At 72.3% G+C, this 46,597-nt stretch carries 47 protein-coding genes, 1 tRNA gene, 1 pseudogene and 1 riboswitch (1 of these 50 only partly in view); of the genes and pseudogenes, 34 read left to right on the plus strand and 15 right to left on the minus strand.

The window, feature by feature from the left end; translation table 11 throughout:
• Positions 1-2,665: the 3' portion of an ATP-binding protein gene (locus tag AC3X7Z_RS18460; protein ID WP_489976838.1), read on the plus strand. 788 nt of this gene lie to the left of the window's left edge; only the last 2,665 of its 3,453 coding nucleotides appear in the window; the start codon falls outside the window, past its left edge; it ends in the stop codon at positions 2,663-2,665.
• A gap of 381 nt (positions 2,666-3,046) precedes the next feature.
• Here AC3X7Z_RS18460 and AC3X7Z_RS18465 read toward each other — a convergent pair.
• From AC3X7Z_RS18465 to AC3X7Z_RS18475, 3 genes and pseudogenes are all read right to left on the minus strand, one after another.
• A pseudogene (locus AC3X7Z_RS18465) lies at positions 3,047-3,844 on the minus strand (transposase); the annotation flags it as partial.
• Positions 3,845-4,231: 387 nt separating this feature from the next.
• Complete coding sequence (locus AC3X7Z_RS18470) at positions 4,232-4,786, minus strand: hypothetical protein (RefSeq protein ID WP_489976839.1); 555 nt, start codon at positions 4,784-4,786, stop codon at positions 4,232-4,234.
• A gap of 72 nt (positions 4,787-4,858) precedes the next feature.
• Positions 4,859-5,263 (minus strand): GNAT family N-acetyltransferase, encoded by a 405-nt coding sequence (locus AC3X7Z_RS18475; protein ID WP_206054362.1) that lies wholly within the window; start codon positions 5,261-5,263, stop codon positions 4,859-4,861.
• Between the two features lie 176 nt (positions 5,264-5,439).
• On the opposite strand from AC3X7Z_RS18475, the gene AC3X7Z_RS18480 reads away from it, so the two are divergent.
• A complete protein-coding gene (locus AC3X7Z_RS18480) occupies positions 5,440-5,610 on the plus strand; it encodes a hypothetical protein (RefSeq protein WP_186342759.1) in 171 nt (56 codons plus the stop codon).
• Positions 5,611-5,673: 63 nt separating this feature from the next.
• Here the strand turns inward: AC3X7Z_RS18480 and AC3X7Z_RS18485 are convergent, their stop codons facing one another.
• Positions 5,674-6,087, minus strand: a complete 414-nt coding sequence (locus AC3X7Z_RS18485; protein ID WP_186342666.1) for an HIT family protein — start codon at positions 6,085-6,087, stop codon at positions 5,674-5,676.
• 92 nt (positions 6,088-6,179) lie between these two features.
• Between AC3X7Z_RS18485 and AC3X7Z_RS18490 the strand changes: the two genes are divergently transcribed.
• Positions 6,180-6,539 (plus strand): hypothetical protein, encoded by a 360-nt coding sequence (locus AC3X7Z_RS18490; RefSeq protein WP_186342667.1) that lies wholly within the window; start codon positions 6,180-6,182, stop codon positions 6,537-6,539.
• A 72-nt stretch (positions 6,540-6,611) separates the two neighbouring features.
• Here the strand turns inward: AC3X7Z_RS18490 and AC3X7Z_RS18495 are convergent, their stop codons facing one another.
• A complete protein-coding gene (locus AC3X7Z_RS18495) occupies positions 6,612-7,082 on the minus strand; it encodes a GNAT family N-acetyltransferase (RefSeq protein ID WP_186342668.1) in 471 nt (156 codons plus the stop codon).
• 172 nt (positions 7,083-7,254) lie between these two features.
• Between AC3X7Z_RS18495 and AC3X7Z_RS18500 the strand changes: the two genes are divergently transcribed.
• Entirely contained in the window at positions 7,255-7,620 is a 366-nt protein-coding gene (locus AC3X7Z_RS18500; RefSeq protein ID WP_186342669.1) for a VOC family protein, read from the plus strand.
• A 261-nt stretch (positions 7,621-7,881) separates the two neighbouring features.
• On the opposite strand, the gene AC3X7Z_RS18505 is transcribed toward AC3X7Z_RS18500, so the two are convergent.
• On the minus strand, positions 7,882-8,046 hold the full coding sequence (locus tag AC3X7Z_RS18505) for a hypothetical protein (RefSeq protein ID WP_489976840.1): 165 nt from the start codon (positions 8,044-8,046) through the stop codon (positions 7,882-7,884).
• 417 nt (positions 8,047-8,463) lie between these two features.
• Positions 8,464-8,552, minus strand: a tRNA-Leu gene (locus tag AC3X7Z_RS18510).
• A gap of 80 nt (positions 8,553-8,632) precedes the next feature.
• Between AC3X7Z_RS18510 and AC3X7Z_RS18515 the strand changes: the two genes are divergently transcribed.
• From AC3X7Z_RS18515 to ribH, 6 genes are all read left to right on the plus strand, one after another.
• On the plus strand, positions 8,633-9,976 hold the full coding sequence (locus tag AC3X7Z_RS18515; RefSeq protein ID WP_186342671.1) for a M20/M25/M40 family metallo-hydrolase: 1,344 nt from the start codon (positions 8,633-8,635) through the stop codon (positions 9,974-9,976).
• A gap of 93 nt (positions 9,977-10,069) precedes the next feature.
• Positions 10,070-10,199: riboswitch (FMN riboswitch) on the plus strand.
• Between the two features lie 81 nt (positions 10,200-10,280).
• Positions 10,281-11,324: a bifunctional diaminohydroxyphosphoribosylaminopyrimidine deaminase/5-amino-6-(5-phosphoribosylamino)uracil reductase RibD gene (ribD, locus tag AC3X7Z_RS18520; protein WP_489976841.1), complete on the plus strand. Its 1,044-nt coding sequence runs from the start codon at positions 10,281-10,283 to the stop codon at positions 11,322-11,324.
• Positions 11,325-11,945 (plus strand): riboflavin synthase, encoded by a 621-nt coding sequence (locus AC3X7Z_RS18525; RefSeq protein ID WP_186342672.1) that lies wholly within the window; start codon positions 11,325-11,327, stop codon positions 11,943-11,945. It abuts the gene before it with no gap.
• Positions 11,942-12,643, plus strand: coding sequence for a nicotinamide riboside transporter PnuC (gene pnuC, locus AC3X7Z_RS18530; RefSeq protein ID WP_206054360.1), 702 nt, complete (start codon positions 11,942-11,944; stop codon positions 12,641-12,643). The genes AC3X7Z_RS18525 and pnuC overlap by 4 nt, the downstream gene beginning before the upstream one ends.
• Positions 12,640-13,986, plus strand: a complete 1,347-nt coding sequence (locus AC3X7Z_RS18535; RefSeq protein ID WP_489976842.1) for a bifunctional 3,4-dihydroxy-2-butanone-4-phosphate synthase/GTP cyclohydrolase II — start codon at positions 12,640-12,642, stop codon at positions 13,984-13,986. Before pnuC ends, AC3X7Z_RS18535 begins: the two co-directional genes overlap by 4 nt.
• Complete coding sequence (gene ribH / locus AC3X7Z_RS18540; RefSeq protein WP_489976843.1) at positions 13,983-14,471, plus strand: 6,7-dimethyl-8-ribityllumazine synthase; 489 nt, start codon at positions 13,983-13,985, stop codon at positions 14,469-14,471. The genes AC3X7Z_RS18535 and ribH overlap by 4 nt, the downstream gene beginning before the upstream one ends.
• Before the next feature lie 18 nt (positions 14,472-14,489).
• Here ribH and AC3X7Z_RS18545 read toward each other — a convergent pair whose 3' ends face one another.
• Positions 14,490-15,509, minus strand: coding sequence for a zinc-dependent alcohol dehydrogenase family protein (locus AC3X7Z_RS18545; RefSeq protein WP_186342676.1), 1,020 nt, complete (start codon positions 15,507-15,509; stop codon positions 14,490-14,492).
• Positions 15,510-15,707: 198 nt separating this feature from the next.
• On the opposite strand from AC3X7Z_RS18545, the gene AC3X7Z_RS18550 reads away from it, so the two are divergent.
• From AC3X7Z_RS18550 to AC3X7Z_RS18560, 3 genes are read left to right on the plus strand one after another with little or no spacing between them, the layout of a single operon-like run.
• Positions 15,708-15,971 (plus strand): phosphoribosyl-ATP diphosphatase, encoded by a 264-nt coding sequence (locus AC3X7Z_RS18550; protein ID WP_489976844.1) that lies wholly within the window; start codon positions 15,708-15,710, stop codon positions 15,969-15,971.
• A gap of 19 nt (positions 15,972-15,990) precedes the next feature.
• Positions 15,991-16,836 (plus strand): ATP phosphoribosyltransferase, encoded by an 846-nt coding sequence (hisG, locus tag AC3X7Z_RS18555; protein WP_186342678.1) that lies wholly within the window; start codon positions 15,991-15,993, stop codon positions 16,834-16,836.
• Positions 16,820-17,308, plus strand: coding sequence for a PH domain-containing protein (locus AC3X7Z_RS18560; RefSeq protein ID WP_186342679.1), 489 nt, complete (start codon positions 16,820-16,822; stop codon positions 17,306-17,308). Before hisG ends, AC3X7Z_RS18560 begins: the two co-directional genes overlap by 17 nt.
• Here the strand turns inward: AC3X7Z_RS18560 and AC3X7Z_RS18565 are convergent.
• The 4 genes from AC3X7Z_RS18565 to AC3X7Z_RS18580 form a co-directional block, all read right to left on the minus strand.
• Positions 17,305-18,222, minus strand: a complete 918-nt coding sequence (locus AC3X7Z_RS18565) for an aldose 1-epimerase family protein (RefSeq protein WP_489976845.1) — start codon at positions 18,220-18,222, stop codon at positions 17,305-17,307. The two genes, AC3X7Z_RS18560 and AC3X7Z_RS18565, sit on opposite strands and share 4 nt — an antisense overlap.
• Before the next feature lie 82 nt (positions 18,223-18,304).
• On the minus strand, positions 18,305-18,859 hold the full coding sequence (locus AC3X7Z_RS18570; RefSeq protein ID WP_489976846.1) for a uridine kinase family protein: 555 nt from the start codon (positions 18,857-18,859) through the stop codon (positions 18,305-18,307).
• Complete coding sequence (locus tag AC3X7Z_RS18575) at positions 18,859-20,076, minus strand: amino acid deaminase/aldolase (protein ID WP_489976847.1); 1,218 nt, start codon at positions 20,074-20,076, stop codon at positions 18,859-18,861. Before AC3X7Z_RS18575 ends, AC3X7Z_RS18570 begins: the two co-directional genes overlap by 1 nt.
• Positions 20,073-20,531 (minus strand): cellulose synthase, encoded by a 459-nt coding sequence (locus AC3X7Z_RS18580; RefSeq protein WP_186342707.1) that lies wholly within the window; start codon positions 20,529-20,531, stop codon positions 20,073-20,075. The genes AC3X7Z_RS18575 and AC3X7Z_RS18580 overlap by 4 nt, the downstream gene beginning before the upstream one ends.
• Positions 20,532-20,628: 97 nt before the next feature.
• Between AC3X7Z_RS18580 and AC3X7Z_RS18585 the strand changes: the two genes are divergently transcribed.
• The 5 genes from AC3X7Z_RS18585 to AC3X7Z_RS18605 all read left to right on the plus strand — a co-directional run bounded on the left by AC3X7Z_RS18585 (position 20,629) and on the right by AC3X7Z_RS18605 (position 23,695).
• Positions 20,629-21,144 (plus strand): SseB family protein, encoded by a 516-nt coding sequence (locus AC3X7Z_RS18585; RefSeq protein ID WP_241005101.1) that lies wholly within the window; start codon positions 20,629-20,631, stop codon positions 21,142-21,144.
• A 266-nt stretch (positions 21,145-21,410) separates the two neighbouring features.
• On the plus strand, positions 21,411-22,136 hold the full coding sequence (gene infC, locus AC3X7Z_RS18590; RefSeq protein WP_313960531.1) for a translation initiation factor IF-3: 726 nt from the start codon (positions 21,411-21,413) through the stop codon (positions 22,134-22,136).
• Between the two features lie 113 nt (positions 22,137-22,249).
• On the plus strand, positions 22,250-22,462 hold the full coding sequence (locus AC3X7Z_RS18595; protein ID WP_056909573.1) for a large ribosomal subunit protein bL35: 213 nt from the start codon (positions 22,250-22,252) through the stop codon (positions 22,460-22,462).
• A 64-nt stretch (positions 22,463-22,526) separates the two neighbouring features.
• Positions 22,527-22,913, plus strand: a complete 387-nt coding sequence (gene rplT, locus AC3X7Z_RS18600; RefSeq protein WP_186342683.1) for a 50S ribosomal protein L20 — start codon at positions 22,527-22,529, stop codon at positions 22,911-22,913.
• Between the two features lie 5 nt (positions 22,914-22,918).
• A complete protein-coding gene (locus AC3X7Z_RS18605; RefSeq protein WP_489976848.1) occupies positions 22,919-23,695 on the plus strand; it encodes a TrmH family RNA methyltransferase in 777 nt (258 codons plus the stop codon).
• A gap of 15 nt (positions 23,696-23,710) precedes the next feature.
• On the opposite strand, the gene AC3X7Z_RS18610 is transcribed toward AC3X7Z_RS18605, so the two are convergent.
• Complete coding sequence (locus tag AC3X7Z_RS18610; RefSeq protein WP_186342684.1) at positions 23,711-24,688, minus strand: helix-turn-helix transcriptional regulator; 978 nt, start codon at positions 24,686-24,688, stop codon at positions 23,711-23,713.
• Positions 24,689-24,766: 78 nt separating this feature from the next.
• On the opposite strand from AC3X7Z_RS18610, the gene AC3X7Z_RS18615 reads away from it, so the two are divergent.
• The 7 genes from AC3X7Z_RS18615 to pheT all read left to right on the plus strand — a co-directional run bounded on the left by AC3X7Z_RS18615 (position 24,767) and on the right by pheT (position 34,587).
• A complete protein-coding gene (locus AC3X7Z_RS18615; protein ID WP_489976849.1) occupies positions 24,767-25,912 on the plus strand; it encodes an epoxide hydrolase family protein in 1,146 nt (381 codons plus the stop codon).
• A gap of 102 nt (positions 25,913-26,014) precedes the next feature.
• Positions 26,015-26,293 carry a DUF4031 domain-containing protein gene (locus AC3X7Z_RS18620; RefSeq protein WP_186342686.1) on the plus strand — a complete coding sequence of 93 codons (279 nt, stop codon included), beginning with the start codon at positions 26,015-26,017 and terminating at the stop codon, positions 26,291-26,293.
• A 20-nt stretch (positions 26,294-26,313) separates the two neighbouring features.
• The gene (locus tag AC3X7Z_RS18625) at positions 26,314-27,402 is read left to right on the plus strand and encodes a sensor histidine kinase (RefSeq protein WP_241005100.1); all 1,089 of its coding nucleotides are present in this window, start codon (positions 26,314-26,316) and stop codon (positions 27,400-27,402) included.
• A gap of 69 nt (positions 27,403-27,471) precedes the next feature.
• Positions 27,472-28,182: a response regulator transcription factor gene (locus AC3X7Z_RS18630; RefSeq protein ID WP_186342687.1), complete on the plus strand. Its 711-nt coding sequence runs from the start codon at positions 27,472-27,474 to the stop codon at positions 28,180-28,182.
• A complete protein-coding gene (locus AC3X7Z_RS18635; RefSeq protein WP_489976850.1) occupies positions 28,179-30,797 on the plus strand; it encodes a DUF4153 domain-containing protein in 2,619 nt (872 codons plus the stop codon). The genes AC3X7Z_RS18630 and AC3X7Z_RS18635 overlap by 4 nt, the downstream gene beginning before the upstream one ends.
• Positions 30,798-30,952: 155 nt before the next feature.
• Positions 30,953-32,065, plus strand: a complete 1,113-nt coding sequence (pheS, locus tag AC3X7Z_RS18640; RefSeq protein WP_489976851.1) for a phenylalanine--tRNA ligase subunit alpha — start codon at positions 30,953-30,955, stop codon at positions 32,063-32,065.
• Between the two features lie 14 nt (positions 32,066-32,079).
• Positions 32,080-34,587 carry a phenylalanine--tRNA ligase subunit beta gene (gene pheT / locus AC3X7Z_RS18645; protein ID WP_489976852.1) on the plus strand — a complete coding sequence of 836 codons (2,508 nt, stop codon included), beginning with the start codon at positions 32,080-32,082 and terminating at the stop codon, positions 34,585-34,587.
• 66 nt (positions 34,588-34,653) lie between these two features.
• Here the strand turns inward: pheT and AC3X7Z_RS18650 are convergent, their stop codons facing one another.
• Both AC3X7Z_RS18650 and AC3X7Z_RS18655 read right to left on the minus strand, forming a co-directional pair.
• Positions 34,654-36,066, minus strand: coding sequence for a hypothetical protein (locus AC3X7Z_RS18650; RefSeq protein ID WP_489976853.1), 1,413 nt, complete (start codon positions 36,064-36,066; stop codon positions 34,654-34,656).
• A gap of 79 nt (positions 36,067-36,145) precedes the next feature.
• On the minus strand, positions 36,146-36,949 hold the full coding sequence (locus tag AC3X7Z_RS18655) for a maleylpyruvate isomerase family mycothiol-dependent enzyme (RefSeq protein ID WP_489976854.1): 804 nt from the start codon (positions 36,947-36,949) through the stop codon (positions 36,146-36,148).
• A gap of 97 nt (positions 36,950-37,046) precedes the next feature.
• Between AC3X7Z_RS18655 and argC the strand changes: the two genes are divergently transcribed.
• From argC to AC3X7Z_RS18700, 9 genes are read left to right on the plus strand one after another with little or no spacing between them, the layout of a single operon-like run.
• The gene (argC, locus tag AC3X7Z_RS18660) at positions 37,047-38,075 is read left to right on the plus strand and encodes an N-acetyl-gamma-glutamyl-phosphate reductase (protein ID WP_489976855.1); all 1,029 of its coding nucleotides are present in this window, start codon (positions 37,047-37,049) and stop codon (positions 38,073-38,075) included.
• Positions 38,072-39,223 carry a bifunctional glutamate N-acetyltransferase/amino-acid acetyltransferase ArgJ gene (gene argJ / locus AC3X7Z_RS18665; RefSeq protein ID WP_489976856.1) on the plus strand — a complete coding sequence of 384 codons (1,152 nt, stop codon included), beginning with the start codon at positions 38,072-38,074 and terminating at the stop codon, positions 39,221-39,223. The genes argC and argJ overlap by 4 nt, the downstream gene beginning before the upstream one ends.
• Positions 39,220-40,173 (plus strand): acetylglutamate kinase, encoded by a 954-nt coding sequence (gene argB / locus AC3X7Z_RS18670; RefSeq protein ID WP_186342695.1) that lies wholly within the window; start codon positions 39,220-39,222, stop codon positions 40,171-40,173. The genes argJ and argB overlap by 4 nt, the downstream gene beginning before the upstream one ends.
• The gene (locus tag AC3X7Z_RS18675) at positions 40,170-41,363 is read left to right on the plus strand and encodes an acetylornithine transaminase (protein WP_489976857.1); all 1,194 of its coding nucleotides are present in this window, start codon (positions 40,170-40,172) and stop codon (positions 41,361-41,363) included. The genes argB and AC3X7Z_RS18675 overlap by 4 nt, the downstream gene beginning before the upstream one ends.
• Positions 41,360-42,286 carry an ornithine carbamoyltransferase gene (gene argF / locus AC3X7Z_RS18680; protein WP_186342697.1) on the plus strand — a complete coding sequence of 309 codons (927 nt, stop codon included), beginning with the start codon at positions 41,360-41,362 and terminating at the stop codon, positions 42,284-42,286. The genes AC3X7Z_RS18675 and argF overlap by 4 nt, the downstream gene beginning before the upstream one ends.
• Complete coding sequence (locus AC3X7Z_RS18685; RefSeq protein WP_186342698.1) at positions 42,283-42,864, plus strand: arginine repressor; 582 nt, start codon at positions 42,283-42,285, stop codon at positions 42,862-42,864. Before argF ends, AC3X7Z_RS18685 begins: the two co-directional genes overlap by 4 nt.
• Positions 42,861-44,291, plus strand: coding sequence for an argininosuccinate synthase (argG, locus tag AC3X7Z_RS18690; RefSeq protein ID WP_489976858.1), 1,431 nt, complete (start codon positions 42,861-42,863; stop codon positions 44,289-44,291). The genes AC3X7Z_RS18685 and argG overlap by 4 nt, the downstream gene beginning before the upstream one ends.
• Entirely contained in the window at positions 44,291-45,742 is a 1,452-nt protein-coding gene (gene argH / locus AC3X7Z_RS18695; RefSeq protein WP_489976859.1) for an argininosuccinate lyase, read from the plus strand. Before argG ends, argH begins: the two co-directional genes overlap by 1 nt.
• The gene (locus tag AC3X7Z_RS18700; protein ID WP_489976860.1) at positions 45,726-46,292 is read left to right on the plus strand and encodes a DNA-3-methyladenine glycosylase; all 567 of its coding nucleotides are present in this window, start codon (positions 45,726-45,728) and stop codon (positions 46,290-46,292) included. Before argH ends, AC3X7Z_RS18700 begins: the two co-directional genes overlap by 17 nt.
• Positions 46,293-46,597: the final 305 nt, after the last annotated feature.

The raw sequence follows: 46,597 nt of genomic DNA on the forward strand, positions 1-46,597 counted from the left end.
CTTCGACGACCTCGACACCGCCCACTCAGCGATGCGCACCGAGGAGCAGAAGCTCGAGCTGCTCGGGCCGATCACCGAGCTGCACGACCGCAAGGTGGCCGCGACCCGACGACTGGACGAGCTCGATGCCTACGGGGTGACGAAGGGCGGTGACACACCACTGCGGATGTGGCTGCTCCGGGCCCACCTGCGACTGATCGAGGCCGCCGTCGCCGACAACCGGGCCGAGCGGGCGGCGGCCGCCGACGAGCTGAGCGCGACCACGTCCGTCGAGCGGACCCACCTCGCAGACCTCGAGGCCGCACAGGAAGCACACCGGGCTGCCGGGGGAGCGACCCTCCAGTCACTCGCCCTGTCCCTGGAGCAGGAGCAGGTCGTCCGGGAGGACCGGCTGACCCGCCGCACCATCCTCCAGGAGCGGATGCTCCCACTCATCGACGCCACAGACGCCCACGCGCCCGACGTCGACGGCGCCCTGCTGTCCAGCGAGGCATTCGCCGTGCTCCAGCTGCACGCCCGACAGTGGCTCGCCGGCTACCAGCGGGAACAGGAGCGGCTGCGGCGCGAGCGTGACGCCGTGCTGCGCAGCCAGTTCCCCCTCAGCCAGCGACAGGCTGAGCTGCGTCGCGAGCGGGCGTCGATGGAGGGCCGCGCGGGCCGGATGCCGGCCCGCATGCACGAGCTGCGCGCGGAGGTGGCGCGAGCAAGCGGGCTCGGCCTTGACGACCTGCCGTTCGTTGCCGAGCTGGTCGACGTCGCTGCCGAGGAGGCGAGGTGGCGCACCGCCATCGAGACGGTGCTCGGCGCCAGCGCCCGGATGATGCTGGTCCCGCTGCAGCACCTGGAGCGGTTCTCCTCCGCCATCGACGGACTGCACCTGCGCGGGCGCCTCGTCTTCGAGGGGGTGGAGCTCGACCTGCCCGACCCCGGACCGGCTGATCCCGAACGGGTCGGTGGCAAGCTCGCGTTCAAGGACACGCCCTTCACCGGGTGGGTCCGGGCGCACGTCGAGGAGCCGTCCCGCAACGCTCTGTGCGTCGAGTCCGCCGAGGACCTCGCTGGCCCTGGCTTCCGCGTCACCCTCGCCGGCCAGACCCGCAACGGCCGACGAGGCGCCCACGGGCGCAACGACGCGCGCAGCATCATCGGGTTCTCCAACGAGGACGCGATCGCCGACATCGACGCCGAGCTTGCCGACCTCGAGGAGCAGCTCGACGCCGTCTCCGCGGAGCTCGGCCAGCTGGACCTGCAGGCGCGCGTGCTCGAGCGGCAGCGCACCTCCTACGACGCCGTCGCGACCGCGCGGTTCGACGACTTCGACGTCGACGGCAGCGACCGCCGCATCGCGCACCTGGAGCAGCGCCGCTCGGTGATCCTGGAGTCCGACGACCGCCTGCAGGCGCTCGACACCCAGATCGACGACCTCACCGCCCGACTCGAGGAGGCGCGCCGGGCCCGCTACGGCCTCGAACAGCGCCAGCGGGAGCTCAACGCGTCGCACGCCGAGCTCGTCGACGCCGAGGACAGCGTCAAGGACCGGATCCACGCCATCGAGGAGGACGGCACCGTCGTCATCGGCCCGGGGCAGGAGGAGGCGCTGGCCGCGGAGTTCGCCGCGGCCGCGGAGCCGGCCGACCCCCACGACCTGGCGCGGTTCGCCGAGACCTCCCAGCGGCTCGTCCAGCGACTGCGTGAGGCGGTCACCGACGCCGAGGCCGCGGTCAGGCGCGTCGACGAGGACCTCGTGCAGATCTTCCGGGTCTACAAGTTCCAGTGGGACTCACCCAACCTCGGCTCGACCGCGGACTCCTACCCCGACTACGCCCGCATCCTCGAGGACATCCAGGGTGAGGGCCTGGCCGCACGCCGCGCCGAGTGGAGGCGGCGCCTCACCGAGTGGAGCGGTCAGGACCTCGTGCCCCTCGTCGGGGCCATGGCGGCGTGCGTGGAGGAGATCGAGGACCGTCTCGAGCCGATCAACGCGATCCTGCGGCGCCTCGAGTTCGGCGCATCGGGCGACCGTCTCAGGATCCGTCTCCGACGCCTGGCACCGGCCCACGTGCAGACGTTCATGCGGGATCTGCGGACCCTCTCCTCGGGCTCCACCACCGCTCTCACGGAGGAGGCGCTGGAGAAGCGGTTCGCCGAGCTCAGCAGCTTCATGCAGCAGCTTCGCAAGCCCAGCCAGGTCGGCGACGCCGCGACGACGCTGACCAACCGCGAGCGTCTCCTCGATGTACGCCGCCACGTGGAGATCAGCGCTGAGCGCTACGACCACGCGACCGGCGAGCTGCGTGCCACCTACCGCACGCTGGGGGAGAAGAGCGGCGGCGAGAGCCAGGAGCTGGTCGCCTTCATCGTCGGCTCCGCGCTCCGCTTCCGGCTGGGAGACGAGATGCGTTCCCGCCCGCGGTTCGCGCCGGTGTTCCTCGACGAGGGGTTCGTCAAGGCCGACTCCGAGTTCGCGGGCCGTGCCGTCCAGGCGTGGCGAGGTCTCGGCTTCCAGCTGATCGTCGGCGTTCCCCTCGACAAGGTCACCGGGCTCGAGCCCCACATGGACGCCCTGCTCGCCATCACCAAGAACAGCGCCACCCACCAGTCGTGGATCACCCCCATCTCCGCCGTGGACCCACGGCCTGAGGCCAAAGAAATTAACACCGGGTGAAGGCTCGCGAGGGCGTGCTGCACGAGGTCGTGACGGCTGGAGCAGACGTGGGCGGCGTCGTCCCCGGAGCACCATGGATCTCACTCGGTGTCCCTTTTGGCGACGCCGGTTGCCGGATCTGGCACCCCTCTGTGTCGAGGAGTGCTCGTTGTGAGGGTCTTCCGACGGGGAGATGGTCGGCGTAGCGTCGGCTGCGCGGGTCCGGGAAGTGGCTGATCCGAAGTGTCGATGAGCGGGTGCGAGTCCGACCGCGCTGGATTGAAGTGTCGCCCCGCAGTGCCCTCCCGGGCCCGCTCCATCGTGTTTCTGGGCGTCGGCGACGAGCTGTCGGTAGACGACGTCGGACAGACGCCGTTTGAGGCAGCGCAGTGCTTCCATGGGGGTCTTGCCGGCGGCGAGCTTGCGTCGGTAGTAGGCGCGGCCTTCGGTGTCGTGGCGGATCTGCACGATCGCGGCGACGTGCAGGACGTGGTTCATCCGCCGGTTCCCGGCCCGCGACGAACGGTGGTGGGTTTGCTCGCCGGACGAGGCGTCCAGCGGCGCGGTGCCGGTCCAGGACGCGAACCGGTTGCGGTCGGCGAACCGTGCCACGTCACCGACCTCGGCCAGCACCCGTGCCGCGCCTGCCGGTCCGATGCCGTAGATGTCCATCAGGTGCGAGCCACGCTCGAGCACCGCGGCCTTCAGCTCGGCCTTGATCCGCTTGAGCGTGGCGTCGACCGCGACCAGGTCGGCGATCTCTTCAGCGGCCATCCGACGGCGGGTCTTGCCGGCGATGTCACGGGGTCGCACGGTCGCCAGCACCGTCTTGGCCTGGGCAGCGGACAGGTCGCGTTTGCGCTGGCCGGGCAGCAGTTCGCTGAGCAGTCGCTGCAGCCGGTTGAGGGTCTGGACGCGTTGGTGGGCGAGTTCGTCGCGGCGGTCGGTGAGCATCCGCAGGGCTTCGGGCTCACCGTCCTCGACCAGCACCCGCAGGTCCGCCGTGCGGACCGCGACGACAGCGATGGAGTGGGCGTCCAGGGCGTCGGTCTTGCGGTTGTGCCGGTGTCGAAGAGCCGCACCCGGGCCGCGAGCTTGGCCGGAACGTCGACGACCTGCTCGCCGGCGGCGACGAGTCGTTGGGCCAGCGGACGACCGGCGCCGTTGGCTCCCTCGACGGCCCAGACGCGGTCGGGCCACTGCTTCACGTAACGCTGGAGTGCTGCGTGACCGGCTCTGTCTGTAGCGAACCGCCCCGTGCCGAGCAGCTGCTGGTGGGTGTCGACGACCTCGATCGTCACCGACATCTTGTGGGGATCGACCCCGATGATCACTGCCTGCGTCTTGCTCATCCGCACCTCGCAACTGGGAACCAGCAGGACGACGAGGTGGGCATTGCTACTACGAGCCGGGCAGACCCCTCTGGAGCCACTCCTCGTCACGGTGACCGACGAGGCGCAGTCCAGATGAGGGCCACACCATCGGTGGGCAGCCGATAAGAGAGCGTCGCGCCGATCACCTGGATCGAAGTCTGGCCGGACACCGATCCTGCGGGAAGTTTCCTAGTAGCCGATGAGCGGGCGCAGCTCAACGATAGAAGCGCGTCGAGAACGTCGTCGGTCGCGGCACATCACCAGTAGTGAAGTGCTTGTGCAGCCGTCTGTGTCGATGCCGGAAGAAGGCGCCGACTATGCGCGCCAGCAGCATGGAGAGTCCAGGAACGGGCAGGCGGGGCTGCAGGGTGACGCGGTCATGAACTCGGGTGCCCTCCGGGACCGGTGTCAACGTCCGCTCATGCTCCCAGTGCCGCATGCTCAACATGGTGGAGCGCTCCAGAAACCGGACGCCCGGCTCAAGTTCATCGATCATCAGGTGGTCGAAGTCGAACGGGACGAGGCCGAACAGTCGGAGCCAAGCGCGACCGATGGGCTGGCCCAGCGGGAGAGTCTCTACCGTCAGTCCCGCCGCTCGGCGCGGCATGGTCATTGTCATCCAGGGCCACATCTCGTGATTTATGCCTTCGGCACTAACGACCCGCTGCCAAACCGCTGCCGGAGGCTCCGGAAGGTCAACGTGATTCTCCACGGTCCTCGTCGCCACGCCGCTCCCTATGCCGAATGTCCTCGCTGCACGATTGCACACCGTTCCTATGGCCGTGCTACGGACTTCCGCTCATGCCGATGACAGGGCGTTTGTTTGGCTTGGTCGCGCCCGTCAGAGAACGAGTTTCATGCGCGGAGCAGACGTCAAGACGAAACCCGCCTTGCCGTAGAGGCCCTGTCCTTCCTCCGTAGAACTGAGGTCCACCCGATCTGCATCGATCGACCTAGCCCACTCGACTACGTCGCGGACTAGCAAGGTTCCGTACCCGCAGCCGCGGTGCTCGGGAAGAGTGATGACATTCGCGAGCCGAACGGTTCGCCCATGGGGACACATGGGATTGGGGACGCCCAGTTCGAGGGTGCCGATTGCGGTTGCGACGATTTCGCCACCGATGTCGACGACTGGGAAACGAGCGGTGCTGGAGTCGCCGACGTACTGGGCGAACCACTCTTGAGCGTGGCTCCTCCACGGCTCGTCTTCAGCAGCCTCGTCCTTCTCAAAGAGCAGGCCCCACAACCGTAGAAGTTGTGGGACGTCAGGGGTGGTTGCGATCCTGAGCGAACTACGCGAACTGTTCATTGGAGACAACTCTAAGTGCCCTGACCGACAGGTTGACGGTATCCGGATCTGCCGCGACCCGTGTGTCCGGTCATGCCAAGGTGAGTGCGACGACTGGTGAGATGCTCAGTCCTATGAGCACGGACCGCGCTGAGGTAATTGAGCAACTCCGTCGCGTCATCGCTTGGGAAATCGAAGCCCAGGTTGGTGTCCAGCGTGCCGCCGAGGAGATGCCCCCACTCATCGCCGACACCCTGCTCGACTACTTCGACGTCGCCATCAGGCCTGGGGTCGACTTGCCGTAGAACGTCCGGATCTGCCGCTGATGGTGCGCGGATCTGCCGAGATCCGGTCGCTGCTCAACGGCACTAGATGAGTAGGGCGTGGGTGCGGTCGAGCGCGTCCATCGCATCGTGGGCAGGCGCCCAGTTGCTCGTCAGTCTGCCGTCGCCCGAGAACCGAGGCACGAGGTGAAAGTGCAGGTGGTCCACCGTCTGTCCCGATGCCGCGCCGTTGGACTGGAACACACTGACGCCATCGGCGGCCAGGCGATCCCTGAGCAGAGCGGCGGTCGTGTGCAGTGCTTGGGCCATTCCCGCGATGCCTTCTGTGGCGAGTCCCGACATCAGATCGGTGATGTGCGCTGTCGGTATGACCAGGATGTGACCTGCCCTCACTGGTTCAGTGTCGAGGAAAGCGCACGCCGACTCGTCCCGATAGACGAACCGGGCGGGCGATCGGTCGGCAGCGATGTCGCAGAAGATGCATCCGCCAACGGCCATCGGGTCATTGTGCGCGCGTTGTGGAGGGGAACGCACTCATCTGCCGCTGATAGTGCGCGGATCTGCCGAGATGCGCTCACTAGACTTCCCGTGTGACATCACTACAGGTTGCGGATGACGAGGCGTGGTGGACGGCCCTGGGTGTCACACCAACCGCCGAGGCAGTCTCCGGCGACGAGTTCGTGCGTGAGGTGGTCTACCCCGTCACGGGCAGCCGCGAAACCGTCCACGTGACATGGGATGTGACCGACAGCAGCGTGCGGGTACGACACCGAAGAGGTGACGTCGTCGTAACGGACGTCCATCGCGAGATGGCGACTCTGCTAACCGTCGCCGGCGTCGGAGAGACGGCAGAGATCTTGTTGGAGTACGGATCTGCAGGGCACTCGGGTCGAACGCGGGTACGCGTGACTCCCGAGGTGCTCATCGAGGACACGTTCCTGCGGTCCTAGCGAACATCCGGATCTGCCGCTGACAGTGCGCGGATCTGCCGATGAGCCGGGCGAGCGACCGCTGCCCCGTGGTCAGTCGACTCGCGGATCCATGTCGAAGGTGATGACGGGGTTGCGCGCGGCGACAGAGTCGTAGAGAGACTGGGCAGGGTTGCTTGGTTTCGTGGTCCATCGAACGGTTGTCCATCCGGATGCCCCTGCCAACCCGGCGAGGTGTTCGAGCAGGGCGCGGGCTCCGCCATGCCCTCGCTGCACGGTGTCGACGAACAGATCGTCCAGATAACACCCGATGGAGCCCGTGATGGGCCTCTCGAACGGTCGGTAGTGAGCGAGCCCCACAGCGTCCGGGACCGTGCTGTCATGCAGTAGTAGACAGTTGGTCTGCCCGTCACTGCGCATGATCCAGGACCAGACACGCGAAAGATGCTCGTCGCTGACCACGTAGCCCGCTTCCTCGCCGTAGGCGCGGTAGAGCCTCCTCCACGTCATCTGCTCAGAAGTCGTCGCCGTTGAGACCTTCCACCTGCCGTGCCGAGTCACCACGAGCGCAGCGTTTCACAGGACCGATGTCGCGTCCGGATCTGCCGCGTTGAGGACGGCTACGCTCGCCCGGATCTGGCCGCTGATGGTGCGCGTAGCCGCTCTTCTGGGGCGAGCGCCCGCCACCCGGACGAGGCGCCGAAGGCGCCGACTCCCCTTGTGCCACGATGAACGGGTGCCGGCACGTTTCAAAGACATCGCGCTCGACGCGGTCGACCACCAGGCGCTCGCAGACTGGTGGTGCGCCGCCCTTGGCTACCGGCGATCGGATGAGCTGTATCCGCGCGACGATGGCTGGACTCGGCCGGCGGCGTGGCCGACGCCGATCGTCGACCCGGCTGGGAGCGGACCCCTGATCTGGATCAATCCGGTCGCCGAGCAGAAGTCGGTCAAGAACCGGATGCACTTGGACGTGTACGGAGACTGCGAGGAACTCGTCGAGCTTGGTGCGATCGTCATGCGCCGTCGCGGCGCGGAGATCGATTGGGATGTCCTCGCAGACCCGGAGGGCAACGAGTTCTGCGTATTCCAGCCGGAGTGAGTCAGGGGTCGGGCGTCGCGGGGACGGAACCGTACCTGCGGTGGGTAACGATGCGGCGTGCGAGTGCCGCGTCGGGTCGGCAGTCCCAGTTTGTCGTCAGGTGGTCTGACCTCGAGGGCTGGTTCGGCCGTGACGGCACGCCGCAGTGGCCGTGATTTGCACGCTCGTACCGCCGAGAGCGTGCGCTGCGGTTCAACCGGATCTGCCGCGATCAGCTGGACCGGATCTGCCGAGATTCGGTCGCGCTGGAGCGGCGTGCCGCTAGGACCGCTTGGCGACGAACTCCGCCAGGGTGCCCTCGGGGTCGCGGACGACTGCGTTGCGGTTGTTGTTGCCCGCATCATGCGGTGGCGTGACGACTGGCGCACCAGCATCGGCGGGCACCACCAGCGCGGCCACCGGTAGGCCGGTGACGTCGACGGCCACGACTCGATTCGCGCCCTAGGCGCGGCGGTAGGGGCCGCCTCGGTCGTGGACGTGAACCCGCCGTTCGAGGCGCCGCGGGTCCGGTCAGGCGTCGATGACGACCACGCGAGGGCGTCTTCTCCGTTCTCGCGTCCTGCCTGCGCGCGGATGTGTCCAGGGTGCGGCATGCGCCGCACGGTCCCTGTACAACTCGCCCAGCCAATGGGGACACACCCAGTCAGACCTCCCCCGGAGGACCTCCGGGCCCAGTGGTTGCCGTCTCGCCGACAGCTGGCACACCGCCGAGGGGACTGTCCGCCAAGGGGACTTTCTGCAGGGATCGGTGACGCCCGGACCCGCGTCGAGAAGCAGGTCGGACAACCAGGTCGCGGGAAGCAGTCAGGGCCCCGCTCTCGCGAGGCCCTGACTGTCCAACCGTGGTGTCCGAGGGGGGACTTGAACCCCCACGCCCTAATACGGGCACTAGCACCTCAAGCTAGCGCGTCTGCCAATTCCGCCACCCGGACGAGTGCTGGGAAACAGTAGCAAAGCCGCTTCCCACCAACGAATCGGGGCTGGTGCTCGCTCGTGGGGCAGGATGGGCGGCATGGAACAGGCGCCCCGGGACCTCTCGCAGGACCGCTCGCAGGACCGCTCCTACGACCCTGCGGCGGAGGTGGTGCGGCTGTGCCAGGAGCTCATCCGCATCGACACCTCCAACTACGGCACCGACGAGGGGCCGGGGGAGCGGAAGGCGGCCGAGCACGTCGCGGGCCTGCTCGACGAGGTCGGCATCGACGCCGAGGTCATCGAGGGCCTGCCGGGTCGGGCCAACGTCGTGGCGCGCTGGGGCGGCGGCGACGGCCGTGCCCCGCTGCTGCTCCACGGCCACCTCGACGTCGTGCCCGCGGAGGCCTCCGACTGGCAGGTCGACCCGTTCGCCGGCGAGATCCGCGACGGGCACGTGTGGGGCCGGGGTGCGGTCGACATGAAGGACTTCGACGCCATGCTGCTCAGCGTCGTACGGGCGCGGGCGGCGGCCGGCGCGGTGCCCGACCGCGAGCTGGTGCTGTGCTTCACCGCCGACGAGGAGGCGGGTGGCCACCACGGCGCCGGGGTCCTCGTCGACCAGCACGCCGACTGGTTCGCCGACTGCTCGGAGGCCGTCGGCGAGGTGGGCGGCTTCTCGGCCACCGTGCGCGGACGCCGGGTCTACCTCATCGAGGCGGCCGAGAAGGGCATGGCGTGGATGCGGCTGACGGCCCGCGGCCGGGCCGGCCATGGCTCGATGATCAACGACGACAACGCCGTCACCCGGCTCGCCGGCGCGGTCGCCCGCATCGGCGCGCACCAGTGGCCCGTGCGGCTGACCCCGACCATGGAGGTGCTGCTCGCGAGCGTCGCCGAGCTCGCCGGCACGGAGGCGACGCCCGACAACGCCGAGGCGCTGGTGGAGGAGTTCGGCGACGCCGCCCGGATGCTCGGCGCGGTCATCCGCAACACCGCCAACCCGACGATGCTGCGCGCCGGCTACAAGACCAACGTCATCCCCACCGACGCGCAGGCCACGGTCGATGGGCGCTTCCTGCCCGGCTACGAGGACGAGTTCTTCGCGACGCTGCGCGAGCTCGCCGGCGACGGCATCGAGTTCGACTTCGAGTCCAAGCAAGACCCGTGGGAGACGCCGTACGACGGCGACCTGGTGGCGGCGATGACCCGCAGCCTGCTCGCCGAGGACCCCGAGGCGATCGTCGCGCCCTACCTGATGTCGGGCGGCACCGACGCCAAGCACTTCCGCACGCTCGACATGCGCTCCTACGGCTTCGCGCCGCTGCGGCTGCCGGCCGACCTCGACTTCACCGCCCTCTTCCACGGCGTGGACGAGCGGGTGCCGGTCGACGCCCTCGAGTTCGGCGCGCGGGTCTTCGACCGCTTCCTCGACCAGGTCTGACGGCGCTCGGCCGCGACACGGTGTCGCCCATCTCACCGGTGGAGCCGGGTGAGGGAATGGCTCGCGCTGTGGCAGAGTTGCGCCCACAAGAGCTTGCGTGCTCTGGGGGCGGTGGAACTCCGCACCGGCGGTCACAGTCCGCGACCCGACCACCGCCAGTGGCCGGTTGACCAGGTGGAACTCCTGGACCGACGGTCATAGTCCGGATGAGAAGTGCACGCTGACGGCTCGTGCGTCGTCCCCGACCGGGGACCGCGTGCCCCGTCGCCCGCCCCCCGGAGTCCCACACGGACCGGAGGCGGAGATGACGAGCAGCGAGGCGGAGCGGCGCGCGATGCGCCGCGCGCTGGCGATCGCCGTCGCCCCCGGGGTGCCGCTCGGCCCCAACCCGCGCGTCGGCTGCGTGCTGCTCGCGGCGGACGGCTCCACGATCGCCGAGGGCTTCCACCGCGGCGCCGGTACGCCGCACGCCGAGGCCGCCGCGCTGGCCGAGGCCGGGGAGGCGGCACGCGGGGCCACTGCCGTGGTCACGCTCGAGCCGTGCGACCACACCGGCCGCACCGGACCGTGCAGCGAGGCCCTGGTCGCGGCGGGCGTACGCCGCGTCGTCTACGCACAGGCCGACCCCAACCCGGCGGCCAGCGGCGGTGACCGCCGACTGCGCGACGCCGGCGTCGACGTCGAGTCGGGGCTGCTGGCCGCGGAGGCGGAGGCGGTCAACCGCGTGTGGACGTTCGCCGTCATCCACGCCCGCCCCTTCGTCACCTGGAAGTTCGCCACCTCCCTCGACGGTCGCAGCGCGGCGGCCGACGGCACCAGCCGCTGGGTGTCGAGCCGCGCGGCCCGCCTCGACACGCACCGCCTGCGCGCGCAGTGCGACACGATGCTCGTCGGCACCCACACCGTCGAGGTCGACGACCCCCAGCTCACCGTGCGCGACGAGCTCGACCGGCCGGTGGCGATCCAGCCGCTACGTGCGGTGATGGGGCTGCGCGACCTGGCGCCCGACCGACGGGTCCTCGACGACCGCGCCGAGACGGTGCACCTCCGCACCCGCGACCCCCACGAGGCGCTCGCCCGGCTCCGCGCGCTCGACCGCCAGCACGTGTTCCTCGAGGGGGGACCGTCGCTGGCCCGCGCGTTCCTGCAGGCGGACCTCGTCGACGAGGTGGTCGCCTACGTCGCGCCGATGCTGCTCGGCGCCGGCACCAGCGCCGTCGCGGACCTCGGCATCGAGACGATCGCGGACGCCCGGCACCTGCGCGTCGACGACGTGCACGTGCTGCCCGGCGGCGACGGCGAGGACACCAACATCCGGCTCACCATGACGCCCCTGAGGAGGCACTGAATGTTCACCGGGATCGTGGAGGAGCTCGGCACCGTCGCCGAGGTCACCGACCAGGGCGACGCCATCCGGCTCACCGTCGAGGCCGACACCGTGCTCGAGGGCACCGCGCCGGGCGACTCCATCGCCGTCAACGGCTGCTGCCTCACCGTCTCGGAGATCGGGGACGGGCGGTGGACCGCCGACCTCATGCAGGAGACGCTCGACAAGACCTCCCTGCGCGGCGTCGCGCCCGGCGACCGGGTCAACCTCGAGCGCGCCGTGACCCTCGGCACCCGTCTCGGCGGCCACATCGTCCAGGGCCACGTCGACGGTGTCGGCGAGATCCTCTCGCGCACGCCCAGCGAGCACTGGGACGTCGTGGAGGTCTCGCTGCCCGCCCACCTCGCCCGCTACCTCGTCGACAAGGGCTCGATCACCGTCGACGGCGTGAGCCTCACCGTGGTCGAGGCCTACGACTCCAGCTTCACCGTCAGCCTGATCCCCGAGACCCTCGCCCGCACGACGCTCGGGTCCCGCCGCGTCGGCGACCTGGTCAACCTCGAGGCCGACGTCATCGCCAAGCACGTCGAGAAGCTGCTCGGCGTCCACGCCCCCGCCCGTACGAACGACGAGGAAGAATGATGTCCCTTCTCGAATGGCTCATCCACGGCACCATCCCGGTGGGCGGCGGGGAGCTCGGTGTCCGCGAGGTCGTCGGCAACGTCTTCGGCCTGGCCAGCGCGATCCTCGGCATGAAGCGCCTGGTGTGGGCCTGGCCGATCGGCCTGGTCGGCAACGTCCTGCTCTTCACCGTCTTCGCCACCGGCGAGCTCTCCGGCCAGATCGACGAGCCGCTGTGGGGCCAGGCCGGGCGACAGGTCTTCTTCGCCGCGGTCTCCCTCTACGGCTGGTGGCGCTGGACGCGGGTACGCCGCGCCGGGGGCGCGTCCGACGGCGGAGCCATCGCGCCCCGCTGGGCGACCGGTGCCGAGCGGATCCAGCTGCTCGTGGTCGGCGTCGTCGGCTACGCGGCGGCCTACGTGCTCCTCACCCAGGTCCTGGGCTCCTGGGGCCCGACCACCGAGGCGTGGATCCTCGCCGGCTCGATGCTCGCGACCTACGGCATGGCCCGCGGCTGGGTCGAGTTCTGGTTGATCTGGATCCTCGTCGACATCGTCGGGGTGACCACCCTCGTCCAGGCCGGCTACTACCCCACGGCCGGCATGTACCTCTTCTACGCCGTCTTCGTCGTGATGGGCTTCGTGGTGTGGATGCGGGCCAGCCGCACGGTCGTCGACACGACCGACACCGACCGCAGCAGCGAGGCGGTGTCGGCATGAGCGAGACCCACGAGCCCGCCCCCGACCCCGGACCCGACCCCGTCCGCCTCGACCCGGTCGAGCGCGCCGTCGCCGACATCGCCGCAGGACGTGCGGTCATCGTCGTCGACGACGAGGACCGCGAGAACGAGGGCGACATCATCTTCGCCGCCGCGAAGGCGACCCCGGAGCTGATGGCCTTCACGATCCGTCACTCCAGCGGCGTGATCTGCGTGCCGATGCCGGGCGACATGCTCGAGCGGCTCGAGATCCCGCTGATGACCCCGCACAACAAGGACAAGCTGCGCACGGCCTACACGATCTCGGTCGACGCCCGCGACGGCGTCTCCACCGGCATCAGCGCCGCCGACCGGGCCCACACCGCGCGGACCCTCGCGGACTCCGCCACCGAGCCGTGGGAGCTCACCCGCCCCGGGCACGTCTTCCCGCTGCGCTACCGCGAGGGCGGCGTGCTGGTGCGCCGCGGACACACGGAGGCGGCCGTCGACCTGGCCCGGCTCGCCGGGCTGACGCCGGCCGGCGTGCTGGTCGAGGTCGTCAACGACGACGGCACCATGAAGCGGGGTCCCGAGCTGCGGGAGTTCGCCGACGAGCACGGCCTGGCGATGATCTCGATCGACGACCTGGTCCGCTACCGCCGCCGCCACGAGCGCCACGTCGAGCGGGTCGCCGAGACGCGGCTGCCCACTCGGCACGGCGACTTCACCGCCTACGGCTACCGCATCACCATCGACGACAGCGAGCACGTCGCCCTCGTGCACGGCGACCTGTCCGGCGACGAGCCGGTGCTGACCCGGGTGCACAGCGAGTGCCTGACCGGCGACGTGTTCGGCAGCGAGCGCTGCGACTGCGGCCCCCAGCTCGACGAGGCGCTGCGCGCGATCGTCGCCGAGGGCAGGGGAGTGGTGGTCTACCTGCGCGGCCACGAGGGTCGCGGCATCGGGCTGGTCGCCAAGCTGCAGGCCTACCAGCTCCAGGACGGCGGCCGCGACACCGTCGACGCCAACCTCGACCTCGGCCTGCCCGCCGACGCCCGCCACTACGGCACCGCGACGCAGGTGCTGCGCGACCTCGGCATCGCGTCGGTGCGGCTGATGACCAACAACCCCGACAAGACCGCCAGCCTGGAGGACTTCGGCATCCGCGTGGCCGAGCGGGTCCCGCTGGCGATCAGCCCGACGGTGCACAACGAGGCCTACCTGCGCACCAAGGCCGAGCGGATGGGTCACCACCTGCCCGGGACGAGCGCCCCGGCGCTCGACCTCCCCGCGGAGGCCATCGACCACCAGGCCGAGCACCTCGAGCCGTCCGAGCAGGTCGCAAGAGAAGGAGAGCACGCATGAGCGGAGCCGGAGCACCCACGTCCCAGCCCTACGACGCCAGCGGCCTGCGGGTCGCGGTCGTCGCGGCGAGCTGGCACACCCAGGTGATGGACGGACTGGTCGGCGGCGCCGAGCGCGCGTTGGCGGCGTACGGGATCGCCGATCCGGAGATGGTCCGGGTGCCGGGCACCTTCGAGCTGCCGGTGGTCGCGGCCGCGCTGGCGCGGGCCGGCTACGACGCGGTGGTGGCCCTCGGGGTCGTGATCCGCGGCGGGACGCCGCACTTCGAGTACGTCTGCTCGGCGGCCACCGACGGCCTGACCCGGGTCAGCGTCGAGCACGCGGTGCCGGTGGGCTTCGGCGTGCTGACCTGTGACACCGAGGAGCAGGCACTGGACCGTGCCGGCCTCCCGGGCTCGGCCGAGGACAAGGGATGGGAGGCCGCCTCCGCCGCGCTCGACACCGCCCGCGTGGTGCGGGCGGTGTGGGCCGACCAGCCTCGGTAGTCCCCCCGGGACGGGTGCTCACACCGTGAGCAGCACCTTGATGGCGGTGCGCTGGTCCATCGCGGCGTAGCCTTGGGCGGCCTCGTCGAGCGGCAGGGCGAGGTCGAAGACCTTGCCGGGGTCGATCCGTCGGTCCCAGATGAGCTGGACGAGCTCCGGGAGGAACCGGCGCACGGGGGCGGGGCCGCCGTGGAGGTGGACGCCGGCCATGAACAGCTCGTCGCCGGGGATGGCGACGTCGTGGGAGACGCCGACGAACCCGACGTGCCCTCCGGGGCGGGTCGCGTGGATGGCCTGCATCATCGACTCCTGTGTCCCGACTGCCTCGACGACCGAGTGCGCGCCGAGCCCATGGGTGAGCTCCTTGACCCTGGCGACGCCCTCCGCGCCGCGCTCCTCGACGATCTCGGTGGCCCCGAACTCGCGCGCCAGGGCCTGGCGGTCGGCGTGGCGGCTGAACGCGATGATGCGCTCCGCGCCGAGCTGCTTGGCGGCGAGGACGCCGAGCAGGCCGACGGCGCCGTCGCCCACGACTGCGACGGTCCTCCCCGGCCCTGCCTCGGCGGCGACGGCGGCGAACCAGCCCGTGCCGAGCACGTCGGAGGCGGCCATGAGGGACGGGATGAGGTCGGGCTCCGGCACGCCGGGCGTCTTGACCAGCGTGCCGTCGGCGAGCGGGATCCGGGCGAGCTCGGACTGGGTGCCGATGGTGCCCATCAGGACGCGGTGGATGCAGTAGGCCTGGTAGCCGGACCGGCAGATCTCGCACGTGTTGTCGGATGCCCAGAACGAGCCCACGACGAAGTCGCCGACCTCGACGGTGCGCACGTCCTCACCGACCTGCTCGACCACCCCGACGTACTCGTGGCCCATCACCTGGTCCGCGATCGGCTCCGCGCCGCGATAGGGCCACAGGTCGCTGCCGCAGATGCAGCTCGCGCTCAACCGGATGATGGCATCCGTCGGCTCGACGATGGTGGGGTCGGGGCGCTCCTCGACCCGTACGTCCCCGGGGGCGTGCATGACTACCTGGCGCATGGCGGGTGGCTCCTCTTCGTCCGTGGTCCGTCGTCCTCGGGCAGCTCGTGCCGCCTCGACTTCGAGTCAACCCGCTACGCCCCGCCTGCGGGAGCCCTTGAGGGGAGGTCGTCGTCGGGAGGACCCTCCGCGCGCACTGACGCCGGGGACCGGACCGGTGGCCCGGGACGCACCCGGCAGCACCTAGGCTAGGGCCTCGTGAAGACGTTCGAGGAGCTGTGGTCGGAGCTGTCCGCCAAGGCCGAGGAGCGCCCCGAGGGGTCCGGCACGGTCCGCCAGCTCGACGCCGGGGTCCATGCGATCGGCAAGAAGCTCCTGGAGGAGGCCGCCGAGTCCTGGATGGCCGCCGAGCACGAGGGCAAGGACGCCACCGCCCTCGAGATCAGCCAGCTGCTCTACCACGCGCAGGTGCTGATGCTCGCCTCCGGCCTGACCCTCGACGACGTCTACGCCCACCTGTGAGAGCCCCGGTGACCTTCGCATGACCCTCCGCATCGCCATCCCCAACAAGGGATCGCTGTCCCAGGCAGCCACCGACATCCTCCGCGAGTCCGGCTACCGCCAGCGCAGCGACTCCAAGGAGCTCGCGCTCGTCGACACCGAGAACGACGTCGAGTTCTTCTACCTCCGGCCGCGCGACATCGCCCTCTACGTCGGCGAGGGCACCCTCGACGTCGGCATCACCGGGCGCGACCTGCTGCTCGACTCGGGCGCCAAGGCGGAGGAGGTCATGACGCTCGGCTTCGGCCGCTCCCGCTTCCACTTCGCCGGCCCCGTGGGCCGCTACACCTCGCTGGCCGACCTCGAGGGGCTGCGGATCGCGACGTCGTACGTCGGCGTGGTCGAGGACTACCTGTTCCGCCACGGCATCACCGCCACGGTCACCCGCCTCGACGGGGCGGTCGAGACCAGCATCCAGCTCGGGGTCGCGGACGTGATCGCCGACGTCGTGGAGACCGGCTCGACGCTGCGCGCCGCGGGCCTGGAGACCTTCGGCGAGGTCATCCTCGACTCGCAGGCGGTGCTGATCACCCGCGGCGGCGAGGTGCCCGACGACTTCGAGATCTTCCGCCGCCGGATCGAGGGCGTGCTCGTGGCGCGCAGCTTCGTGATGATGGACTACGACATCGAGGAGGAGCACCTCGACCGGGCCACCGAGCTGGCGCCGGGTCGCGAGGGTCCCACGATCTCCCCGCTCGGCAAGCCGGGCTGGGTCGCCGTGCGCGTGATGGTGCCGCGGGCCGGGTCGCAGCGCCTGATGGACGAGCTCTGGTCGATCGGCGCCCGCGCGATCCTGCTGACGGACATCCATGCCTGCCGCCTCTGAGGGCCCGGAGGGCCGCCCGCCGGTCCCCGACGCCGACCTGCCCCGCACGTGGCGCCCCATGGGCGTGCGCCTCGCCGTCGTCGGGTTCGGCCTGGTGCTGCTCGTGGTCTGCGCCGCCGCCTGGATCGGCTTCGGCGACGAGACCCGCGCGAAGTTCAACATCCTCCAGCGACTCACCCTCCTCGCCATGGGGGCGGGGTTCGGGGTGATCGGCTGGGCTCTGGGCCGCGCGCGGGTGACCGCCGAGCGCGCCGGTCTGGTCGTGGTCAACGGCTTCCGCACCCGGCGGCTGGCCTGGGAGCAGGTGGTCGCCGTGCACCTGCGGTCCGGGGCTCCCTGGGCGACGCTCGACCTCGCCGACGGCACCTCCGTCTCGGCGATGGCGTTCCAGGGCTCCGACGGCAAGGCGGCTCGGGACGGCGTGCGCGAGCTGCGCGCCCTGATCGACCGCGCTGGCTCCGAGGGGAGCTAGTCGGCGGGCAGCACGACCTGGATGCCCCACGACACCGACAGCTCGTCGCCCGGCGTGCCCGCCGGGGCGAGGGTGGCCACGTCGGTGCCGGAGTTGAACGCGTCGGCCGGGGCGGTCATCGGCTCGACCGCCAGCGCCGGACGCGTCCCCTCGGCGGGCGGGGTGAAGACCTGCAGCCAGCGGTGGTGCTCGTCGGCCCACAGCGCCACGCCACGGCCCTCGGTCGGCTCCACCAGGGTCACCCGGACCCGTCCGTCGACGTGCTCGAGCCCGCCGAGGCCGTCGTCCAGCATGGCGTCGCCGACCCGGCGCCCCGAGCGGAAGTCGTACGCCCCGCTCACGGGCTCGGTGCCGGTCGGGATCCTGCTCTCGTCGAGCACCACCCGGGTCCGGGCCGGGATCGTCAGCTCGAGGTCCTCGACGGCATCGCCGGCGCAGAGGTAGGGGTGCGCCCCACTGGCGTAGGGGGCGGGCTCGGGGGACAGGTTGGTGGCGGTCTGGGTGACCACGAGGCCGTCGGCCGACAGGTCGTAGAGGACGTGCAGGTCGAGCGCCCAGGGATAGCCGGTCTGTGCCATCAGGCGGTGCACCAGGGACACCGAGGTGCTGGTGTGCTCCTCCACCGTCCAGGGCGCCCAGCGCACCAGCCCGTGCGACGCGTTGCCGGTGGCGGGGTCGGTCAGGCCGAGCTGCAGCTCGCGGCCGCCGAACGAGTAGCGTCCCCGGCGGATGCGGTTGGGCCAGGGCATGAGCAGCTGGCCGCGTCCGCCGCTCGACATCGCGGTGCGGTCGAAGCCGTGCACCAGGTCGCGGCCGTGGTGCCGCAGGACCCGCAGCGCCGCGCCGCCCTCGGTGACCACCGCGGTGTAGCCGGCCGCCGAGATCTCGTACTGCTCACCGCTGGGGAAGACCATGGCGGCCACCCTAGGCAGCACGATCCCCCGCGACGGGCACCGCCACGCGCGACGACCGGGCGGGACGTCGTACGCCCTCGCGTCAGCCGGTGACGACCACGAGGTCCGCGTGGGCGCGGGTCTCCAGGCGGTCGTGCAGCGCCTGCTCGTCGAGGCGCCACTGCTCCCAGTGCGCGAGCATCGCCTCGCCGTCTCGGGCGGTCCAGCGAGCCAGGCGCACGTCGGCGGCGGCCTCGACCCACACCAGCAGGCCGGCCAGGTCGGCGATCGCGGGCGACCACGACCCGACGCCCTCGAGCACCAGCAGGCCGCCCGGCTCGACGACGCGCTCCTCGGCCCAGGCGTCGGCGTGCCAGTCCCACCGCCGCCAGCGCCCGTCCCGGCCCGCGGCCAGCGGGCGCAGCAGGCCCTCGACGGTCGCGGGCAGGCCGGGCAGGCCGGACCAGCCCTCGAGCAGCTCGTCGCAGTGCACGACGGTGGCCCCGGGGGCGACGCCGGCCAGCGCCTCGGCCAGCGTGGTCTTGCCCGACCCCGCGGGACCGTCGACGCACACCAGCCGGCCCGGCCCGAGTGTCGGCGGTGCCGCCTGCACCCGCTCGACGACCTCCCGGGCGACCTCGCGGGGGTCGACCCCCATCAGAACGCCTGGTCGCAGCCGCGGTAGGACGGCACGACGTCGGTGACCACGTCACCGCGCACCAGGTGCACGTCGCGGACGTGCTCGAACAGCTCGCCGGACTTGGCGTGGCGGAACCAGACCAGGTCGCCGATCGCGAGGGTGGCCGCCGCGTGCCCGACCAGGGGCGTCTGCACCTCGCCGGCCCCCTCCAGCGAGGTCAGCCGGAGCCCGGTCGGCGCCCACGGCACGGGGGAGCGGTCGGCACCGGTCGCGCCGCTCGCGACGAGGCCGCCGCCGTGCACGGTGGCCGTCGTCGGGTCGGGCCGGCGGGTGACGGGGAGGCCGAAGAACGCGGCCGGGCGCGGCTCGAACGACGCGTAGTGGTCGAAGATCCGCGGCACCAGCAGGCCGGAGCCGGCTGCGATCTCGGTGACGGCGCCGTCGGCGGCCGTGGCCTCCACGGAGCCGGTGCCACCCCCGTTCCAGAACTCCAGCTCAACCAGTGGGGCCAGGGCCTCGGCGATCTCCCGGCGGCGCCCCTCGAGCTGGGACATCGACGCCCGCTTGAGCCTGCGGACCACCATCGACCGGGCCCGCTGCTCCGGCACGGTGTCCTGCACCCCGGCCACCTGGCCCTCGTAGGTCATCACGCCGACCAGCCGGAAGCCGTCGCGCTCGACGACGGTGCGGGCCAGGGCGACCACGTCGGCCGTGTCGAACAGCGGCGACCGCTTCGGCCCGATGTGGCGCCCGCCGAGCCGCAGGCCGGCGTCGACGTCGAGCGCGACGCGCACCGGCACCGCGCGCGAGGCGCGGGTGGCGTCGACGGCGTCGAGGTGGGCCGGGTCGTCGACCATGAGGGTGATGGCGGCGGCCGCGGACGGCGAGGACGCCAGGCGGGACAGCGCACCGGCATCCACCGACGGATAGGCGACCACGATGTCGTCGCTGACGCCCGTCTCGTGGAGCCAGAGCGCCTCGCGGACGGTGTAGGCGAGCACGCCGGAGAAGCCGTCGTGGGCGAGGGCCCGCCGGATCAGGGAGGGCACCCGCAGCGACTTCGACGCGACCCGGACCGGCTTGCCGCCCGCGCGCCGCACGAGGTCGGCGGCATTGGCGTCGAACGCGTCGAGGTCGACCACCGCGATCGGCGTCGGCGGCGGCTCGGGGAGCGTGGCCACCGCCGCGGTGAGCCGCGACCAGAGGCGGTTGCGCTCGACGAGCGGGTCGCTCACTCGATGCCGCGCTTGCGCAGCAGTGCCTCGATGTCGGCCATCTCGTCGTCGACCGCCGGCTTGGAGGTGGGGCCGGTCCGGGTGGAGGACGCCTCGGGGAGCGAGCCGCGGCGTCCGGTGCGGCCCGGCGCGGCGTCGCCGGCCTGGGCGCGGGCGAGCTGGCGGTCGCGGATGAAGCCGCTGACCACCCAGAGGACCAGCGCCAGGCCGGCCAGCCCGACGCCGGCCCAGGTGCGGACGTCGAAGACCAGGCTGGTCGCCCAGTCGGTGACCGACCCGGCGATGTCGACGACCATCTCGAGGGTGCCGGTCAGCCAGGCGGCCGCGGGCAGGAGCGTGAAGCCCATCGCGCGGAGCCCGTTGGCGGCTCCGCGGCGGCGGAACGCGATCCACGTCCAGATGGCACCCGCCACGGTGAGTGCGGCGGTCAGAGCGGCCCAGGTTGTCCCTTCCACGGGCCCAGAGTCCCACAACCGACCACACCTCCGTGACAATGGCCGCGTGCACCACGACGACCGAGACCCCGCCGGCCCCCCGGATCAGGAGCCGCTCGTGCGGACCATCCCCGACCCGGGGTTCGCCGACGACACCGGCGCCGGCGACCCGCGACTGGCCGGCCTGCTGGCCGCGCACGCGTCGGGTCAGGCCTCGTCCGGCGACGTGCTCACCGCCCTGCAGGATGCACGGCTGCTCGTCCCGGTCGTGGCGATCCTCGGCGAGGTCGAGGTCGACGACCAGGGGCTGGCCCACGACAAGACCTCCGACATGGCCGCGGTGCTGGTGCGGGCGGCGGACGGGAGCACCGGCCTGCTGGCGTTCACCTCCACCGAGACCATGGCGCGGTGGGACCCGCAGGCGCGGCCGGTGCCGGTCACGGCGGCCACCGCCGCCACCGCGGCCGTGCAGGACGGCGCCGAGGCACTGTTGGTCGACCTCGCCGGCCCCGCGACGTACGTCGTCGACGGCGACGACCTCACCCGGCTGGCCGCCGGGTGGCGGCTGGTCGCGATCGGCGACGACCCGGAGAGTGGGGGCGGGCACGGCTGGATTGGGCCCTCCACGGAATGATCCGCTACCCTTTCGTGTTGACCGATCAGTGACGCGCAGCACCACCGTGCGACACCGATCCCGCCAAGCGGAGTCGAGCACCACCCGTCTCCCACCCGCATCGATCGCCCTGCACCACAGATCGTCGGGTCCGGTCCAGTGACACCACCGTCGTGAGACGGATGTGACCACCCAGCCTTCCCCTCGTGGGGGACGCGTCGTGACTGGCTCCCGCTTGGCAACAGCGGGAGCCATTGTTCATTTCCCGCACCGGAGATCCACGACCGGTGCGACAGGGGCTCCCATCCATCCGAACCACTGGAGGACTCATCAGCACCGAGCTGCGCATCAACGACCGGATCCGCGTACCCGAGGTCCGGCTCGTAGGACCCAACGGCGAGACCGTTGGCATCGTGCCGACCGACCAGGCACTCAAGCTGGCCCAGGAGGCCGACCTCGACCTCGTCGAGATCGCCCCGCAGGGACGCCCCCCGGTCTGCAAGCTCATGGACTACGGCAAGTTCAAGTACGAGAACGCCCAGAAGGCTCGTGAGGCGCGCCGCAACCAGACGAACGTGATCATCAAGGAGATGAAGCTTCGTCCCAAGATCGACTCGCACGACTACGAGACCAAGAAGGGTCACGTCGTGCGGTTCCTCGGCGCCGGCGACAAGGTCAAGATCACGATCATGTTCCGTGGTCGCGAGCAGCACCGCCCCGAGCTCGGCTTCCGGCTCCTCCAGAAGCTCGCGGAGGACGTGCAGGACCTGGGCTTCGTCGAGTCCTCTCCCAAGCAGGACGGCCGCAACATGACCATGGTCCTCGGCCCGCACAAGAAGAAGGCCGACGCCAAGATCGACGCCGAGGCCGCTCGCGCCACCAAGGAGCAGGCGCGTGCCGACCGCAAGGCCGAGGAGGACGCCGAGCGCGAGGCGGCCCACGCCGCCGGACCGGTGGCCCAGAAGAAGGAGCGTGGCCGCTCCGAGAACCTGGACCCTGAGATCGAGGCCTGAGCGAAGCGAAGGGCTCGATCGAGCAGGTCGCGGCGGAGCCGTGACAACAGCCTGAGCACGGGCCGCTCACCCCCAGCAGACCACGAACCACGCACAAGGAAGTTGAGGCAGACATGCCGAAGAACAAGACCCACTCGGGCGCCAAGAAGCGCTTCAAGGTGACCGGCTCGGGCAAGATCATGCGCCTGCAGGCCGGCCGCAAGTCCGGCGCCGCGTTCGCGTCCGCGCCGACGACGGGCAGCCGCAAGAAGCACCGCCGCAACGCCGGCATGGTCGAGCTCGAGCCCGGCGACGTCAAGCGCGCCAAGAAGATGCTCGGCATCTGAGCCTCACCCCTGGTGGCCCAGCCGCCGACCTTCCCGACTTTCCCCCGCACCAAGGAGTAGCACCATGGCACGCGTCAAGCGCGCAGTGAACGCCCAGAAGAAGCGTCGTACCACCCTCGAGCGCGCCAGCGGTTACCGCGGCCAGCGCTCGCGGCTCTACCGCAAGGCCAAGGAGCAGGTCACCCACTCCCTGGTCTACAGCTACAACGACCGCCGCAAGAACAAGGGCAACTTCCGCAAGCTGTGGATCCAGCGCATCAACGCCGCTGCCCGCGCCAACGGGATGACCTACAACCGCTTCATCCAGGGCCTCGGCCTGGCCGGCATCGAGGTCGACCGCAAGATCCTCGCCGAGCTCGCCGTCCACGACGCCCCGGCCTTCGCCGCGCTCGTCGAGGCCGCCAAGGCCGCGCTGCCCGACGACGTCAACGCGCCCAAGGTCTCCGCCTGAGCAACATGCAGCCCCTCTCCGCGAGCAACGCTCGCGTCAAGGAGGCTCGCAAGCTGAGCCGCCGTTCGGTACGCACCGAGCGGCGGCTCTTCCTTGCCGACGGGCCCAAGGCGGTCGAGGGCGCCCTGGGCGTGGACGGCTGCGTCGTGGAGGTGTTCGCGACGCCCTCCGCGCTCGAGCAGCACGCCGCGCTCCTCGCATCCGCTCCGGTCACCGTGGTCGACGAGCGGGCGCTCGCCTCGCTGTCCGACTCGGTGTCACCGGCGGGCGTGGTCGCGGTGTGCCGCCACGTCGACGCCCCCCTGGCGCACGTCGTCGCCGCGTCGCCGCGCCTGCTCGCCATCTGCGCCGACGTGCGCGACCCGGGCAACGCCGGCACCGTGATCCGCACCGCCGACGCGGCGGGCGCGGACGCCGTCGTCCTCGCCGGGCACTCGGTCGACGCCTACAACCCCAAGACCGTGCGCAGCACCGTCGGCAGCCTCTTCCACCTGCCGTTCGCGGTCGAGCCCGACGCCGCCGCCGCGGTCCGGGCCGCACAGGGGCGCGGCCTGACGGTGCTCGCCGCCGACGGCGCGGGCGAGGTCGACCTCTTCGAGGCGGACCTCACCGGACCCACCGCATGGCTCTTCGGCAACGAGGCCTGGGGCCTGCCCGACGAGCTGGCCGCCCTGGCCGACCACCGCGTCGCCATCCCGATCCACGGACGGGCCGAGAGCCTCAACCTGTCGACCGCCGCGGCCGTGTGCCTCTACGCCAGCGCGCGCGCCCAGCACCGCTGAGCGCCGGCGGGGCCCTCACCGCGGCGTGACGGCGCCGGCGTACCTCGTGGCGAGCGTCGCGACGTGCCCGACCAGCTCCGGCGGCGAGTCGACGTGGAAGTCGAGGCCGAGCATCCCGATCCACACCGCGACCATCTCGAGACTGTCCGCCCCGGTGACTAGGACGCTGTGGTCGTCGTCCACCGTCTCGACGACGCCCACGGTCGGGTTGATCCGACCGAGCACCTCCTCGGCGGGGGCGTCGACCGCGATGCGGCAGTGCACCGACCATCCCGAGAACGCCACCTCGCGCAGGACGAACGCCGCGTAGTCGCCGCCCTCCAGCGGGTCGGGTGCGAAGCGCCCCGCACCGGGCGTGCGCAGCTCGAGCCAGTCGGCGCGGTAGGCGTGCCAGGCACCGTCGGTGCGGCGCCGGGCCACGACGTACCACCGCTCCTGCCAGCTCACGAGCCGGTAGGGGTCCGCCTCGACCCGCTCCTCGAGCCCCGCGCCGCCGGGCCGGTAGCGCAGGCGGAGCCCTTCGTGGTCGCGGACCGCCGCGGCGAGGTCGGCCAGCAGCCCGACGTCGACCACGGGGGCGACGACGTTGGTGGCGGTGTTGGCCGGACCCACGTCGGTGCTCTCGTGCACGGCGCGCACGCGCCGGCGCAGGCCGTCGGGCAGCACCTGTTCGAGCTTGGCCAGTGCGAGGGCGCTCGGCTCCTCGAGGCCGCGCACGGTCGCGGCGCTGCTCAGCCCGACGGCCACGGCCACGGCCTCGTCGGCCTCGAGCAGCAGCGGCGGCAGCCGACCGTGGTCGCGGAAGCGGTAGCCGCCGGCGGGCCCGCGCACCGAGTCGATCGGGTAGCCGAGCTCGCGGAGCCGCTCGACGTCCTTGCGCACCGTGCGCTCACCGACGCCGAGCCGGTGCGCGAGGTCGCTGGCCGACACGACCGCTCGCGCCTGCAGCAGACCCAGCAGCGCGAGCAGGCGAGAGGATGTCGGGAGCGGCACGGGACCTCCACGATCTTCTCGCCGAACGAGGGGAAGTACCGGAACGAAGGGTGCCGGATCCCTTCCTACCGTACCGGCATGACCTCTCACCAGAACCCGAACCCGAGCACGAACCCGAGCTCCACCACGGCCAGCCTCGACCTGCGCCCCTTCACCGTCGACGTCCCGCAGGTCGCGATCGACGACCTCTACGCCCGCCTCGACCGGACCCGCTACGCCGCCGAGCCGGCCGACACCGCCGGCACCCACGACTGGTCGGCCGGCGCGCCGGTCGCCTGGCTGCGAGAGATGGTCGCCCACTGGCGCGGCGACTTCGACTGGCGGGCGCAGGAGCAGCGGATGAACGCCTACCCGCAGTTCCTCACCGAGATCGACGGGCAGACCGTGCACCTTGTCCACGTCCGGTCCGCCAACGAGGACGCGACGCCGTTGCTGCTGCTGCACACCTACCCGGGGTCATTCGCCGAGTTCCTCGACCTGGTCCCGCACCTCACCGACGACTTCCACCTGGTCATCCCTTCCCTTCCCGGGATCGGGTTCAGCCAGCCGCTGGCGGACGGCGCGTGGGACTCCCCGCGCATCGCGCGGGCCTGGAACACCCTGATGCGCGGCCTCGGCTACGAGTCCTACGGCGCCCACGGCTCCGACAACGGCGCGATCGTCTCGCGCGAGCTGGCGATGCTCGCCCCGGAGGGCTTCCTCGGCGCCCACGTCCTACAGCTGTTCTCATTCCCCTCCGGCGACCCGGCCGAGTTCGAGAGGATGGTGCCCGCCGACTACGCCGCGCTCGAGTTCGCGGGCTGGTTCCAGACCGTCAACGGCTTCGCGACGATGAACGCCTCCCGCCCCCAGACCATCGCGGCAGCGCTCAGCGACTCGCCCGTGGGCCAGCTCGCCTACAACGAGCTGTTCGAGAGCTTCGGCACGGGCACGAGCCTGCTGAGCCGCGAGCAGGTGCTGACGCAGGTCAGCCTCTACTGGTTCACCAACAGCAGTGCCGGTGCGGCGCGGCTCTACCACGCCGACCGCGACGGCGAGCCCCGTGTCAACGAGGGACGGATCGGGGTCGCGGTGTTCGCGGACGACTTCCGGTCGATGCGGCCCTTCGCCGAGCGCGACAACACGTTCCTCGCGTCCTGGACCGAGCACCCGCGTGGCGGGCACTTCGCCGCCACGGAGGTGCCCGAGGAGCTGGCCGCCGCGATCCGCGGGTTCTTCGCCTGAGCGATCCCACCTCCCACCTGCCGCAGCCGCGTACGGCATCGGTCGTACGCCGCTGCGGCACGCCCGGTCCGCGTCTCCGCGCATGTCCTAGGCTCGCGAGCGATGATCCTCATCGACCCGCCCGCCGTCCCGCGCTGGGACCGGCTCTGGTCGCACCTGGCCAGCGACACCTCCTACGACGAGGTGCACGCCTTCGCCGCGTTCCACGGCGTCCCGGCCCGTGGCTGGGACCGCGACCACTACGACGTGCCGGCCGACGCCTACGACGCGCTCGTGGCCGCCGGCGCCGTGCCGGTGTCCTCACGCGAGCTCGCGCTGGCACTGCGCGCCGCCGGCCTGCGCCGGCCCAAGCCGGCGGGGCGCGGCACCCGCGACCGCTGACGCTGACTAGGGTGCGGAGGGTGTCCGCCGACCAGAACGCGCCACGCCACCGGGTGGACTCCGCCCGCCCGAGCCGGCTGCGGGAGCTCGCCGACTTCTACCCCGACGGCATCCTGGGCGCGAGCCGCACGGGCGTGGTGACGCTCCTCAACGCACAGGGCGCCGCACTGCTCGGTGTCGACGCCGAGCAGGCGCGCGGCCTCCCGCTGCCCGACGTGCTGCGCCTGCTCGACCAGGACGGGCGCACCTGGCTCGACGTCAACCGGCCGTTCGACGCCATCTCCATCACCCGCGGCGTGCCCGAGCAGTCCTGGCTCAACGCCAGCGGGGAGGAGGTGCTCACCACCGCCCGGCTGGTGCGGGAGGGCAGGCGCGGTCCCGTCGTCGGGATCGCCGTCGGGCTGCGCAGCGGCCGGGGCCGGGCACGTCTCGACCGCGACCGCTCCGACCTGGTCGCGACCGTCGCCCACGAGCTCCGCTCGCCGCTGACCGGCGTGAAGGGCTTCGTGCAGGCGCTGCTCAACCGCTGGGACAAGCTCAGCGACGACCAGCGCAAGCTGATGCTCACCACCGTCAACGCCGACGCCGACCGGCTCTCGCGGCTGATCGCCGAGCTGCTCGACGTGGCGCGCATCGACACCGGTCGCCTCCAGCTCTACCCGCGCGAGGTCTCCGCGGAGGTGCTGGTGCGCCGCGTCGTCGAGTCGATCGAGGCGGGCACGTCGCGCGGGATCTCCCTCGAGGTGGAGCCCGGCCTGCCCGAGGTGTTCGCCGACCCCGACAAGTTCACGCAGGTCGTCACCAACCTCGTGGAGAACGCCGTCCGCCACGGCCAGGGGCACGTGCGGGTCCGCGTCGGTGCCTCCGACACCCTCGACGGCGTCCGGATCACCGTCGACGACGAGGGCGACGGCATCCCGGCCGAGCTGCGACGCCGGGTCTTCACCAAGTTCTGGACCACCGGCGACGCCGGCGGCAGCGGGCTGGGCATGTACATCGTCGGCGGGCTCTCGCGTGCCCACGGCGGCTGGGTCACCATCGACGACGCGCCCGGAGGCGGTGCCCGCGTGATGGTCGACTGGCCGAGCGAGGACCGCCGACCTGTCTGAGGCGCACCTCCACACAACCTCCACGAGTCGTCCCCGGCCTCGCCACGCCCGCGCTCCTAGGGTCGAGCCATGACGCTCCGCACCGCTGCGAGAACCGCCCTGGTGGTCGAGGACGACCGCACCATCAACGACGCGCTCGCCCAGCGCCTGCGCGCCGAGGGCTACGCCGTCGAGCAGGCCTTCGACGGCCCGTCGGCGGTCGACCTGGCCGCCACCGTGCGCCCCGACGTCGTGCTGCTCGACGTGATGCTGCCGGGCTTCGACGGCCTGGAGGTGTGCCGCCGGATCCAGGCGACGCGCCCCGTGCCCGTGCTGATGCTCACCGCCCGCGACGACGAGGCCGACGTCCTCGTGGGGCTCGGGGTGGGGGCCGACGACTACCTCACCAAGCCCTTCTCGATGCGTGAGGTCGTGGCCCGGGTCGCCGCCCTGCTGCGGCGCGTGGAGCGCGCGGCCGCCCTCGCCGACGAGCGGCCGTCGGCCGTCGAGGTGGGAGGGGTGCGCATCGACCCCGGCACCAGGCGTACGACGGTCGCGGGGGACCCGGTGCACCTCACGCCGACCGAGTTCGACCTGCTCCTGTGCCTGGCGCGGGTGCCCGGTCAGGTGCTGAGCCGCGAACGGCTCCTGCGCGACGTCTGGGACTGGGGCGACGCCTGGGCGAGCGCCAGCGCGACCCGCACCGTCGACAGTCACGTCAAGGCGCTGCGCAGCAAGGTGGGGGCCGCGCGGATCCGCACCGTCCACGGTGTCGGCTACGCGCTCGAGGTGCTGCCGTGAGCGGCTGGCTCGACACCGTCTCCAGCCTCAAGGTCAAGCTCGGCCTGCTGGTGGTCGTGTCCGTCGTCACGGCCGTCCTGCTCACCCTGCTCGGCTCGGCCGCCGGCGTCTCGCCGGTCCTCGTGCTGCCCGTCAGCGTCGCCCTCGCGCTCGGTGTCACCCAGCTGCTCGCCGCGGGGATGGTCGCGCCGCTGCGCCGGATGACCGAGGTGTCGCGGGCGATGGCGCGCGGCGACTACACCGGTCGCGTGCGGACGAGCGCCACCGACGAGGTCGGCCAGCTCGCCCAGGCCTTCAACCGCATGGCGGAGGACCTCGCGACGGTCGACCGCGAGCGCCGCGACCTCATCGCCACCGTGTCCCACGAGCTGCGCACCCCGCTCACCGCCATGACCGCGTTGCTCGAGAACCTCGCCGACGGCGTCGTGCCTGCAGACCCACCGCACCTCGGGGCGGCGCTGGAGGAGGCGCAACGCCTCGGCCGGCTCGTCGAGGACCTGCTCCAGCTCTCCCGGCTCGAGGCGGGGGTGGTCGACCTCGACCGCCAGGACGTGGCGCTGCGCGCGCTCGTCGCGGACTCGGCGGCCCAGGTGCGTGCCGCCGGGAGGAGTGGGACCTTCGCGATCGACCTGGGCGAGGGGCTCGTCGTGCCCGGTGACCCGGCGCGGCTGCGCCAGCTCGTGACCAACGTGCTCGACAACGCCGCGCGCCACGCGCCCGCCGAGACGTCCGTGCGGGTCTCCGGCGGCGCCGCCGGCGACGGCTGGTGGCTCGAGGTCGTCGACGACGGCGGGGGAGTGGCACCCGAGGACCGAGACCGCGTGTTCGAGCGCTTCGGCACCGACGGCAGCGGCGGCACCGGCCTCGGGCTGGCGGTGGCGCGGTGGGTCGCCCAGCTCCACGGCGGCACGCTGCGCTTCCTCGACCCCGAGACGGGACAGGGCTCGCGGCTCCGCCTCGACGTGCCCACCGCGCCGGCCCCGTCCCCGACCGCGGCTCCCTCCGGGACGCCAGCGGAGGGGTCCGCGCCGGCGCCTGCCGCGACCACGGCAGCACCTGCGGCGCACCCGTCCACCCAGGCGGCCGTCCCTGGTCGCCCCCAGCCGGGGCTCGACGCGCTGTTCGGTCGCTTCTGGCCCGAGCGCGGCGCGCCGCACGGCCTGCTCGCCGTGGCCGCCGCCGCGGGCGCCGGACTGGTCGCTGGGGTCGCCCTCTCCTTCACCGCGGTCGGCGTCTCGTGGACGCTGGTCGCCGTCGTCTGCGGAGCCGCGGCGCTGGCCACCGCCCGCCGTCGCCGCGAGCCCTGGACCCTGGCCTGCTCCGCCCTCGCCCTGCTGCTCGTGCTCCCGATGACCCTGCTCGACGCCTGGTGGATCCAGATGCTCGGCCTCGTCGCCGCCACGGCGGTGTTCCTGTGCGGGGTCACCGGTGCGCGCACGCTGCCAGGGTTCGTGCTGACCGGCCTCGCCTGGCCGTTGGCGTCGGTGCGCGGCCTGCCCTGGTTCGGGCGGACGCTGCGGATCGCCGGCACCGGCTCGCGCACCCCCGCCGTCGTGCGGACGACGGTGTGGTCCCTGCTCGGCCTCGGCGTCTTCGGCACGATCTTCGCCAGCGCCAACCCCGTCTTCGGGTCGTGGGTCGACCAGCTCGTGCCCAACCTCACCTTCAACGACCTGGTCGGGCGGGCGTTCCTGGCCTGCTTCGTCTTCGCCGCCACGCTCGGCGCGGCCTACCTCGCGCTCAACCCGGCCGACGTCGAGGTGCTCTCCGGACGGCGGCCGGCCGCCCTGGCCAACCGGTTCGAGTGGCTGGTGCCGGTGCTCGTCGTCGACGCCGTGTTCGTCGCGTACATCGCCGCCGAGGCCCGCGCCCTCATCGGCGGACGCGACTACATCGAGGCCACGACCGGCCTCACCTACGCCGACTTCGTGCACCAGGGCTTCGGCCAGCTCACCCTCGCCACGGCGCTGACCGTGCTGGTCGTGTGGGTCGCCTCGCGGCGCGCGGGCGACACCGCCGAGGACCGCCGCTGGCTGCTCGGCTCCCTCGGCCTGCTGTGCGCGCTCACCCTGCTCGTGGTGGCCTCCGCGCTGCGCGGGATGAGCGTCTACCAGGACGCCTACGGCTTCACCACGCTGCGCGTCTTCGTCGACGTCTTCGAGGGGTGGCTCGGCTTCGTCGTGCTCTCGATCATGGTCGCCGGGGTCACCGGGCTCGGTCGCTGGCTGCCGCGGGTCGCCCTCGTCTCCGGCGCGGTCGCGCTCATCGGCCTCGCTGCGATCAACCCCGACGCGTGGGTCGCCGGGCGCAACCTCGACCGCTACGACGCGACCGGTGACCTCGACCTCCGCTACCTCCAGGACCTCTCCGCCGACGCCGCCCCCGTGATCGCCGAGCGGCTGCCCGCCGACGTGGCCCGCTGCGCGCTGGAGCGCCTCCCGCTCAACGGGCTGTCGGCGGAGGTCGTCGACGACCCGCGGGCCTGGAACCTCGCGCGCGAGCGCGCCGAGCACGCTCTGCGCGATCTCGGGATGGTCGGCGCCTCGGGTCGCCCCGCACCCGCCTCCGGCGAGGGCGACGAGTGCGCCGCCGTGTGGAGCGCCTTCGAGGAGTAGCATCGTCGTCGTGCACACGAGCCTGCGATTTCCGAGCCCCGGACCTGTTCCGTCGGGCAGCTGACGCCACCGGGTCCGGGGAGTCCCCGTCCGACCCGACGCTCGTCCACTTCTAGACTCTGCGGCGAACCGATGTCGCCGCGCGAAAGGGAGCCATGTCCGGCCCCAACACCGACTACGACCCTGTCGAAGTGACCCCGCTCAAGGCCGACCAGGTCGAGGCGATGCGCGACGCGGCCCTCGCCGCCATCGCGGACGCCGCCGACCTCGACACCCTCAAGCAGGTCCGCCTCGACCACGCCGGCGACCGCTCGCCCCTTGCCCTGGCCAACCGTGAGATCGGCGCCCTGCCGCCGCAGGCGCGCAAGGAGGCCGGCCAGCGCGTCGGCCAGGCCCGCGGCGCGGTCAACCAGGCCCTCGCGGCTCGCCAGGCCGTGCTCGAGGCCGAGCACGAGGAGCGGATGCTGGTCGAGGAGACCGTCGACGTCTCCCTGCCGACCACGCGCCGGCGCCGCGGCGGCCGACACCCCCTGACCCTGCAGTCCGAGCTCATCGCCGACCTGTTCGTGGCCATGGGCTACGAGGTCGCGGAGGGCCCGGTGGTGGAGGCCGAGTGGCTCAACTTCGACGCCCTCAACCTCGGTCCCGACCACCCAGCCCGCACCATGCAGGACACGTTCTGGACCGAGCCCGCCGAGGACCACCTCGTGCTGCGCACGCAGACCTCGCCCGTCCAGGCGCGCACGATGCTCACCCGCACGCCACCGATCTACGTCGTGTGCCCGGGCCGCGTGTTCCGCACCGACGAGTACGACGCGACGCACTCGCCGATGTTCCACCAGGTCGAGGGCCTCGTCGTCGACGAGGGCATCACGATGGCCCACCTCAAGGGCACGCTCGACCACTTCGCCTCCCAGCTGTTCGGCGACGGGATCACGACGCGGTTCCGCCCGTCCTACTTCCCGTTCACCGAGCCGTCGGCCGAGGTCGACGTCCGCTGCTTCGTGTGCCGCGGCTCCGGCCTCGACGAGGCGGGCTCCGCCTCGTGCCGCACCTGCCGCGGCGAGGGCTGGATCGAGTGGGGCGGCTGCGGCGTGGTCAACCCGCGCGTGCTCGTCGCCTGCGGGGTCGACCCGCAGGTCTACAGCGGCTTCGCCTTCGGGATGGGCATCGACCGTTCGTTCATGTTCCGCCACGGGCTGGAGGACCTGCGCCCCCTCTTCGAGGGCGACGTCCGGTTCAGCAGCGCGTTCGGCATCGAGATCTGAGAGGGGAGAGCGAGATGAAGACACCCCTGTCCTGGATCCTGGAGCACGTCGACGTTCCCGCGGGCACCACCACCGAGGAGATCACCGACCGGCTCACGCTGACCGGCCTCAAGCTCGAGGCGATCGTCAGCCCCGGGCGCGAGATCACGGGCCCGCTGGTCATCGGTCGCGTGCTCACGATGGAGCCCGAGCCGCAGAAGAACGGCAAGACCATCAACTGGTGCACCGTCGACGTCGGCCCCGAGTTGAATGCGGCCCACGGCACCGGCGAGCAGTCCGACGGGGTGGGCATCGTCTGCGGCGCCCACAACTTCAAGCCCGGCGACCTCGTCGTCACGGTGCTGCCCGGCGGCGTGCTGCCCGGCGGCTTCGAGATCGGCGCCCGCAAGACCTACGGCCACCTGTCCGCGGGGATGATCTGCTCGGCCCGCGAGCTCGGGCTCGGCGAGGACCACGACGGCATCATCGTGCTGCCCGAGGACGCCGGTGCCCCCGGCGACGACGTCCGTCCCGTGCTCGGCCTCGACGAGGAGGTCATCGAGTTCGAGATCAACCCCGACCGGGCCTACGCCCTGTCGCTGCGCGGCATCGCGCGGGAGGTGCTGGTGTCCGTGGACGGCGCCGGCAACTTCCGTGACCCCGCGGTCCGCGACACCCCTGCCGCCAACGACCAGGGCCACCCCGTCGTCGTGGAGGACGCCGAGGGCTGCCCGGTCTTCGTCGCCCGCCGCGTCGACGGCTTCGACCCCACCGCGCCGACGCCCGACTTCATGGCGCAGCGCATCACCGCGGCCGGCATGCGGCCCATCTCGCTGGCCGTCGACGTCACCAACTACGTCATGCTCGAGACCGGCCGGCCGATCCACGGCTACGACGCCGACCGGGTGCAGGGCGCGCTCGTCGTACGCCGTGCCCGCGAGGGCGAGCGGCTGACCACCCTCGACGGCACGTCCCGCGAGCTCGACCGCGGCGACCTCGTGGTCACCGACGACTCGGGCATCATCGGCCTCGGCGGCGTCATGGGCGGCGAGACGACCGAGATGTCGAGCACCACCACGTCGGTGCTCGTCGAGGCGGCCCACTGGGACGCGGTGTCGATGTTCCGCACCGGCCGCCGGCACCGGATCACCTCCGAGGCGGGCAAGCGCAACGAGCGCGGCGTCGACCCGACGATCTGCGAGGCCGCGGCCGACCGTGTCGTCGAGCTGCTCGTCGAGCACGGTGGCGGCACCGCGCACCCCGGCGTCACCGTCGTCGGCACCCCGCCGGCGATGCCGGTCGTCGACGTGCCGGGCGACCTGGCCGCCCGCGTGTCCGGGATGGACATCAGCGAGGAGCGCGCCGTCGAGTGCCTGCGCGCCGTCGGCTGCGAGGTCGAGGGCAACGGCACGCTGGCGGTGACGCCGCCGCCGTGGCGCCCCGACCTCACCGACGCGCAGGACTTCTCCGAGGAGGTCATCCGCCTCGTCGGCTACGACAAGGTGCCGTCGGTGCTGCCGACCCCGTCGTCGGGCCGGGGGCTGACCCGCGCCCAGCAACTGCGCCGGAGGATCGGACGCACGCTCGCCGGCGAGGGCTACGTGGAGGTGGTGAGCTTCCCGTTCGTGGGCGAGGCCGACCTCGACGCGCTGGGCCTGCCCGACGACGACCCGCGCCGCGACCTGCTGCGGCTGTCCAACCCGCTCAGCTCCGAGGCCGCGTGGATGACCTCGACCCTGCTCCCGGGCGTGCTGCGCGCCGCGGGCCGCAACGTCGGGCACGGCACGAGCGACCTCGCGCTCTTCGAGACCGCCACCGTCACCCTCCCGCGCCACGCCGGACCCGCCGCGATCCTGCCGGTGGACCGGCGTCCGAGTGCCGAGGAGCTCGCCGCGCTCGATGCCGCGCTGCCGGCCCAGCCGCTGCACCTCGCGGTCGTCGCCAGCGGCGACGCCGTCTCGGGCGGCTGGTGGGGCCCGGCGCGGCCGGTGTCGTGGTCCGACGCCGTCGAGGCGGTGCGCGCCGTCGCGGCGGCGCTCGGCCTCGAGGTGACCGCGACCGCGGCGGAGGTCGCCCCGTGGCACCCCGGTCGCTGCGCCGAGCTGTCCGTGGCGGGCGAGGTCGTCGGCCACGCGGGTGAGCTGCACCCGAAGGTCTGCCAGGCGTTCGGGCTGCCCAAGCGCACGGTCGCCGCGGAGGTCGACCTCGACGTGCTCATCGCACGCTCGGTCCACCTGCGGCAGGCGCCGGTCTTCTCGTCCTACCCGGTCGCCAAGGAGGACGTGGCGCTCGTCGTCGACGCCTCCGTCCCGGCCGCCGACGTCGAGGCGGCCCTGCGCGAGGGAGCGGGCGAGCTGCTCGAGTCGCTCCGGCTCTTCGACGTCTACACCGGCGACCAGGTGGGCGAGGGAAGGAAGTCGCTGGCCTACGCGCTGCGCTTCCGGGCTCCCGACCGCACGCTCAAGGAGGGCGAGGCGGCCGCCGCGCGCGACGCCGCGGTGGCGCACGCCACCGAGCGGACGGGCGCCGTCCAGCGCACCTGATCCGCGCTCGTCGACACGCACAGTGGGCCTTGAGTCTCCAGGAGACTCAAGGCCCAGTGCGCACGATCAGCGGCTCTCGCAGGTACGCCGTACCTCGGCCGAGCAGCGGTCCCGACCCTGCTGCCCGAACGCCTTGTCCCGGCCCGGACCGCCGATGATCTCGTCGCCGCGCCCACCGCCGAAGAGCCTGTCGTTCCCGGGGCCGCCGAGCAGCCGGTCGCGTGCCTGCGACCCGACGAGACGGTCCGTGCCGGGCCCGCCCGCCAGGACGACGGGGTGCTCGCCTCGCAGGGTGCCCGAGGCGGTGGCGTTGAGGACGTCGTCGCCCCCGCGACCGCGGACGCGGATCCGCTGGCTCGCCATGACCTTGACCTTCTCGTCGGCGGCGCTGCCCACCACCCTCACGTCACCACCCTTGAGCAGGAGGTCCTCGAAGTCGTCGAAGCCGAAGGAGTGCCGCACGGCCCCGTCACCCACCGGGACGCACGAGAAGGTGCCGCCGACCCGGACGGTGGCGATCGAGCAGGCGTTGCCGGAGTAGCTGTCGCGACCGGGACCGCCCGTCACCCTCCCGCTTCCCATCGAGTGGAGCGCGAGGTGGTCGTCTCCTCCGCCCATCGAGATCACGCGTCGTCCGCCGGTCGTCCGGGACGCGAGCACCAACGTCTCGGCGGCGTCGGTGCCGGTGAAGCTCTGGTCCCTCGTGTGGACCCCGACCTCGTAGTGGGCGATCGACCCCGCCCAGCGCAGCACGGTCCGGCCGTCGACGACCGCGGCGCGGGCGGGGCCCGAGACCGTCGTCGAGGCGCCCTGCCAGCCGGGGTGCAGCGACAGGGTGTTGTCGCCCGGACCGAGGTCGAGGGTGCCGGCGCCTCCCTGCTCCCCGGCCCACTCGACGCTGTCGTCACCGGTGCCGGTGAGCACCGTGTCGTTGTTCGTCGCACCGGGCGTCGTGGTGCCGGAGTGGACGACGTCGTCTCCGCCGCGGGTGTCGATCACGTCGACCTCCACGTCGAGCGAGCCCTCGACGCTTCCCGTCTCCCGGACGCCGGCGTAGACGGTCTCGTGGAACGGGGACGCCTGCGGGTTCGACGGGATGACGGCGTCGAGTCCGACGTAGGAGTCGGCGCCCGTGCCGAGGACGATGGTGTACCAGACGTCCTCGGCGTCGGTGCTCTCGTTGACGACGGTGTCGTCGCCCGCGCCCGCATCCACGGTCACGTTGCGCATCCCACCCTCGGGAGCGGCGACGATGCAGATCGTGTCGTTGCCTCCGAGCCCCTGCGCTGTCACGCCCGGCTGCGGGACGACCACCATGACGTCGTCGCCCTCCGTCCCGGTGCTCCCCACGACCGTTGCCGGCCTGCCCTGGCAGGTGATCGTCGGCGCACCGTGCGCCGGGGCGCCGGTCGTGACCGGCGCGACGCCGACGAGGGCGGTGGTGAGGGCCGCGACGGCGGTCTTGAGTGCTCTTCGCATGGAGGGGTCTTTCCGTGGTGTCTGATGAGGGCGACGAGGAAGACGCAGCCGACTCCCGATTGGTTGTGGCCGGGCGCGTTCAGTTGATCGGCGACGCCACGATGGTGCTGAACCGCTCGAGCACGCCGCGGTCGCCGGCGGTCGAGAGCTCCTCGCTCCCGCCGCGGTTCCACAGCCACAGGTCGAGCGGTGCGGCCGGACCGTCGACGACCAGGTCCGGCTCGACCTCGGCGTCCTCGGGGGCGGGCACGACGTGGAAGTCCTCCTCGTCGGCGTAGGACGTCCCGCTGTCGGGGTCGGTCCCCGCGAAGGTCCCGAACCGCAGCCAGAACGAGTCGCCGGTGTCGGTCACGTCCACCCGCACCAGTCCCTCGCCGGGCTCCCACGATCCCCATGTCGGCATCCCGCCGTACATCACGTCGAGGCACTCGTGGACGCCGTCGGCGGCGAGCACCGGGTCGAGCTCGCTCGCCACGCCGGCCGCCTGCTCGGCGTCGACGCGGTGCACCAGCGCCTCGTGCGCCTGGCGGCGCAGGATGAAGCCGACCGTGTGGTCGCTCGACCAGTTCCAGGCCTCCTCCGACGGGTCCGCGGCCGCCAGCGCGTCCGCCAGGTCGCGTGACCACTCGTCGAAGACCTCGAGCAGGTCGTCGTACGACTCGGGGCGGGGCGGGTCGACCTCCTCGGGCCGCGCGGGGCGGGCGCGCACCACCTCGGCCCACCGGTGCTGGACCGTGGCCAGGTGCCACAGCAGGTCGGCGGCGTCCCAGTCGGGGCAGGCCGGCACCCGTGCCGACGGCTCGCGCGTGGCGAGCACCTCGCGGAAGCGGGCGGACTCCGAGCGGAGGTGGTCGAGGTAGGTCTCTGGCGCCAGACGGGTCATCCCCGTCACGCTAGGGGAAGCGGCCGGGGCGGCGCTCACGGTTTCCGGTTCGGACCCCCAGCAACGCATCATGCAACGCCATGTATAGTCATGCAGCATGACCGCATCAGTCGCCGTGGCCGGAGCCAGCGGGTACGCCGGGGGAGAGGTGCTCCGCCTGCTCCTCGGCCACCCCGACGTCGAGGTCGGCGCGCTCACCGCCGGCTCCAACGCCGGTGAGCGCCTCGGTGCCCTTCAGCCCCACCTGCTCCCGCTGGCCGACCGGGTCCTGGCCGACACCACGGTCGACGTCCTCGCCGGGCACGACGTGGTCTTCCTGGCCCTCCCGCACGGCCGCTCCGCGGTGATCGCGCAGGCGCTGGGCGACGACACCGTGGTGATCGACTGTGGGGCCGACTTCCGGCTGACCGACCCGGGGGAGTGGGAGGCGTTCTACGGCGGCGAGCACGCCGGGGCGTGGCCCTACGGCCTGCCCGAGCTGCCCGGCCAGCGCGAGCTGCTGCGCGGCGCGCGCCGGATCGCCGTCCCCGGCTGCTACCCGACGGTCTCGACGCTCGCGGTCGTGCCCGCCCTGGCCGCCGGCCTGGTCGCCCCCGACGTGACCGTGGTGGCCGCGTCCGGCACCAGTGGCGCCGGCAAGGCCGCCAAGGCGCACCTGCTCGGAAGCGAGGTGATGGGCAACGCCAGCGCCTACGGCGTCGGCGGCACCCACCGGCACACCCCCGAGATCGTCCAGAACCTCAGCGCCGTCCACGGCGCCCCGGTGGCGGTCGGCTTCACGCCGCTGCTCGTGCCGATGTCGCGCGGCATCCTCGCCACCGTCCAGGCGCCGCTGCTCGACGGCGTGACGCCGCAGCAGGTCCGCGACGCCTACGCCGGCGCCTACGATCCCGAGCCGTTCGTCCACCTGCTGCCCGAGGGGCAGTGGCCCCAGACGAAGTCCGTGGTCGGCTCCAACGCGGTGCAGGTGCAGGTCGCCGTCGACGAGCGCGTACGACGACTCGTGGCGGTGGCCGTGGTCGACAACCTCGCCAAGGGCACCGCCGGCGCCGCCGTCCAGTGCATGAACCTCGCCCTGGGCCTCGACGAGGCCACCGGGCTCACCACGATCGGACTCGCTCCATGACCGTCACCCACCCCGCCGGCTTCACCGCCGCCGGCGTCGCCGCCGGACTCAAGTCCACCGGCGCGAAGGACCTCGCCCTCGTCGTCAACGAGGGCCCCACCCACGACTCCGCCACCGTCTTCACCGCCAACCGCTGCAAGGCCAACCCCGTGCTCTGGAGCCAGCAGGTCGTCAAGGACGGCGTCGTGCGTGCGGTCGTGCTCAACTCCGGCGGCGCCAACTGCTACACCGGGCCCGAGGGCTTCCAGACCACCCACGCGGTGGCGGAGAAGGTCGCCGACGGCCTGGGCATCGGCGCGATCGACGTCGTCGTCTGCTCGACCGGCCTCATCGGCCTCGCCAACGACCGCGACGACCTCCTCGCCGGGGTCGAGGCGGCGACCGCCGCGCTCTCGGCCGACGGCGGGGCGCAGGCCGCGGAGGCGATCATGACCACCGACTCGGTCAGCAAGAACACCGTCGTCGAGGGCGCGGGATGGTCCATCGGCGGCATGGCCAAGGGCGCCGGCATGCTGGCGCCACAGCTCGCCACGATGCTCGTCGTCCTCACGACCGACGCCGTGGTGCCCGCCGCCGACCTCGACACCGCCCTGCGCGCGGCCACCCGGGTCAGCTTCGACCGGCTCGACTCCGACGGCTGCATGTCGACCAACGACACCGTGACCGTGATGGCCAGCGGCGCCAGCGGCATCACGCCGACCCTCGAGGACTTCACCGCCGCGCTCACCCAGGCCTGCACCGACCTGGCCATGCAGCTGCTCAAGGACGCCGAGGGCGCCGACCACGAGATCGCCATCACCACCCTCCACGCCGCCTCCGAGGAGGAGGCGGTCGAGGTCAGCCGCAGCGTCGCGCGCAGCAACCTCTTCAAGGCCGCGGTCTTCGGCAAGGATCCCAACTGGGGCCGCGTGCTGGCCTCGGTCGGCACCACGCAGGCGCGCTTCGACCCGGCCGACCTCGACGTGGCGATGAACGGCGTGTGGGTCTGCCGCGAGTCCACCCCGGCCGAGGACCCGGCGGGGGTCGACCTGTCCGGCCGCGAGGTCAGCGTCACCATCGACCTCAAGTCGGGCGACGCCCGCGCCACCGTCTGGACCAACGACCTCACCCACGCCTACGTCCACGAGAACAGCGCCTACAGCTCATGAGCGACGCACCGACGACCGAGACCGTCCAGAGCCCCCGCCGGCCCGACCCGGCGAAGGCCCGTACCCTCGCCGCGGCGCTGCCGTGGCTCAAGCGCTACCACGGGCGCACGATCGTGGTGAAGTACGGCGGCAACGCGATGACCGACGAGTCGCTCAAGGTCGCCTTCGCCGAGGACATCGCCTTCCTCCGCTTCGCCGGCTTCAAGCCGGTCGTCGTGCACGGCGGCGGCCCGCAGATCTCCCGCATGCTCGACCGCCTCGGCATCGAGTCGGAGTTCCGCGGCGGGCTGCGGGTCACCACCCCCGAGGCGATGGACGTCGTCCGGATGGTGCTCGTCGGCCAGGTGCAGCGCGAGCTCGTCGGGCTCATCAACCAGCACGGCGCCCTGGCGGTCGGCCTCTCCGGCGAGGACGCCGGGCTGTTCCGGGCCGAGCCCGCCAGCACCATCGTCGACGGCGAGGAGGTCGACCTCGGACTCGTCGGCGAGGTGGCAGAGGTGCGGCCCGAGGCGGTGCTCGACCTCATCGAGGCGGGCCGCGTCCCGGTCGTCAGCTCGGTCGCGCCCGACGTCGAGGGCCGCGTCCACAACGTCAACGCCGACACCGCCGCCGCGGCGCTCGCGGTGGCCCTGGGCGCGGAGAAGCTGCTCGTGCTGACCGACGTCGAGGGCCTCTACCGCGACTACGGCAACTCCGACGACCTGATCCAGGAGATCGGCCCGGAGGCGCTGGGCGAGCTCCTGCCGACGCTCGACGCCGGCATGGTCCCCAAGATGCGCGCCTGCTACGAGGCGGTCACCGGGGGAGTGCCACGCGCGACGGTCGTCGACGGTCGCGAGCCGCACGCCGTGCTGCTCGAGATCTTCACCGACGAGGGCGTCGGCACCCAGGTGCTGCCCGGCGCCGCCACCCGGATGCGCAAGCCCTACCCCACCGAGGAGCAGACGTGAGCGACATCCAGGAGCGCTACGCCGGCGCCGTGATGAACACGTTCGGCCCGCCCGTCCTCGCGCTGGTGCGGGGTGAGGGCGCCCACGTGTGGGACGCCGACGGCAGGGAGTACGTCGACCTGCTCGGCGGCATCGCGGTCAACGCCCTCGGCCATGCACACCCGGCGCTGGTCGAGGCGGTCACCGGCCAGCTGCAGACGCTGGGCCACGTGAGCAACTTCTTCGCCACCGAGCCGCAGGTCGCGCTCGCCGAGCGGCTCGTGGCCCTGCTCGGCTGGGACGACTCGGCGCGGGTCTTCCTCAGCAACTCCGGCGCCGAGGCCAACGAGGCGGCGCTCAAGCTCACCCGCCGCACCGGCCGCACCAGGCTCGTCGCGGCCGAGGGGTCCTTCCACGGCCGCACGATGGGCGCGCTCTCGCTCACCTCCAAGGCCGCCTACCGCGAGCCCTTCGAGCCCCTTCCCGGCGACGTCACCTTCGTCCCGTACGACGACGTGGTCGCGCTCGAGGCCGCCGTCGACGGGACCGTCGCGGCCGTCGTCCTCGAGCCGATCCAGGGGGAGGCCGGCGTCGTCGTGCCGTCCCCCGGCTACCTCGCCGCCGCGCAGCGCATCGCCCACGACCACGGCGCGCTGCTCTGGCTGGACGAGGTGCAGACCGGCATCGCGCGCGCCGGCGCGTGGTTCGCCCACCAGCTGCTCGACGGCGTGGAGCCCGACGTGGTGACCCTCGCCAAGGGCCTCGGCGGCGGCATCCCGATCGGCGCCACCGTCGCCCGCGGGACGGCCGCCACGCTGCTCCAGCCCGGCAACCACGGCACCACCTTCGGCGGCAACCCGGTCGCGTCCGCCGCCGCGCTGGCGGTGCTCGCCACGGTCGAGGACGACGGACTGCTCGACGCCGCCGTGGCCCGCGGCGCCCAGCTCGAGGCGCTGCTGCGGGGCCAGCAGGGCGTCGTGGACGTCACCGGTGCCGGGCTGATGCGCGGCGCCGAGCTCGACGGGCCCTACGCCACCCAGGCGGTCACCGCCGCCCGCGAGGCCGGCTTCATCCTCAACGCCACCGGACCGACCCGTCTGCGCTTCGTCCCGCCGCTCGTGATCGGCGCCGCCGACCTCGACGCGCTGGAGGCGGCGCTCCCCGCCGTCCTCGACACCGCCCGCCGCGCCGCCCAGGAGGCCACGCCATGACCCGTCACCTCCTCCGCGACGACGACCTCTCGCCGTCGGAGCTCGTCGAGGTCCTCGACCTCGCCGATCGGATGAAGGCCGCACCCTTCGACCACAAGCCGCTGGCCGGCCCGCGCACCGTCGCGCTCGTCTTCGACCGTCCCACCCTGCGCACGCAGGTCTCCTTCGCCGCCGGCATCGCCGAGCTCGGCGGCAACCCGATGACCGTCGACGGCGGCCTGGCCGCGATGGGATCGCGCGAGGGCGTCGAGGACGTCGCCCGCATCCTGGGGCGCCAGGCCGCCGCGATCGTGTGGCGCACCGCCCACCAGGGCGACGTGGTGACGATGGCGGCCTACTCCGGCGTCCCCGTCCTCAACGCCCTCACCGACGAGTTCCACCCCTGCCAGCTCCTCGCGGACCTCCAGACCGTGCGGGAGCAGAAGGGCCGGCTGTCCGGGCTCCGCGTCGCGTTCGTCGGCGACGGCGCCTGCAACATGGGCAACTCGTGGGTGCTCGCCGGCGCGTCCGCGGGCATGGACGTCGTCGTCGGCGCCCCCGAGGGCTTCACCCCCGACGCCCACGTGGTCGCCAAGGCGCGCGACATCGCCCAGGACACCGGCGGATCGGTCGAGCTCACCGCCGATCCGGTCGAGGCGGTCTCCGGCGTCGACGTCGTCGTCACCGACTCGTGGGTCAGCATGGGCCGGGAGGAGGAGGCCCAGGAGCGGCTGCGGGTCTTCCCGCCCTACGGCGTCACCGACGACCTGCTCTCCCACGCGGCCGCCGACGCCATCGTCATGCACTGCCTGCCCGCCTACCGGGGCAAGGAGATCTCCGAGGAGGTCATCGAGGGGCCGCAGTCGGTGGTCTGGGACGAGGCGGAGAACCGCCGCCATGCCCAGAAGGCGGTGCTCGCCTGGCTGCTCGAGCGTTCGTCATGACCGCCACGACGCCGCTGACCAAGGGCGCCCGCCACCAGCGGATCATCGACATCGTCACCACCCACCCGGTGCGCTCCCAGACCGAGCTGGCCGACCTGCTGGCCGACCACGGCGTACGCGTCACTCAAGCGACGCTGAGCCGCGACCTCGTCGAGCTCGACGCGGTCAAGGTGCGCAGCCCCGACGGCGCCCTCGTCTACGCCGTGCCGGGGGAGGGCGGCGACCGCAGCGCCTCCGCGCCGCGGGCCAGCGCCGCCGGCCGGGACCGGCTGGCCCGGCTCTGCGCCGAGCTGCTGGTCAGCGCCGAGGCCAGTGCCAACCTCGTCGTGCTGCGCACGCCCCCCGGGGCCGCCCAGTTCCTCGCCAGCGCGTTCGACAAGGCGGAGCTGGGTGACATCCTCGGCACCATCGCCGGTGACGACACCCTGCTGGTCATCGGTCGCGACCCCGCCGGCGGTGACGCGCTGGTGCAGCGCTTCCTCGACCTGGCCAACGACCCCCGGCACGGCCACGGCGGCACCACCCCGGCACCCACCCCCGCTTCCCCCAGCCCCACCACTGCAAAGGACATCTCGTGAGCAAGGTCCTCACCTCCCTCCCCGTCGGCGAGCGCGTCGGCATCGCCTTCTCCGGCGGCCTCGACACCTCGGTGGCCGTCGCCTGGATGCGCGAGAAGGGCGCGGTCCCGTGCACCTACACCGCCGACATCGGCCAGTACGACGAGCCCGACATCTCCGGGGTGCCCTCGCGCGCCCTGCAGTACGGCGCCGAGCTGGCCCGCGCGGTCGACTGCAAGACCCAGCTCGTCGAGGAGGGGCTCGCCGCGCTCGCGTGCGGCGCGTTCCACATCCGCTCGGGCGGACGCGTCTACTTCAACACCACACCGCTCGGCCGCGCGGTCACCGGCACCATGCTCGTGCGTGCCATGCACGAGGACGGCGTGAACATCTGGGGCGACGGCTCGACGTTCAAGGGCAACGACATCGAGCGGTTCTACCGCTACGGCCTGCTCGCCAACCCCGACCTCCGCATCTACAAGCCGTGGCTCGACGCCGACTTCGTGAGCGAGCTGGGTGGGCGCCACGAGATGAGCGCCTGGCTCACCGAGCACGGCCTGCCCTACCGCGACAGCCAGGAGAAGGCCTACTCCACCGACGCCAACATCTGGGGCGCCACCCACGAGGCCAAGACGCTGGAGCACCTCGACGTCTCGCTCGAGACGGTCGACCCGATCATGGGCGTGCGGTTCTGGGACCCCGCGGTCGCCATCGACACCGAGGACGTCACCATCCGCTTCGAGCAGGGCCGCCCGGTCGCCGTCAACGGCCTGCGCCACGACGACCCGGTGGCGCTCGTGCACGAGGCCAACGTGATCGGCGGCCGGCACGGCCTGGGCATGTCCGACCAGATCGAGAACCGCATCATCGAGGCCAAGTCGCGCGGCATCTACGAGGCGCCCGGCATGGCGCTGCTGTTCATCGCCTACGAGCGACTGGTCAACGCGATCCACAACGAGGACACCGTCGCGCAGTACCACAACGAGGGCCGCAAGCTCGGCCGCCTGCTCTACGAGGGCCGGTGGCTCGACCCGCAGGCGCTGATGATCCGCGAGTCGATCCAGCGCTGGATCGCCTCCCTGGTCACCGGCGAGGTCACCCTGCGGCTGCGCCGCGGCGAGGACTACTCGATCCTGCGCACCGACGGCCCGGCGTTCTCCTACCACCCCGACAAGCTGTCGATGGAGCGCACCGACAACGCCGCCTTCGGTCCCACCGACCGCATCGGCCAGCTCACCATGCGCAACCTCGACATCGCCGACTCGCGCGCCAAGCTCGAGCAGTACGCCGCTCAGCCGCTCGACCAGGGCCAGGTGCTGGTCGAGAACGGCACCCTCTACGGTGCCATCGAGGCCGGCGGCTACGACAAGATCACCGACAACCCGGCCGCCACGGCGGACGACGAGTCCGCCCTCGACAACGCAGCGATGGAGTTCGGGACCGACTGATGCCACAGACACCGACGAGCGGCGGCACCACCAACGAGGGCTCGCTGTGGGGCGGCCGCTTCTCGAGCGGCCCGTCCCCCGAGCTGCAGGAGCTGTCGCGGTCGACGCAGTTCGACTGGCAGCTGACGCCCTACGACCTCGCCGGGTCGCGCGCCCACGCCAACGCCCTGCACCGGGCCGGGCTGCTCACCGACGCCGACCACGCCGAGCTGCTGCGCGGGCTGGCGGTGCTGGGGGAGCGCTACGCCGCGGGGGAGCTGGCGCCCGCGTCGAGCGACGAGGACGTCCACGGCGCGCTCGAGCGGCTGCTGCTCGAGGAGGTCGGCCCGGAGGTGGGTGGGCGGCTGCGTGCCGGGCGCTCGCGCAACGACCAGGTCGCGACGCTGTTCCGGGTCTACCTGCGCGACCACGCCCGCACCATCTCCGCGCTCGTCCTCGACCTGGTCGACGTGCTCGCCGAGCAGGCCGCGGCGCACCTCGACCCCGACGGGTCGAGCACCGTGATGCCGGGGCGTACCCACCTCCAGCACGCGCAGCCGGTGCTCCTCTCGCACCACCTCCTCGCGCACGCCTGGCCGCTGGTGCGCGACGTCGAGCGGCTGCGCGACTGGGACGCGCGGGTCGCCGCCGACTCGCCCTACGGCTCCGGGGCGCTCGCCGGCCAGACGCTCGGGCTCGACCCGGAGGCCGTGGCCGCCGAGCTCGGGTTCTCCGGCTCGTCGGCCAACTCCCTCGACGGCACCGCGGCCCGCGACTTCGCCGCCGAGTTCGCGTTCGTCACCGCCCAGGTCGGCGTCGACCTCTCCCGCCTCGCCGAGGACGTCATCCTCTGGACCACCCGCGAGTTCGGCTTCGCGACGCTGCACGACTCGTGGTCGACGGGGTCGAGCATCATGCCGCAGAAGAAGAACCCCGACATCGCCGAGCTCGCCCGCGGCAAGGCCGGCCGGCTGGTCGGCAACCTGGCCGGGCTGTTGGCCACGCTCAAGGGGTTGCCGCTCGCCTACAACCGCGACCTGCAGGAGGACAAGGAGCCGGTCTTCGACTCGGTCCTGACCCTCGAGGTGCTGCTGCCGGCGGTGACCGGCATGGTCGCCACCTTGACGTTCGACGCCGCGCGGATGGCGGAGCTCGCGCCCCAGGGGTTCTCGCTCGCCACCGACGTCGCGGAGTGGCTGGTGCGCGAGGGCGTCCCGTTCCGCGACGCCCACGAGATCGCCGGCGCGTGCGTACGCCGCTGCGAGGAGCTCGGCTGCGACCTGCCCGACCTCAGTGACGAGCAGCTGGCCGGCATCTCCCCGTTCCTGACCCCGGCGGTGCGGTCCGTGCTCACCGTCGAAGGCTCGGTCGCCTCGCGCGCCGGTCGAGGCGGCACCGCGCCGGTGCGCGTTCAGGAGCAGCTCGACGAGCTCCGCGTCGCGAGCACCGGTCACCGTGCCCGCCTGGGCTGAGGGCGACCCGATCGAGGTCGCACCCCGGGTGCTCGGCGCCGTGATCACCCACGGCGGGGTGTCGGTGCGGCTCACCGAGGTGGAGGCCTACGCCGGCCCGCTCGACCCCGGGTCCCACGCCCACCGGGGCCGGACCGCGCGCAACGCGGTGATGTTCGGCCCGCCCGGGCGCCTCTACGTCTACTTCGTCTACGGCATGCACCACTGCGCCAACCTGGTGACCGGACCCGACGGCGACCCCGGCGCCGTCCTGCTCCGCGCCGGTGAGGTGGTCGCCGGCCACGACCTCGCCCGACAGCGGCGCCCCGGCAGCAGCGACCGCGACCTCGCGAGGGGGCCGGCGCGTCTGTGCCGCGTGCTCGACCTCGACCTGTCGCACAACGGCGATCCCGTCGACCTGGTCCCGGGGGAGCGGGTAGCCGACATCAGCAGGGGTCCGCGGGTCGGGCTCCGGCACGCAGCCGAGCGTCCGTGGCGCTTCTGGATCACCGGCGATCCGACCGTCAGCACCTACCGGCCCGCCGCCCCGCGGCGTCGTACAGGCCGCTGACCTGCGGTGATGCGTAGAGGGCACCCCCGGTTTTGCATGCTCGGCGAGGACGGTCTAATGTTTCACCTGTCGCCGCAAGCGGCGCCGCTTCCTGGCCAGAAGGCCAGATGAGGCGGAGACCAGCTGCGACCACCGAAGCACGAAGCTCACGAGTTTGACGGTGAGCCGAGAGCCCGGTAAGTTTGTGCAGGTTGCCCCGCGACCAGACCGGCCCAGCCGGCGCGGAACGGGTGCGTCTGATACTTGAGAACTCAACAGTGTGTTTGATTAGTCGACGAATTAGTTTGTTTTGCCCCGTTGACGTC

The organism is Nocardioides sp. Z24_21 (genome assembly GCF_058134345.1).

Bases quoted from the DNA above. Each gene is read 5' to 3' on its own strand.
- AC3X7Z_RS18650 (WP_489976853.1), bottom strand. From the start codon at position 36,066: ATGCGAAGAGCACTCAAGACCGCCGTCGCGGCCCTCACCACCGCCCTC.
- ribD (WP_489976841.1), top strand. From the start codon at position 10,281: ATGACGAGCAGCGAGGCGGAGCGGCGCGCGATGCGCCGCGCGCTGGCG.
- pheT (WP_489976852.1), top strand. From the start codon at position 32,080: ATGAAGACACCCCTGTCCTGGATCCTGGAGCACGTCGACGTTCCCGCG.
- argB (WP_186342695.1), top strand. From the start codon at position 39,220: ATGAGCGACGCACCGACGACCGAGACCGTCCAGAGCCCCCGCCGGCCC.
- AC3X7Z_RS18480 (WP_186342759.1), top strand. From the start codon at position 5,440: ATGAGCACGGACCGCGCTGAGGTAATTGAGCAACTCCGTCGCGTCATC.
- AC3X7Z_RS18515 (WP_186342671.1), top strand. From the start codon at position 8,633: ATGGAACAGGCGCCCCGGGACCTCTCGCAGGACCGCTCGCAGGACCGC.
- argJ (WP_489976856.1), top strand. From the start codon at position 38,072: ATGACCGTCACCCACCCCGCCGGCTTCACCGCCGCCGGCGTCGCCGCC.
- AC3X7Z_RS18630 (WP_186342687.1), top strand. From the start codon at position 27,472: ATGACGCTCCGCACCGCTGCGAGAACCGCCCTGGTGGTCGAGGACGAC.
- AC3X7Z_RS18545 (WP_186342676.1), bottom strand. From the start codon at position 15,509: ATGCGCCAGGTAGTCATGCACGCCCCCGGGGACGTACGGGTCGAGGAG.
- argH (WP_489976859.1), top strand. From the start codon at position 44,291: ATGCCACAGACACCGACGAGCGGCGGCACCACCAACGAGGGCTCGCTG.
- pheS (WP_489976851.1), top strand. From the start codon at position 30,953: ATGTCCGGCCCCAACACCGACTACGACCCTGTCGAAGTGACCCCGCTC.
- rplT (WP_186342683.1), top strand. From the start codon at position 22,527: ATGGCACGCGTCAAGCGCGCAGTGAACGCCCAGAAGAAGCGTCGTACC.
- AC3X7Z_RS18685 (WP_186342698.1), top strand. From the start codon at position 42,283: ATGACCGCCACGACGCCGCTGACCAAGGGCGCCCGCCACCAGCGGATC.
- pnuC (WP_206054360.1), top strand. From the start codon at position 11,942: ATGATGTCCCTTCTCGAATGGCTCATCCACGGCACCATCCCGGTGGGC.
- AC3X7Z_RS18565 (WP_489976845.1), bottom strand. From the start codon at position 18,222: ATGGTCTTCCCCAGCGGTGAGCAGTACGAGATCTCGGCGGCCGGCTAC.
- AC3X7Z_RS18615 (WP_489976849.1), top strand. From the start codon at position 24,767: ATGACCTCTCACCAGAACCCGAACCCGAGCACGAACCCGAGCTCCACC.
- ribH (WP_489976843.1), top strand. From the start codon at position 13,983: ATGAGCGGAGCCGGAGCACCCACGTCCCAGCCCTACGACGCCAGCGGC.
- AC3X7Z_RS18560 (WP_186342679.1), top strand. From the start codon at position 16,820: ATGCCTGCCGCCTCTGAGGGCCCGGAGGGCCGCCCGCCGGTCCCCGAC.
- AC3X7Z_RS18620 (WP_186342686.1), top strand. From the start codon at position 26,015: ATGATCCTCATCGACCCGCCCGCCGTCCCGCGCTGGGACCGGCTCTGG.
- argC (WP_489976855.1), top strand. From the start codon at position 37,047: ATGACCGCATCAGTCGCCGTGGCCGGAGCCAGCGGGTACGCCGGGGGA.
- hisG (WP_186342678.1), top strand. From the start codon at position 15,991: ATGACCCTCCGCATCGCCATCCCCAACAAGGGATCGCTGTCCCAGGCA.
- AC3X7Z_RS18605 (WP_489976848.1), top strand. From the start codon at position 22,919: ATGCAGCCCCTCTCCGCGAGCAACGCTCGCGTCAAGGAGGCTCGCAAG.
- AC3X7Z_RS18570 (WP_489976846.1), bottom strand. From the start codon at position 18,859: ATGGGGGTCGACCCCCGCGAGGTCGCCCGGGAGGTCGTCGAGCGGGTG.
- AC3X7Z_RS18485 (WP_186342666.1), bottom strand. From the start codon at position 6,087: ATGGCCGTTGGCGGATGCATCTTCTGCGACATCGCTGCCGACCGATCG.
- AC3X7Z_RS18595 (WP_056909573.1), top strand. From the start codon at position 22,250: ATGCCGAAGAACAAGACCCACTCGGGCGCCAAGAAGCGCTTCAAGGTG.
- argF (WP_186342697.1), top strand. From the start codon at position 41,360: ATGACCCGTCACCTCCTCCGCGACGACGACCTCTCGCCGTCGGAGCTC.
- AC3X7Z_RS18525 (WP_186342672.1), top strand. From the start codon at position 11,325: ATGTTCACCGGGATCGTGGAGGAGCTCGGCACCGTCGCCGAGGTCACC.
- AC3X7Z_RS18535 (WP_489976842.1), top strand. From the start codon at position 12,640: ATGAGCGAGACCCACGAGCCCGCCCCCGACCCCGGACCCGACCCCGTC.
- AC3X7Z_RS18655 (WP_489976854.1), bottom strand. From the start codon at position 36,949: ATGACCCGTCTGGCGCCAGAGACCTACCTCGACCACCTCCGCTCGGAG.